Raw genomic sequence first — 55,726 nt, forward strand, 5'->3', positions numbered from 1 at the left:
ACCGGCAGAACGACGGCACCCTGCCCGGCACGTCGCCGGCGCAGCAGGTGCTGTTCCACGAATATAGCCATCATTTCATGAAACGGCATTTGCGCGTCGCCTTTCCCGGCTGGTTCATCGAGGGCTTTGCCGAATATTATTCGACGGTCGATTTCGACAAAGAGGGGCGGGCGATGGTCGGCCAGCCCGCCCATCGCCGTGCGTATGGCCTGTTGATGCTGCCCAAGATGCCCGCCGAGCGCGTTCTGTTCGAACCGCCCAGCGCGATGCGCAGCCGCGGCCAGACCGACGTCTATTATGGCCGGTCGTGGCTGCTCACCCACATGCTGTTTCACGACCCGGCGCGCGCCAACCAGATCAACGCCTACACCAACGCGATCAACGCCGGGACCGAAGCGCGCAAGGCGGCGACCGACGCGTTCGGCGACCTCGCGCAGCTCGACAAGGATCTCAACCGCTATGTCGAGGGGCGGCTGTCCTATCGCACGACGCGCGATCCCGTGCCGGTATCGACCGCGATCAAGATCACCCCGCTGTCGGCGGACGAGGATGCGGTGATGATGTTGCGCATCGAACGGATGAATGCGCGCGCCGATCAGGCCCGTCTGACCAAGGTCCGCGACGACCTGCGGGCGCTCGCCGCAAAACTGCCGGCGAACCCCGATCTCCAGTATGAACTGGCCGCCGCCGAATGGGATATTGCGCCCGCCACCCGCGACCTGACCGCGATGCGCGCCGCGTTGGACAAGCTGCTGGCAGCCAGGCCCGAGCATGTGCGCGGCAACGTCCTGCTGGGGCAGCTCCAGCTCCACCAGCTACGCCAAAAGGGCGAGACCGATCCGGCGGCGTGGAAAGCCGCGCGGCGCCCGATCCAGATCGCGAACCGCGCCGACCCCAACGACCCGATCCCGCTCCACGCCTATTTTCAGAGCTTTCTGACCGAACGGACGCGCCCAAGCGACATGGCGATCAAGGGGCTGGAGCGTGCCTTTGCGCTGACGCCTGAAAACCTCAATCTTCGCAGCGCCTACGCCGTCTCGCTGGCGCATCTGGGGCGCTTCGAACCCGCGATCAACCTCGCCAAGACCGTCGCGTTCGATCCGCACGACAATGGCCGCGGCGACGCACTGCTGAAGCGGATCGAAACGATGCGCGATCGCGGCGCCGCCGCCGCGCCCGAAGCGGAAGACGACGACGGCGAGGGCTGATCTCCGTTCAATAATCGGGTTCGGCGCCGCCCAGTACCTGCGCCGCCTGCCCGGTCAGCCACGCCATCGCCGCCGCCCAGGGCTGGTGCCCGTGGCTGATCCGCGCGACGCCGAGGTTCGCCAGTTCCTTGTGCGTCGGCCCGCCCTTGCCGCGCAATATATTCACCGGCAGCGGCGAGGCGTCGCAGATCGCGCCGATGCATTCGGGGTCGAGCAGGAAAGGCACAAACAGCGACCCCGCGCCCGCATCGGCATAAGCACGCGCGCGTTCGAGCGTTGCGGCGACCAGCGCATCGCCATCCTTCGCAATATCGGCGCCGCGGAAGGTGTCGCAGCGCGCGTTGACGAAGATGCCGGTGTAGGCGGCCGCGCGGTACCGCGCCGCTGCCTCGGCAACCGGCAGCAGCGCGGTTTGCCCGGGCATCCGGTCCTCCATATTGATCCCCGCGGCCCCGGCAGCGCGCGCGCGCGCGACCGAGACCCCGACCGCCGCGGGATCGGCGCCATAACCCGATTCCATATCGATCGTCACCGGCAGGTCGGTCACCGCCAGGATACGCGCGAGATTTTCGAACACATCTTCGAGCGGAAAATCCTCGCCATCGGCACGCCCCTGCGCGCCCGCGACGCCGAAGCTGCCCGTCGCGATCGCCTTCGCGCCCGCCGCGGCGACCGCCTTCGCGCTTCCGGCATCCCAGATATTGACCAGGATCAGCGGGTCGCCCGGAACATGCAGGGCCGCAAAATCGCTAATCTTGTCGCTCATCATCTTACTCCCTTGAATGTCCGCTAGGCGATTCGGCGGGGCGTCGCCGCGCCGAAAATCTGATGATAGCCACTTCGGGCGTCCATATATTCGCGAATGCGACGAACGCGCGATCCGGCCATCTCGAAAATGAACACATAATCGAGCGCATAGGCGCGGCCGTTGGCCAGCGTCGCACTGTGGCGTTGCTCGAATATGACGCGCTCGCCCTCCGCAGTAACCGAGATCGGCTCGATCTCCATGCCGTTCGGGAACAGCCGCGGATAATCGTCGAGAATGAAGCGGACGATCGCCTCCGCGCCGATCATATGATGCGTCACGCCCAAGGCCACCGCGGTGGCGTTTTCGGGCGGCGCGCGCCATTCGACATCGTCGGCCAGCACCGACCTGATCCGGTCGGCATCACCGCTGCCCAGTGCGCGCCACACCGCTACCGCCGCTTCCTTGCTGGTCATCGCCGCCGCCTCAAAATTCATCGAGCCGTGCCTGCCCCGGCGCGCCTTCGCGGCGGAGCAGTTCATCCTTGATCGGCAGGCCATAGGCATAGCCGCCGAGCGTCCCGTCGCTGCGCACCACCCGGTGGCACGGGATCAACACCGCGACATTGTTCGCGCCATTGGCGCTGCCCGCGGCGCGCACCGCCTTGGGCTTGCCGACCGCGGCAGCGATATCGGCATAGCTGCGCGTTTCGCCCGCCGGGATCCGGCGCAGTTCGCGCCACACCGCTTCCTGAAATGCCGTCCCTTTCACGTCGATCGGGATATGGTCAAAACCGTCGGTGGGGGCTTCGACCGCGGCGACCACCTGTTTCAGCAGCGCAGCGAATTCGGTGCCGCCCTCGACCAGATCGGCGGCGGGAAAGCGCTCCTCCAGCGCCTCGCGCCCCTCGGCGAACGACAGGCGGCACACCCCCTTGTCTGTCGCAGCGACGAGCATGTCGCCGAGGCTGGTCGCCACCACCGCCCAGTGGATCGTCACCCCCCTGCCGCCGTTCACCCATGCCGAAGCCGTCATCCCCATGCGTCCTTCCATATTGTCATAGAACCGCGACGGCCCCGAAAAGCCCGCGTCGTAAATCGCGTCGGTGACCCGTCCGCCCTCGCTCAGCGCCTGCCGCGCGCGCTCGTCGCGCAATGCCCGCGCATAGGCGGCGGGCGACAGCCCGGTATGGCGGGTGAAGACGCGCTGGAAATGCGTCGGCGAATAGCCCGTGCGCGCGGCGAGGTCGGCGAGTGCGAGCGGCTCCTCGCTCGCCTTGATCGCGTGGATCGCCGCGAGCACCGCGCCCTCGTCGCGCGCGACATCGTCGGGCAGGCAGCGCTTGCAGGGACGCAGCCCGGTCGCACGCGCCGCTGCGCCGTCGGCGAAAAAGCGGACATTTTCGCGCAAGGGATGCCGCGCCGCGCAGCTCGGACGGCAATAGATGCCGGTGGTGAGCACACCGGTGACGAAGCGCCCGTCGAGCGCGCGGTCGCGGCGCAGCACCGCCGCCCAGCGCGCATCGTCGGTCATGGTGTCGGCGGCGCTCATACCCCGTCCTTTTCGATCCGCGCCGCGAAACAGCCATGCGCGGCGTTGTGCGCGTCGATATAGGCGATGCCGGCATCGGCGAACAGGTCGCGGATCGCACCATCGGCCTCACCCGGCGCCGCGAGCCTTGCGGTTTGCAGCATGCCCGCGGCATCGAAGGCGCGCAGCGCGATCGGCCGCCCGGCAAATACTGGCGGCAGTTCGTCGCGATAGCGGGCCGCGTCGACCCCCGACCGCACATAGATCGCATAAGCGCTGCGATACGGCGTTTCGACGTCGTGGCTGACATGGTGGAGCAGGATCAGCTCCTCCCCGACGCGCGCATCCTCCAGGCTGATCCGACAGGGAAATCCCATATCGGCGGTGGCGGTAACGCGGCGCGCGTTGATCGCCGCCAGCCCCGCATCGTCCATCGCGAACAACGGGGCAAAACGGTCGGGGGCGAGCCCTTCGATCATATAGGTCATCGGATCATTCCTTTCACTTTGGCTGCGGTCGTCTTGCCACCCTGCGCCGCCCGGTGCGTCCCGATGCTTGCGTTCAAAGTTGGCGCGGCTAGGGTGCGCGCCATGACCCGCCTCCTCGCGCTGCTGCTCGCCCTGTTCGCCCTAACCCTGCCCGCGCGCGCCGCCGACGACATCAGCGCCGCGTCGCGCAGCGTGGTGCGCGTCGTCACGGTGGCGATGGTCGATGGCGAAGTGGTCGGTTTCGGCCATGGCAGCGGCATCGCGATCTCGCCGACGCGCATCGTCACCAACGCGCATGTCGTCGAATCGGCGGTGCAATATCCGAACAATGTCGCGCTCGGCGTCGTCCCGTCGGAGGGGCAAAAGAGCTTTGCGGCAAAGCTGATCGCGATCGACAAGGCGCGCGACCTAGCGCTGCTCGAAATTACCGAGGCGCGGCTGCCCGCCGCCGCGGTTTACACCGGGCCGCTCGAATCGGGCGCCGATGTCGTCGCATTGGGCTATCCGGGCAACGTCGACCTCGCGACCGCGCGCAGTGCCAACGACTATATCACCCCGCGCACGCCGACCCGCAGCGAGGGCAATCTGTCGAACACGCAAAGCGTCGATGGCGTCGCGATGCAAATCCACACCGCCAAGATTTCGCGCGGCAATTCGGGCGGGCCGCTGATCGATGCGTGCGGCCGCATCGCCGGGATCAACACCGCGATCACGCGCGCCGACGATGGCGATTCGCCCTTTGCCTTTGCGATTTCGGCGCGCGAACTCACCCGGTTCCTGGCCGATGCGAACCAGCAATATGCCAGCGTCGGCACCCCCTGCCTGTCGCTGGCCGAGGCCGACGCGCGCGATCGCGCCGCGATGGACGCCGAAGCGCGCGCGAGCGCCGAGGCGAACGCCGCGAAAAACGCGGCGGCAGAGCTCGACCGCGACCTCAAACAGGCGCGCGCCGAAGAGGAAGCGCTGGCAGCGCGCGAGAACCGCATCGCGCTCGCGGGCGTGTTCTTCGTCATCGGCGCGCTCGCCGCGGGCGCAGGGCTGCTCTTCTACAGCCAGCAAAATATGCGCAACGCCAAGATCGCCGGCGGGGCGGGCGCGGCGCTGATGATCGGCGCGGCAGTGCTGTTCGTCACGCGCCCCGACGCACGCGCCGAAATCGCCGCCGACAGCGCCCCGGCGCCGACTGCCGCCGAGCCAAAGCTCGCGGCGGGGAATCTGCTCTGCACGATCCGCCCCGATCGCAGCCGCATCACCGTGTCGGCAACGACCGATGTGCCGATCAGCATCGGCAAGGATGGCTGCGTCAACGGCCGCACCCAATATACGCGCGGTGCCGACGACCGCTGGCAGCGCATCCTTGTCCCCAATGACGAGCCGACGGTGACCGTTGCGTCGATCGACGCGGCGGGACGCGACTATCGCGTCGAACGCTATCTGCTCGATGCCGAGACGATGACGAAGGCGCGCGAAACGCGCGCTGGCGTCGTGCTCAAAAGCTGCACCGCAAACCCCGACGAGCTCGCCGGCCTCGCGGCGCAGCAGGACGCGATCCGCAGCGCGCTTCCCGCCAGCCCCAACGAGCGCCTCGTCTATCGCTGCCAGCCCGCGAGCGGCGCGGCGATGAAGAACGCGCCCGGCGGCTGAGCCTCAGCGCAGCCCGTCCACCCACTTGGTGAGCAGCGCCTGCGCGGGCGCGGTATAGGCAAGCTCGTGACCGACCCCCGCGAGGCGCGCGACCGTCGCATCGCGCCGCGCCTGCACCAGCCGGTCGAGATTGTCGGGCGTCACCAGCGTGTCGGCGTCGCCGTGCATCAGGAAAACGGGCGCTTTCACTCGCGCAAGCTTCGCGCCATTGTCGAACCGGTCGCGCACCAGCCAGCGCGGGACGAACGGCACCTGCCGCCTCACCACCGACGGCAGGTCCGAAAAGCCCGACACGAGCATCAGCGCCGCAACCTCATGGCGCAGCGCGATCTCGGTCGCCGGCCCCGACCCGATCGAATTGCCGACGACGACGACATCGTGCGGCGCGATCCCCGCGGCGCCGAGCCACCGCATCGCCGCGGCGCCGTCGCGATAGACGCCCGCCTCGCCGGGCGACCCCGGATTGCCGCCATAACCGCGATATTCGACGAGCATCAGCCCATGCCCCGCCGCCGCCGGACCGCGCGTCGCCTCGATCGCGCCCCGCATATTGTCGCCATTGCCATGGAAGAAGAGGATCGTCTTCTTGCCCGGCGCCGCGGGGCGATAAAAGGCCATCAGCCGCAGCCCATCCTCCGTTTCCGTATGGACGAGCCGGAAACCCGGCAGCGCCGCGCGCGGATAATCGTGCGGCGCGGGAAAAATCATCCGTCGCTGCTGGGTATAGAGGAGCGCAGCGACAACGAGCGCAAAGACGAACAGCCCCAGCAGAAGCTGGACCAATATTCTCACCCGCCGCACGCCTTGAACAGCATCAGCGTCCGTTCACGTGCGAGCTCGCTCGACGCCTCGTGATAATCCTTGCGCCGGTCGCTGTTGAAGCCGTGGTTGGCGTCATAGACAAAGATCTGCGCGGTCGGGTGATCCTTCGCGATCAGCGCCTCGACGCCTTCCATCGGGATGCCCGCGTCATAGCGACCGAAATGGGCGATCGTCGCACATCCGGGTGCCTGATCGGCGAACTGGGTGGGGACCAGGCTGCCATAATAGGCCGACGCCGCGGCCAGGTCAGGGCTGATCTGCGCCATCCGCCACGCGACCGAGCCGCCGTAGCAATAGCCGGTGATAAAGACCGGGGCCCCGGAACCTTTTGGGCCCTTCAGCGCGTCGATGCACGTCTGCGCGTCCTTCAGGCTCTGCTCGAACGGGTGCAGCTCGCGCGCCAGCTGCACCGCGCGTTCGAACTGCGGCCCCGAATAGTCGCTCTCGAACCCCGGATGCTCGCGGTCGAACAGCGCGGGCGCCAGCACCTCATAACCATCGGCGGCATATTCGTCGCACAGCTCTCGAATGTGATCGGTGACCCCGAAGATTTCCTGCACGAGCACCAGCCCGCCGCGGCGTTCGCCTTCCGGCTGCGCGTGATAGACGGCGATTTCGGCGCCATCGTCCATCGTCATTCGAATCATCTCGCCCATGCGCTTCCCCACTTTCGTTCGGACTGAGCCTGTCGGGGCCGCAGGCGACCGCCGGTCAACTCCCGTCCTTCTTTCCCACAACCTTTGAAGAAAGAACGGCCCTTCGACAAGCTCAGAGCCTGCCCCCGCGAAGGCGGGGGGCGAACGGGTTTGGGAAGGTGGTCGGAAGACTCCCAACCCCACCTTGCATTGCAGCAAAATCGTTGCTAGGCGCGCCGCGACTTCGCGTAGGGGACATTCGACGAATCTCCCCATATACGGCGCGACCCATCCCCCACGGGATAGCAACAAAGGACTTTCACGCGTGGAGAATTCCGGCGGCATTCAAGGCAACATCACGGCGGGCCTCGCGGGCCGTTATGCGGTCGCTTTGTTCGATCTGGCACGCGAATCGAACGCGATCGACGCGGTCGCCAAAAGCCTCAGCGACCTGCGCGCGGGCCTCGCCGAATCGGCCGACCTGTCGGCGCTGATCGCTAGCCCGGTTGTCGGGCGCACCGACGCCGCCAACGCGGTCGGCGCAGTCGCCCAGGCGATGAAGCTCGATTCGCTGACCGCCAAATTCCTGGGCGTACTCGCCGAGAACCGCCGCCTTGCCGATCTGCCCAAAATGATCGACGCCTTCGACGCGATCGTCGCCGACCACCGCGGCGAAGTGACCGCGAAGGTCACCAGCGCGCACCCGCTCACCGCCGACCAGCTCAAGGCGCTGACCGCGAACCTCAAATCCCGTGTCGGCCGCGACGTTTCCGTCGCGACGACCGTCGACCCCGCCATCCTTGGCGGTCTCGTCGTCCAGCTGGGCAGCCAGCTGATCGACGGCAGCATCCGTACCCGTCTCAATAGCTTCGCACAGGCGATGAAAGGCTAAACCATGGAAATCCGCGCCGCTGAAATCAGCAAGGTCATCAAGGACCAGATCGCCAATTTCGGCACCGACGCAACGGTCAGCGAAATCGGTCAGGTGCTGTCGGTCGGCGACGGCATCGCCCGCGTCCATGGCCTCGACAATGTCCAGGCCGGTGAAATGGTCGAATTCGCTAATGGCGTGCAGGGCATGGCATTGAACCTCGAAGCCGACAACGTCGGTATCGTGATCTTCGGCTCGGACGCCGAGATTAAGGAAGGCGACCAAGTCAAGCGCACCGGCACGATCGTCGACGTCCCCGTCGGCAAAGGCCTGCTCGGCCGCGTCGTCGATGGCCTCGGCAATCCGATCGACGGCAAGGGCCCGATCAAGGCCGACAAGCGCATGCGCGTCGAAGTGAAGGCGCCGGGCATCATCCCGCGCACCTCGGTGCACGAACCCGTCCAGACCGGCCTCAAGGCGCTCGACGCCCTCGTCCCCGTCGGCCGCGGCCAGCGCGAGCTGATCATCGGCGACCGTCAGACCGGCAAGACCGCCGTCGCGATCGACACCTTCATCAACCAGAAGCAAGCCAACGCCGGCGACGATGAGTCGAAGAAGCTGTACTGCATCTATGTAGCGGTCGGCCAGAAGCGCTCGACGGTTGCGCAGATCGTGCGTCAGCTCGAAGAAAATGGCGCGATGGAATATTCGATCGTCGTCGCCGCGACCGCGTCGGAACCCGCTCCGCTGCAATTCCTCGCGCCCTACACCGGCTGCACCATGGGCGAATTTTTCCGCGACAACGGCATGCACGCTGTCATCGTCTATGACGATCTGTCGAAGCAGGCCGTCGCCTATCGCCAGATGTCGCTGCTGCTCCGCCGCCCGCCGGGCCGCGAAGCCTATCCCGGCGACGTTTTCTATCTGCACAGCCGCCTGCTCGAGCGCGCGGCAAAGATGAACAGCGACAATGGCTCGGGCTCGCTCACCGCGTTGCCGATCATCGAAACGCAGGCAGGCGACGTTTCGGCGTACATTCCGACCAACGTGATTTCGATCACCGACGGGCAGATCTTCCTCGAAACCAACCTGTTCAACGCCGGTATCCGCCCGGCGATCAACGTCGGCTTGTCGGTGTCGCGCGTCGGCTCGGCCGCGCAGACCAAGGCGATGAAGAAGGTGTCGGGCTCGATCAAACTCGAGCTCGCCCAGTATCGTGAAATGGAAGCCTTCGCGCAGTTCGGTTCGGACCTCGACGCGTCGACGCAGAAGCTGCTCAACCGCGGCGCGCGCCTGACGCAGCTTTTGAAGCAGCCGCAGTTCCAGCCGATGCCGTTCGAAGAGCAGACCGCGTCGATCTTCGCGGGCACCAACGGCTATCTCGACAGCGTCGCGACGACCGACGTCTCGCGCTACGAACAGGCGATGCTCGCCTATCTGCGCAGCGACCATGCCGATGTGCTGAAGACGATCCGCGACACCAAGGACCTGGGCGACGACGCCAAAAAGGCGCTGGTCGCGGCGCTCGACGCCTTCGCCAAGATTTTCGCGTAAGCCAAGTTACCGTGAGCCCGGCCAGTCGCGCCGGGCTGACGAACAAGAGGGGCCGTAATGGCATCGCTTAAGGAACTCAAAGGGCGGATCGTCTCGGTCAAATCGACCCAGAAGATCACCAAGGCCAAAAAGATGGTCGCCGCGGCGAAGCTGCGTAAGGCACAAGCGGCCGCCGAAGCCGCGCGTCCTTACGCCGAGCGGCTCGAAGGTGTCGTCGCCAGCCTCGCGTCAAAGGTCGGCGCGTCGGATTCGGCGCCGAAGCTGCTCGCCGGTACCGGCAAGAGCGACACGCACCTGCTCGTCGTGCTCAACAGCGACCGCGGGCTTGCGGGCGCGTTCAACTCGAACATCGTCAAGGCCGCGCGCGACAAGGCGCTCGAACTGCAATCGCAAGGCAAGAAGGTCCTCTTCTACCTCGTCGGCCGCAAGGGCCGCCCGGTGATCGCGCGCCTCTTCCCGGGCCAGATCATCGAGCAATATGAAACCACCGGCATCCGCGACATCGGCTTTGAACAGGCGAGCGACATCTCGGCGAAGGTGATGGAGCTTTACGAAGCCGGCGCCTTCGACGTCGCGCATCTTTTCTATTCGAAGTTCCGCTCGGCGCTGCTCCAGATCGCGACCGGCCAGCAGATGATCCCGGTTCCGCCGCCCGCCGACGTTCCCGCATCGAGCGGCGCCGCGGTCGAATATGAACCCGACGAAGAGGCAATCCTCGCCGACCTCTTGCCGCGCAACGTCACCATCCAGATCTTCAAGGGTCTGCTGGAAAACGCCGCGTCCGAACAGGGCGCGTCGATGACCGCGATGGACAATGCGACGCGCAACGCGGGCGACCTGATCAACAAGCTGACCATCGTTTACAACCGCACGCGTCAGGCGGCGATCACCACCGAACTTATCGAGATTATCGCGGGCGCCGAAGCGCTCTAATCGATCAACCCAAGGAACAACGTAATGGCTACCGCTCCCGCTGAAAAGAAGGCTCCCGCCAAGAAGGCCGCCGCGCCCAAGGCTGCTGCGCCGAAGAAGGCCGCCGCTCCGAAGGCTGCCGCCACCGGCACCGCAACCGGCCGCGTCGCACAGGTCATCGGCGCCGTCGTCGACGTCCAGTTCACGGGTGAGCTGCCCGCGATTCTGAACGCGCTCGAAACCGACAACAATGGCAACCGCCTCGTCCTCGAAGTCGCGCAGCACCTCGGCGAAAACACCGTCCGCACCATCGCGATGGACGCGACCGACGGCCTGACCCGCGGCCAGCCCGTGACCGACACCGGCGCGCAGATCTCGGTTCCCGTCGGCCCGCAGACGCTCGGCCGCATCCTCAACGTCATCGGCGACCCGATCGACGAACGCGGCCCGGTCAATGCCGGCATGACCGCGCCGATCCACGCCAAGGCTCCCGAATTCGTCGACCAGTCGACCGAAGCCGCGATCCTCGTCACCGGCATCAAGGTCATCGACCTGATCGCCCCTTACGCCAAGGGCGGCAAGATCGGCCTGTTCGGCGGCGCCGGCGTCGGCAAGACCGTGCTCATTCAGGAACTGATCAACAACATCGCCAAGGGCCACGGCGGCGTGTCGGTGTTCGCGGGCGTCGGTGAACGCACCCGCGAAGGCAACGACCTCTATCACGAATTCCTCGACGCCGGCGTTATCGCCAAGGACGCCGACGGCAACCCGACCCCCGACGGGTCGAAGGTGGCGCTGGTGTTCGGCCAGATGAACGAACCCCCGGGTGCCCGCGCCCGCGTCGCGCTCTCGGGCCTCACCATGGCCGAATATTTCCGCGACCAGGAAGGCCAGGACGTTCTGTTCTTCGTCGACAACATCTTCCGCTTCACCCAGGCGGGTTCGGAAGTGTCGGCGCTGCTCGGCCGTATTCCCTCGGCGGTGGGTTACCAGCCGACGCTGTCGACCGACATGGGCGCGCTGCAGGAACGCATCACCTCGACCACCAAGGGCTCGATCACCTCGGTGCAGGCCATTTACGTTCCCGCGGACGACTTGACCGACCCGGCTCCCGCAACCTCGTTCGCCCACTTGGACGCGACGACGACGCTGAGCCGTGCGATTTCGGAACTCGGCATCTATCCCGCGGTCGATCCGCTCGACTCGACCTCGCGCGTGCTCACGGCCGCCACGGTCGGCCAGGAGCATTATGAGACCGCCCGCCGCGTTCAGGAAACGCTGCAGAAGTACAAGTCGCTGCAGGACATCATCGCGATTCTCGGCATGGACGAGCTGTCGGAAGAAGATAAGCTGGTCGTCGCCCGCGCGCGCAAGATCCAGCGCTTCCTGTCGCAGCCGTTCCACGTCGCCGAAGTCTTCACCGGTATCCCCGGCAAGTTCGTTGCGATCGAAGACACGGTGAAGTCGTTCAAGGCCGTGGTCGACGGCGAGTACGACCATCTGCCCGAAGCGGCCTTCTACATGGTCGGCGGCATCGACGAAGCGGTCGCCAAGGCCGCGAAGCTCGCCGAAGACGCGTAACAAACCTACACCTCTCCCCCGAGCGGGAGGGGTTTAAGGACATATCATGGCTCTGAAGTTCGAACTCGTCACCCCCGCCCGCCTCGAGCGGACCGCCGACGTCCATATGGTCACCGTGCCGGGGACCGAGGGCGATTTTTCGGTGCTCGAAGGCCACGCACCCTTCATGGCGACGCTGCGCAACGGCCCGCTGACGATCTACGCCACCGCGGGCGCCGCGCCCGAAGTGATCGAGGTCGAGGGCGGCTTTGCCGAAGTTAACGAGGCCGGGCTGACCGTGCTTGCCGAGCATATCGCCGGCTGACCCTTTTCGCCCGTCCACGGCGATTCGAAAGCCCGCATCCCTATGGATGCGGGCTTTTTTCGTGCGTGGGATGGCGTTGAGCGTTGGTCGGCGGGGCAGGTCTCGACCGGAAGTGGACGTGTCTTCTCCCCTCCCGTTTAGGGAGGGGCTGGGGGTGGGTAGCAACGGTGAGAAAGCCCACCCCGCTGCGACTAGGCTCAGGACCTATTAAATTGCTTGTGCGAGCATTGATGAGGTGATTCAAGGCGGCAGGAGGACGCAGCCATGAGTGATCTGTTGTTGCTGAGCGAGGCGCAGATGCGCCGGATCGAAGGGCATTTTCCCTTGTCGCACGGAGTTCCGCGGGTCGATGACCGGCGGATATTGAGCGGGATCCTGTTTGTCATCCGCAACGGGCTTCGCTGGCGCGATGCACCAACTGGCTATGGGCCGCACAAGACGATCTACAACCGCTTCATTCGCTGGAGCCGGCTCGGGGTGTTCGACCGCATTTTCGCCGACCTCGCGAAGGACGGAGATGGCGTGCTGATGATCGACGCCACGCATATCAAGGCGCACCGGACCGCGGCGAGCCTCTTCAAAAAGGGGCTCTACCCCGCGCTATCGGACGCAGCCGGGGCGGGCTGACCAGCAAGCTGCACGTCCTGTGCGATGGTCGGGGGCGACCCCTGCGCCTGCTCCTCACCGAAGGACAGCGCAACGATCACATCGGCGCCCGGGCCTTGGCGCCGGACCTGCCCGAGGCGACCGTCCTGCTCGCCGATCGCGCCTATGACAGCCACTGGTTCCGTCAGACCCTCGACGACCGCGGCATCACGGCCTGCATCCCCACGCACCGCAACCACAAGCGACGATTCCCCTACGACCCCGTCCTCTACCGACGGCGCCACAGAATCGAAAACCTCTTCGCTCGCCTCAAGGACTGGCGACGCATCCACACGCGATATGACCGATGCGCCGACATCTTCCTCGCCGCCGTCACCTTCGCATGCATCTGCCTATTCTGGATTAATGAGTCCTGAGCCTAACGAACAAGTTAGCAAGTCTCGCTGCCCCTCCCGCCTGCGGGAGGGGAAATCAGTTCACGATGGGAACGTCCGCTCCCCACCCCAAACCCGCCTCCTCGTACCGCCCGTCGCATTCGCCCGCGCGCATTAGGACAATGTCAAAGTTTCCGATTTATTCACCGTGTCGGATGGGGATGCACCAGCCGCGCGGCGATGCTCCCGATGGATTTGGAAGAACAGGACAAAGCGAATGAGTGCATTCGGACGCCGACCCGGAACCGCTGGCCGCCCCGCCTTTGGCGTGGCGAAGCCGATGCAGGGTGGATCAGGCGTGCCCGGCGGCGCGCAATTCCCGGCGATCGAAACGCCGCCCGCGATCGATATCCCGCAAATGCCGTCGAACCTGTCGCCCGAAGAAGAGGCGATGGAGCGGCTGAACCAGCGCTCGACCGCCGAGGCGATGGAGCCTGAAAAGGCGCAAGGGTTCGAAGCCAGCGTCCACAAGATCAAGGAACAGGTGCTGCCGCGCCTGCTCGAACGCGTCGATCCCGAAGCCGCAGCAACGCTGTCGAAGGACGAGCTGACCGAAGAATTCCGCCCGATCATCCTCGAAGTGCTCGCTGAGCTCCGCATCACACTCAACCGCCGCGAGCAATTCGCGCTCGAAAAGGTGCTGGTCGACGAGCTCCTGGGCTTCGGCCCGCTCGAGGAACTGCTTGCCGACCCCGACATTTCGGACATCATGGTCAACGGCCCGTATCAGACCTATATCGAAAAAAAGGGTCAGCTGGTCATCGCGCCGATCCAGTTCCGCGACGAACAGCATCTGTTCCAGATCGCGCAGCGCATCTGCAACCTCGTCGGTCGCCGCGTCGACCAGACCACCCCGCTCGCCGACGCCCGTTTGAAGGACGGCAGCCGCGTCAACGTGATCGTCCCGCCGCTGAGCCTTCGCGGCACCGCAATCTCGATTCGTAAATTCTCGGCCAAGCCGATCACGCTCGACATGCTCTGCCAATGGGGCGCGATGAGCCAGAAGATGTGCACCGCGCTGAAAATCGCGGGCGCCAGCCGCTTCAATATCGTCATTTCGGGCGGTACCGGTTCGGGCAAGACCACGATGCTCAACGCGCTGTCGAAAATGATCGACCCCGGCGAACGCGTTTTGACGATCGAGGACGCCGCCGAACTGCGTCTGCAGCAGCCGCACTGGCTGCCGCTCGAAACGCGCCCCGCGAACCTCGAGGGTAATGGCGCGATCCACATGGGCGACCTTGTGAAGAACGCGCTGCGTATGCGTCCCGACCGCATCATCATGGGCGAAGTCCGCGGCGCCGAGTGTTTCGACCTCCTCGCCGCGATGAACACCGGTCACGACGGGTCGATGTGTACGCTCCACTCGAACAGCCCGCGCGAATGCCTCGGCCGAATGGAAAATATGGTGCTGATGGGCGACATCAAGATTCCGAAGGAAGCGATCTCGAAGCAGATCGCCGACTCGGTCGACCTGATCGTCCAGATCAAGCGCCTCCGCGACGGCTCGCGCCGCGTCACCAACGTCACCGAAGTGATCGGCATGGAAGGCGACGTCATCGTCACGCAGGAATTGTTCAAGTTCGAATATCTGGACGAGGACAAGGATGGCAAGATCGTCGGCGAATATCGCGCGATGGGCCTGCGCCCCTATACGCTGGAAAAAGCGCGGCAATACGGCTTTGACCAGCCGTATCTGGAAGCGTGTCTGTAACATGACGTCGCCCTCGCGAAGGCGGGGGCCGCTGTCGGCCTTTTCCTTCGTCGCTGCGTAAACCGATTGCGGCCCCCGCCTTCGCGGGGGCGACGGTCAATTCATGGCTTCAACGCCAGCGCCGCCGCCAGCAAGGCGACCGCTACCCCCACCAGCGCAATCCCGCGCCACGGCATAAATCCGACCGCATCGACGTCGCGCCGGTTGCGCCGCCGCCAGTCCGCGACCTCGGCGGCGACCGCCACCGCGGCGCCCGCAACACTGACAATCAGCATCGACCCTTGCATTGACGCGCGCACCTTCGCAAACAGGGGCTCTTCCCCCCAAGAGAAAGGTGCCGATATGCGAAATTTCCGTCCCGTTGCAATAGCCGCCCTGTTTGCCGCCGCGGCATGCAGCGCCCCGGCCCAGAACGCCACCGCAGGCGAAGCTGCCGCCAAACCTGGCGATACGATCGCCGCCGCGGTTGCCGCGCCGACCCGCACCCCCGCCAATCTGGCGCGCGACCCATATCGTCACCCCGCCGAAACGCTTGCCTTCTTTGGCGTCAAACCCGGCGACACGGTCGTCGAGCTGTGGCCCGGTGGCGGCTGGTACACCGAAATCCTCGCGCCGCTCACCAAAGAGGGTGGCGGCACGCTCTACGCCGCGGCGCCGTGGGAACGCGGGCTCAACCGGATCAAGGAATGGCAGGGTGCGAATGCCGACCTCTATGGTGGCATCAAGCTCGCCGAATTCCCCAATGCCGGCACCAACCCAAAGGTCCCCGACGGCAGCGCCGACGTCGTCCTGACCTTCCGCAACGTCCACAACTGGCGTTTCGGCGGCGCCGACAACACCGCCAACGCGTTCAAGCAGATTTTTGCGATGCTGAAACCCGGCGGCACGCTGGGCGTCGTCGAGCATCGGCTGAACGAGAGCGACGATGCCGCGAAGGAAGAAAAATCGGGCTATATGAAGGAAAGCTCGATCATCGCCTTTGCCGAGGCGGCGGGGTTCAAGCTCGCTGAAAAGAGCGAAATCAACGCCAATCCCAAAGACACGAAGGATTATGAAAAGGGCGTCTGGACGCTGCCGCCCAGCCTGCGCGAAGGCGACACCGACCGCGCCAAATATGTCGCGATCGGCGAATCGGACCGCATGACGCTGAAATTCGTGAAGCCCGCGTCCTGAAGCATTTCGAATCCATCGACCCTGCGCTGCTGCTCAGCGCCTATGCGCAGGGTATTTTCCCGATGGCCGACGGGGCGGATGACCCGTCGGTCCATTGGGTCGAACCGCGGCTGCGCGCGATCCTGCCGCTGGATGGCTTCCGCCTGTCGCACAGCCTGAAGAAAACGATCGTCGCCGATCGCTTTCGCGTCACCACCGACCGTGCCTTTGCCGACATGGTCGCGCTCTGCGCCGAACCCGCCAGCGACCGGCCGACGACGTGGATCAACCCGGTGATCAAGGCGAGTTACGACCGGCTGTTCCAGATCGGTCATGCCCACAGTGTCGAATGCTGGCAGGGCGATGAGCTGGTCGGCGGCCTTTACGGCGTCTCGCTCGGGCGCGCCTTTTTCGGCGAATCGATGGTCAGCCGGGCGCGCGACGCGTCAAAGGTCGCGCTCGCGCACCTCGTCGCGCGCCTTGTCGCGGGCGGCTGGAAATTGCTCGACTGCCAGTTCATCACCCCCCACCTCGCCAGTCTCGGCGCGATCGAGATCCGTCAGGCGGATTATCTGGCGCGGCTCTATTCGGTGTTGGCGGGGGGCGATGGCGCCGCGGCGGGCGCAGGCGTCGGAGCTGCGGGCGTATCGCCGCCTTCGCCGCCGTTCGTCGCGGGCGACTGGGGCGCGCTCGACGCCTTGGGCGCCGCCGCCGAGCCCGATTTCGTCGCCGCGGGGGCGACGGGTTCGCCGCCGGGATATGTCATCGCGCAGCTTTTGACGAACACGTCATAGATCGGGTGCTGGATGATATTGCGGTCGGGGCGTTCGCGGAAAATCCAGCCTGAAAAGACGCGCCGCCATTTGTCGTCGCTCTGATCCTGCACCGTCAGCTGGACAAAGGCGCCGGTTTCGGGCGGATCTTCCCACGGCGCGGTTTGCTCGCACGCGCGCAGCCGGACGATCGCCCGGCCCACCCGTGCGGCTTCACCGGGTTTCATCTCAAGCTCGCGCACCAGCCCGTTCCGCTTGTTGAGCAGGCCAACGACGGCCACGCGCTCGGCCATCGGGGTCGCGCCTTCGATCCCGCCGACCTCGTCCGGGACGCGCTCGGATTTGGCGACGGTCTGAACCGTCGCGCTGCCATTCCCTTTTGACGGCGTCCGGTCGCAGGCCGCAAGCGTGCTCGCGGTCAGCAGCGCGATCAGCGCGGTCGTCGTCCGCCGCGACATTATTCGCCGGGCCGCCAGGCCTCATAATCGCCGGTCGCCGCGGCGCGCTGGCCACCGCGTTCGAGCGCTCCGGCGGGGCGATAGGCGCCGGTGCTGCCGGTCAGGTTCGGCGTCGGCGCCTGTTCCCACGCGCGCGGCGCAGGCAGGATATCGGTCGGCAATTCGTCAAAGGTGCGGTGCAGCCAGCCGTGCCATTCGGGGGGCACCCGGCTCGCGTCGTTCGATCCGTTGTAGATGACCCAGCGGCGGTCGCCCTTGCGCGCGCGATAATAGGTGTTGCCGAGGCTGTCCTCGCCTACCTTTTCGCCGGTTTTCCAGCTGTTCAGCAGCGTGCCGACGGTCGCACCGTCCCACCAGGTAAAAATCTTGCCAAGGATGCTCATGGCGAGGCGTTTACAGGCAAGGACGCTGGCTTCGCAAGCGTCAAACGACCGGCTTCGCCTGCCGGTATCGATAAAACCGTAGCCCTGAGCCTGTCGAAGGGCGCTTATCAGATAAGCGCCCTTCGACAGGCTCAGGGCTACGGCCGGTATTCGATCATTCATCCTTCCACGTCACCTTCGCCGTCTCGTCGATGCCGAGCTTCGCTGCGGTGCCGCCCGCGAGTTCGAGCACCGCCGACACTTCGCCCCCGCTGACCACGGGTTCGAGCGATTCGGGGATCGTGTTTTCGGCGATGCGGTCGATGCTGCCGTCGGCGCGGATGAATATCATGTCGAGCGGGATCAGCGTGTTCTTCATCCAGAAACTGCCGATCCGCGGCTTTTCGAACGGGAACAACATGCCGCCGTCAGCGGGCAGGCTGGTGCGGAACATCAGTCCCTGGTCCTGTTCGGCGTCGGTGCGCGCCACTTCGACGTTGAAGACATGCGCCGTGCCCGCCGCCGTGATCGTCACCGGGATCGTCGCGGCGCGCGCCTCCTCGCTGGCGTCGCTGCTGCACGCCGCGATCGGCAGCGCCAGCGCGAGGGCAAGGGCGGTAAAAATGGCACGCATCGGCAAATCCTTATCCCGTGATGACGCCCGACCTAGTCAAGCGCCGCGCCATCGTCCAGCGCCGCCAGCGCCGTCTCGTCTCCCGGCGCGACGGCGAGGATGCGGCGGGCGATCGTCATGCTGTGCCCCGCGCGCAGAAAGGCAGCGATCTGCCGCTCGCGCAGCTTTGGATCGTCGCTGCCGCGGACCGCAAACGGCCCGAACCGCCGACGCCGCGCGAATCCCACGGCGGCCGCCACCGCGGCGCCCGCCGCCGTCTCGATCGCTTCGCCGCTATCCGCTTCGGCGATTCCGTCGACATAAAGCTGTGCCTTCACCCGCCGCACCCCCAAGCCGCGGCGCGTCATCGCGCCCGCGCGCATCGCCGCATATTGGCGGTCGTCGAGATAGCGCAGCCGCTCCATCCGGTCGGCGATCGCTTCGCACGCCGCCATGGCGTCACTTTCGTCCATCCACTCGGATTCGCGTACTTTTCTGGCAAGATAGCGCGTCAGCTTGGCGCGGCTGGTTGCAAATCGCGCGACATAGGCGAGTGCCAGCTCGTCGAGTTTCGCTGCGCCGAGCGGCCTTTTCGATCGGTCGGGGTGAGCGCGATGCTTGGGCATATGCCATGTTTGTGCCACAGTCGGGCCTGATTGAGAACGATCAACACCGCCATATCGGGCGCCAAAGCCCGGAAATGGGCGATCGTTCTAACAACACAGGGCTCGCGCACGGTAACATGGCTCAAAAAGATGACATGCTTGTTGCCGCGCGGCCCGTTTCGCGGGATGTCGCACCCCCTATGACCGATTTCACTGCCACCGAAGCGGACGCGCTTGCGCCGACGCCGACCGAATGCGCCCTGCCGCGCCGCTTTTCGGACTTCGCCACCGTTGGCGAAGCGCTCGACTATGCCGCCAAGGGCAGCCGCGGGCTCAATTTCCACGATCCGCGCGGGAAGCTGATCCGGCCCTATCCGTACAGCGAGCTCAAGGCCGACGCGCTGGCCACTGCCTATCGCCTGATCGCCGCGGGGGTGAAGCCCGGCGACCGGATCGCGCTGATCGCCGAAACCGGTCCCGAATTTGCCGCGCTGTTCTTCGGCACCATCTACGCGGGCGCCTGGCCGGTGCCGCTGCCGTTGCCGACCAGCTTCGGCGGCCGCGACAGCTACGTCGGCCAGCTCGTCGTCCAGCTCAGGAGCTGCGACCCGACGATGCTGTTCTTCCCGCCCGAAATCGCCGCCATGGCGGTCGAAGCGGCGGAAAAGGAAGGCGTCAAACCCGTCGACTGGAGCGAATTTGCCGCCAGCCCCGCGCCGGTGTCCGACCTGCCCCCGCAGAAATCGGACGAAACCTGCTATCTTCAGTACAGCAGCGGCTCGACGCGCTTCCCGCACGGCGTCGCGGTCACCCACGCCGCGCTGCTCAACAACCTTGCCGCGCACAGCCACGGCATGGAAGTGCAGGACAGCGACCGCTGTATCTCGTGGCTGCCCTGGTATCACGACATGGGCCTCGTCGGCTGCCTGCTCTCGCCCGTCGCGAACCAGGTGTCGGTCGATTATCTCAAGACCGAAGATTTCGCGCGCCGCCCGCTTGCCTGGCTCGACCTCATCAGCCGCAACCAGGGCACGACGCTCAGCTATTCGCCGACCTTTGGTTACGACATTTGCGCGCGCCGCGTGTCGAGCCAGACGCACGTCGCCGACCGCTTCGACCTGTCGCGCTGGCGCGTCGCGGGCAATGGCGCCGACATGATCCGCCCCGACGTGATGCAGAGCTTCGTCGATGCCTTTGCCGATGCGGGTTTCAAGGCCAGCGCCTTCCTGCCGAGCTACGGCCTCGCCGAAGCGACGCTCGCGGTCAGCATCATGCCGCCCGGCGAAGGCATTGTCGTCGAACTGGTCGAGGAAACCGAACTGTCGGGCGCGGCGGGCGACGCCGGGCGCCCGACGCGCTATCGCGCCATCGTCAATTGCGGCCGCGCCGCGCGTGACATGGTGATCGAGGTCCGCGACGAGCTCGGCAATGCGCTCCCCGACCAGACGGTCGGCAAAGTGTGGTGCAGCGGCCCGTCACTGATGACCGGCTATTATCGCGACCCCGAATCGACCGCCGCCTGCCTGGTCGACGGCTGGCTCGACACCGGCGATATGGGCTATTTGTCAGACGGTTACATCTATATCGTCGGCCGCGCCAAGGACATGATCATCATCAACGGCAAGAATCACTGGCCGCAGGATATCGAATGGGCGGTCGAACAATTGCCGGGGTTCAAATCGGGCGACATCGCGGCCTTCGCGATCACCGCGCCGGGCGGCGAGGAAACCCCTGCGGTGCTCGTCCAGTGCCGGACCAGCGACGATGCCGAACGGCTCGCGCTGCGCGAGACGATTCGCGACCGCGTCCGCGCGATCACCGGCATGAACTGCCTGATCGAACTGATCCCGCCGCGTACCCTGCCGCGCACCAGTTCGGGCAAGCTCAGCCGATCGAAAGCCCGCGCCCAATATCTGGCCGGGGAAATCCAGCCCTTTGCCATGGCCGCCTAGGACCAAGGGTCGCACAACCCCCTGACCTTGCGCGTAAATTCCTGTCCCGCCGCTGGACAAAAAAGGCGTTACATGAACGCGCTGGTTACCTTCGGGTAACACCCGCCCGCTAAACAGGGCGGGTGAAGAGCCCGTTGGACCAGATACCAGCCGAAGAGATTCCCGTGCGGACCCTGTTGGGGCTGGGACCGCATGATGCGGACATCGGCAACCTCCGCCAGTTGCAACTGGCGCCGCTGCGCGGCCGCGGCTCGCTGCGCCTGTTCCTGGGGCTCGGGATGGCGCTGGTCGCCGCCCTCACCATGATCCTCAGCGTTCCGATCGCGATCGCGGGCGGTTGGCTGGGTGTCAGCCTGATCTTCAGCCTGTGGTCGTACAACCAATTCCGCCGCTTGCCGCTGGGCGATCCCAAATTGTCGGGGATCGCCGAATATCAGCTGTGCAACCGCCACGGATTTTATTCGGCGCTGCTGTGGGGGGCACCCTTCTGGCTGCACGGACTCACTCCGCCGCTCGATCATGTCCTGTCGATGTGGACGATCGCGGTGCTGATGATGGTCACGCTGGCGATCGTGGCGCACAGCGTCCCGATGGCGTGCATCCTGTTCATCGCGCCGGTCACGCTGTCCGCCGTCGCGGCGCTGGTTCGGGCCGGGGCGCCGCAACTGGCCGCCGTCGCGCTGGTCGCCGGGTTCCTGCTGTGCAGTTTCTGCGTGCGTTTCGCGCAAAGCCACATCCGCTATCGCCGCGCCGAGGAAACGCTGCACGAAAAGACCGAAACGGTCAGCCTGCTGCTGCGCGAATTCGAGGAAACCTCGGCCGACTGGCTGTGGCAGACCGACAACAGCCGCCGCCTGGTCCATGTGTCGCCGCGTCTGGCCTTTGCGCTGGGTGCCAGCGCCGAAGCGCTGGAGGGCGTTCCGCTGCTCCAGGCGCTGTCCGGCGATGCCTGGGACACCGGGCTGTTTCCCAAAAGCCTGCACGAAATGGCCGAACGGATGAAGCGGCGCGAGAGTTTTTCGAACCTGATCGTACCGGTGACGATCGGCGGCGCGCCGCGCTGGTGGGAATTGTCGGCCTCGCCGCGCCTCGACGAAGCGGGCAAGTTCCTCGGCTTCCGCGGCGTCGGATCGGACGTCACCGAACAGCGCGCCACCGCCGAACAGATCGCCAAGATGGCGCGCTTCGACAATCTCACCGGCCTGCCCAACCGGCTCAGCCTCAATGAGGATCTGGCGCGCGCCCTCAACCATGCGATCGACGCCAAATCGCGCTGCGCGATGCTGATGATCGACCTCGACCGGTTCAAGGCGGTCAACGATACGCTGGGCCACCCGGTCGGCGACAAATTGCTCGCGCAGGTCGCCGCGCGGCTGAAGGGGCTGATGGAACGCGGGATGACCTGCGGCCGCCTCGGCGGCGACGAATTTGCGGTCGTGCTGCACAATGTCCCGTCGGCCGACGCCGCCGAAGAACTGGCCAAGCGCCTGATCGCGACGATCAGCCGACCTTATGTGGTCGACAATCACCAATTGTTCGTCGGCGCCAGCATCGGCTTTGCGATCGGGCCGCAGGACGGCGCGACGGTCGAAACGCTGACCCGCAACGCCGACCTGGCGCTCTACAAGTCGAAGGATCGCGGCGGCAATATCGTCGCCGCCTATGTCGCGTCGCTGCACGCACAGGCCGAAGAACGGCGGGTGATGGAACAGGAATTGCGCGGCGCGCTCGAACGCCGCGAATTCGAACTCTATTACCAGCCGGTGGTGACCGCCGCCGACGGCACGTTGAACGGGTTCGAGGCGCTGATCCGCTGGAACAACCAAAAGCTTGGCAATGTGTCGCCGGGGCGCTTCATTCCGCTGGCCGAAGACGCCCGCCTGATCGCGCCGATCGGCGAATGGGTGCTGCGCACCGCGTGCCACGAAGCGATGCGATGGCCGTCGAACCTGAAGGTCGCGATCAACGTATCGGCCGAACAGCTCACCGACCCTAGTTTCGCCTCGGTCGTCGTATCGGCGCTGGCGCAGAGCGGGCTCCCGCCGCAGCGGCTCGAAATCGAAGTCACCGAAAGCGTGTTCCTGCGGGATGGCGGCGGCGCGGCGCAATTGCTCGACCAGTTGATCGGGCTGGGCATCCGCCTCAGCCTCGACGATTTCGGCACCGGCTATTCGTCGCTCGGCTATCTGCGCAAGACGCAATTTTCGACGATCAAGGTCGATCGCAGCTTCGTCGTCGGCGCCGCCAAGGGCAGCATCGAATCGATCGCGATCATCCGCGCCGTGGTCGCGCTGGCCGACAGCCTCGGCATGTCGACGACCGCCGAGGGCGCCGAAACCGAGCTGGAAGTCGAAACGCTGCGCACGATGGGGTGCAGCAACATCCAGGGCTATTATTACGGTCGTCCGATGCCCGCGACCGACGTGCTGGCGCTGTTCCGACCGGCCGATTCGGCAGCGAGCGCCGCCGCCTGACCCGTCCCCCTTCCCCCTTGATGGGGGAAGGATACGGAGCCTTGTCGCGAAGCGATTTGGCGGAGTTGGATGGGGGTGAGGGTGCGTCCTTGCACCGTCACCTCGGGCCAAGCGCCCCCACCGCTGCGCCCCGGACCTGATCCGGGCTCGCTGCCTCCCCCATCGATGGGGAACGACCCGCGTTGGCGACCAACCGAACCCGCCGCGCGACGAATTGAACGCCTTAACAAAAGGTTCCCCCGTCCACCGCATCACAGGCGCAGCTCGTCGCTATGCCGTTGGTGGTTGGCAGAAGCCATTGCACAGACGCTCCAACGCTTGAACACAAGCCTTGGGGGTCGCATTTCATGCTCTATCGTCGCTTTCTGGCTGCCGCCATCGCGTCCGTCATGACGCTTACCGGCCTGCTCGTCAGCACCCCCGCCGCCGCGCAAAGCTATCTCCAGTGCGTTCCCTTTGCCCGCGCCGAATCGGGCATCGATATTCGCGGCAATGCCAAGACCTGGTGGACGCAGGCCGCCAATGACTATGCCCGTGGCGACGAACCGCGCGAGGGCGCGGTGATGGCGTTCGCCGGGACCCGCGGGATGCCGATGGGCCATGTCGCGGTGGTCAAGAAAATCATCAGCGACCGCGAAATCCGCATCGACCACGCCAACTGGTCGCCGATCAACGGCCGTCGCGGCCAGATCGAGCGCAACGTCCGCGTCGTCGACGTCAGCGACGCTGGCGACTGGAGCATGGTTCGCGTGTGGTACGCGCCGATCGGCGACCTTGGCCTCCGCGCCAACCCGGTGCAGGGTTTCATCTATGCCGGCGGCACCCCGAACAAGGCGCCGAGCTTCAAGGCGCCCGTATGGGCGCAGAACGACTGGAAACCGGGCAACGGCCTGGAAGTCGTGGCCGCGTCGCTCGGCCAGTAACGGCCACGCTTTTCAATCTTATGCAGATTTCCCCTCCCGTAAACGGGAGGGACAGCGAGACTTGCGAGCTTGCTCGCTAGTCGCAGCGGGGTGGGCAAATGCGCTGTCAAAGCTCGCTTCGCTCGCTCCCACCCCCGCCCCCTCCCGCAAGCGGGAGGGGAGAGATCAGGCTTCGTCGCCCGCACCCTTGGGCGCTTCGCCCTCACCGGCGGCCGTATCCTCGAACCAAGCCTCGACCTCGCCCGACAGCTTGATCGTCATCGGCTGGCCGAAACGGTCCTTCGACTTGCCCGCCGCGACGCGGATCCAGCCTTCGGAAATCGAATATTCCTCGACGTCGGTGCGCTCCTTGCCCTTGAAGCGGATTCCGATGCCGCGCTGCAGCACCTCCATGTCGAAATGGGGCGAGCGCGGGTTGGTCGACATGCGGTCGGGGGGCGTATCGGTCATGAACATATTTCCCAATAAATGATGGCGCGGCCCTAGCGGGACCGCGCCACCATCGTCAACGGAAAGGCGTATCCCTTGGTTCCGTCAACCGGAACCGGGACGGCGCCCGTCCGCTCCCCCTCTTCGCAAAACTCAGAACCCGGCCTTCAGCGTCACGAAAAACTGCTGCGGCGCGCCCGCGAGCAGCGTCTGGTTGTCGCCGCGGTTGGCAAAGCCGTTGGTCCCGATCGTCGACACATATTCCTTGTCGAACAGGTTCGTCGCATTGGCCTGCACCGAAATCCGGTCGTTCAGCCGGTACCCGATGCTGGCGTCGACGATCACGAAGCCGCCGACCTCGGCGTCATTTTCGAACGAATAATAACGCTTGCCGGTGTAGTTCGCGCCGACGCGGGCAAAGAAGCTGCCATCGTCCCAGGTGATTTCGCCCTTGGCGAGATGTTTGGGCGAATTGACCACCGTCTTGCCCGCGGTTGCCGCGACGATCGCTCCCGCCGCATTCACGACATCGTCGCGATATTCGGAGTCGTTATAGGCGTAGGAGGCGAACAGCGACAATTGGGGGGTGACACGGAACGTCCCCGCCGCCTCGACGCCCCATGAGCGGACATCGCCGACATTCTGCAGGATCGCGGGGTTGCCCTGAATCCCCGAACCATTGGCAAAGGCGATGATGCGATCCTTGAAATCGACATAATAGCCCGCGATCACGCCTTGAAAGCGCGGCGACTTGGTGCGGAAACCGAGCTCGTAAGTGGTCGAGGTTTCGGGTTTCAGGTCGAGCGCGTCGAACCCCGCCTGCGTCGTCGCGAACGGACCGCCGGTCGCCGAGCTTTCGAACGCGCGCATATTTTCGGTGTAGCTCGCGAAGACTTCATTATCGTCGTTGACGCGATAGAGCAGCCCCGTCTGCGGCAGGAACCAGTCCTTCGCCTCGGTGCGTCCCGCGGCGAGCCCGCCGCGAACGATCGGGGTCGCGAGGTTGGTGACGCGCAGCCCTTTCCACCCGCTGTTGATCTGGAACCGCCCCAGATCGAGCGTATCCTGCACATGATATTGCAGCGTCTGGGTGTTGAAATCGAAATTCCACTGCGTCGCCAGCGGGTCCTTGGGGAATTTCAGGCTGCCGCGGCTCGGCGCTCCGGCGGTATCGGCAAGGCCATAGAAACGCCGCGCCTGATTGAAGTCATTATCCTCGTACCACATGCCAAGCTCGACCTTGTGGTCGCCCAGCGTGAACAGGCTGCTGGCGACGATGCCATAGCGTTCGATATGATATTCGGTGGTACGGATCGTCATCGGTGCGCCGCCCGGGGTCGTCACATAGGGGGTGAACCACAGCCCGCGCCCCTTGTTGCCATGGTAATAGCCCATGGCGTTCAGCGTCCAAAATTCGTTCAGCGGCGCTTCGACGCCGACCCCGGCCAGCCAGTCCTTGCGCAGCCCCGACGCGTCATAATAGGCGTCGTCGACGCTCGCGACCGGCGCCGGAAACGCCTCGCCGACCCCGGCATAGGGCGCGGTGAACACCGCCCCCAGCGGCAGGCTGCCATTGGCGACCCCGGTGTTGAACGCCGCGCGCGCCACCTGGTTCTGATAGATTTTGGCGACGCGGACCGCGGTGTCCCAATCCTTGGCGAAATTGTCCCAGCGATAGCCGAGGCGCCCGATCATCCCGGCGCTCAGATCCTGATAGTCATTCTCGGCGCGGTCCGAATAGTTGACGAAGCCGAAGAATTGCCCGTCGCCGACCGGCTGGACGATGCGCGCATTGACCTGATGCTGGCGCTGCACGCCGTCGCCCTTCCATTTGTCGGCGTCAGCCCAGGCGTAGCTCAGCGACAGGCGCGGGCCGTTCGCGCCGATCGCGCCGCTGTCGATGCGCACGAACGCGCGCTTGGTATCCTCGCTGCCATAGGTGCCCGACGCCTCGACGCCGAACGCCTCGGCCGGCGCGCGCGAGAAGAACTCGATCGTCCCGCCAAGGTTGCTCGACGACGCGGCGCCCAGCGAGCCCGCGCCCTGCGCGACTTCGACCCGGCCGACATTTTCGCTGATGATCGCGCGGCTGATGTGCAGGCCGTTGTGGTTGCCATAGCTCATGTCGCCGAGCGGCACGCCGTCGAGGGTAAAGCCCAGCTGCTGCTGCGCAAAGCCGCGGATCGAGATGCGCGACGACCATTCATAGGCGCCGAACGGGTCGGCGGCCTGGAAATTCACCCCCGGCAGCTTGTCGATGGCCTTCAGCGGGCTGATCCCCGCCACTTCGAGCGCGATGTCGGCGGCGGCGATTTCCTGCACCTGCCGCGCCTGCCCCTGCCCGAGCACGACGATTTCGGCGACGTCACCCTCGCCCGCGTCCGCTTCGACCGCGGCCTCGACGGCGGCCTCCGCGGCCGACACCGGCGCCGCGGCCAGCATCACGATCAAAGCGGCCCCGGCCAGCAGGCGGTTCCTGTACTGAATGGTCATCGATCAATCCCCCTATCCCGCCGCCGAAATGGCGCGGTGGTCGCGGGGGGCTTTAGGGAGGCGATATTGCTGCGCTGCGGCGAAGGCGTGACGCAGCGATGACGGTAAAAAGAAGGTTCGGCGTCACATGAAATCCAGCTGCTCGGCCGCGGGATAAAGATCGCAATTCTCGCGCTCGATCCGCATGCCCAGCACGTGCATCACCGCCTCGGTCTCGCGGCAGAAACCCGGCCAGTCCTCCGCGATCCGCTCGGCGGTCCATTTCGCGTCATAGGCCGCGAAATCCTGCGCGATATGCCCCATCTCGCGGACGAATTCGCCCGCCATCGCGACGACCTCCGGACTCCCGCTCGCCTTCAATCGCGGATAGAGGATCCAGTCCTCGCACTTCAGGTGGCGCAGCAATGTATCGCGCAGCATCCCGCGCACCGACGCCAGCTCGGTCGGGCGCGGCGCTTCGGGTTGGCGCACCAGGTCCAGCAACAGCTGCGACAGCGTCGCCAGCGCCGCATGTTCGGCGCGCAACCGTCGCATCTCGGGACCAATGGGCATGACGCGCCTTTCCGTAAATGGTCCCTTCAACGCTGCCATATGGGGCCGACATGAAAAGACGGTAAACGCGCATTAGCCCTTATCGGCGCGCGCCGCACGCCCGGCGGCGGCTTAGGCCATATCGGCGCGCCGTCCGGCAATCCTCTCCCTGCCGCAGGCATGGGGAGGTGGCAGCCCGCAGGGCTGACGGAGGGGCCACGACGCCAGCGCCAAAGCCCCTCCGTCCGTGCTCCGCACGGCCACCTCCCCATCGCTGCGCGACAGGGAGGATCACGCCGCCTCTCCCTCCCCCTCGGCCGCCGCCTCCCGCGCCGCCTTCGCCTTGCGCGCCTGCCGCCACGACGGCGGCTTGCGCACCGCCGCGATCCCGTCATCCACCTGCGGCGTCAGCGGCACCACCGGCACCGGACGCCCCTCGGCCTCGGCCGCGGCGATCCATTCGCGGTACACCTCGGGGACATCGGCCCCCGCCACCACCCAGCTCGCCTCGCCGCCGATGCGCAGCGCCGGTTCGGCATCGGCGTCGGCAGCGACCAGCCCCGGGTGCATTTGCAGCGGCCCGCAATAGGGTGAACCGTGCGCGCCCAGCTGGACCAGCGGCACCCCGGGGTCGTCGATCTGCATCGCCACCGCGTCCACATCCCCCGCGTCGATCGCCGCCACCATCGCGCGCTGCCGCGCCGCCAGCGCCTGCAGCGCCGCGCCGATCTCGGCCTCCGCCTGCGCGTCGAGCGCCGTCCCCTCGAACCCCTCGATCGCCGCCGCCGCCGCATCCTGCGCCGCAACCCCATCCCCGCTTGCCCCGAGCGAAGCCGACGGACCATGGATCACCGTCCGCACCGTCGTCGTCGAAGCCTCGGCCACGGCACCGGCAGCCTCCCCTACCTCCGTTCGTCCTGAGGAGCCGCGCAGCGGCGTCTCGAAGGACCCCGCGCTCGCCCGCGTCGAAAAATAGTTGATCGTCGTGCGCTTGCCCCCCGCATCCTGCCCATAATGGCGCAGGCAAAACATCAGCAGCGCGTCATTGTGCCGCCGCCGGAACCCCATCAGCTTGCCCGCGACAAAGACCGGCACCAGATAGCCGTCGATCGCGCGCTCGAACGCAATGTCTTTCAGCCGCGCGAGCCCGAAATCGAGCGCCGCCTCCCACGCCCGCCGAAAGCTCTCCGCCCCGGGTGCGCGCCGCAGCGTATAGCAATTCGTCTGCGCCATATTGACCATCGCCGCCGCGCGGCTGACCGACCCGGTGTCGGCGAGCGCCGATATAAACGCCTTCTGCCGCTCGGGCGTCCACCCGTCGTGCCGGTACTTGCGCGGCACCGGCGTAAAGTCGGGAAGCGGCGGCCGCGCCTCCTTCGCGATCGGGGTGCGATTCTGCATGATATGCCCTCCTCCATATGTCCCGGGCGAAGCCGCGAGACCAAACCGGACAGCATATGACAGACGGAAAATTTGTAGGAAAGGGTTTTGTTTATGGTTTGTTCTAAGAATTGATCGAAGCAGATTTCCAGCTCGATCAAATCATCGATACTGATTAGGCGACGGTCGCAGTTGCGATGCAGCACCTTCGCGACCAATTACGAGACGAGTGCGATTGGTCCACGCTGGAATGGGAGCGTTTCCATTGGCAAGAAGCCAGTGGACGGAAAAATCGCCTACGAGTAGATGCTCGCAAATGTTTGCGAGGCATAGTCGCCACATGAGACTCCAAGTCTTATGGCTTTGCAGTCAGGGGGATACAATGAAATCGCCGCGTTTCGATATACGCGCTGCTCCATTACGCAGGATATTTTCTCCGTCTAATCTTGAGCGTATTTGGACAGAAAAAGTCCGAGTTGCCATGCGCGATCAGTTTATCAACGACGGCATTGAAAACTTTGATTTTCATTTGGCTCGGACGGTAGAATGTCAAAAGCTTTCTCGCCTCATCTTGAATGGCGAGTACGTGCCATCTCGAGCACAACGGATACTGGTCGAGATGAGCAAGGGACTATGTCGTCAACTGGTAATTCCGAGCATAAGAGATGCCATCGTCCTTCAAAGCCTATCTGACGCGTTGTACGCTGAGATACGCGGAAAAGAGCCAACCAAAAAATCATTCTTTGAACCGAGAGAGCACAGATTTTCATCAACTCGCCATGAATATGGAACTTTTGCGTCTTGGCTAAATTTTCAGCGTGAACTATTTAGATTCTCAAAAACTCGAGAATTTATTGTCGTAACTGACATTGCTAATTATTATGATAGCATCTCTTATACTCACCTTAGGAACGTAATCTCGAGTATTTCTGGAGTGCAAGAGTGCATTATCGATATGCTCATATTCGTCCTGTCGGATCTTCTGTGGCAGCCCGATTATACGCCGAGAGTGGAAGTTGGCCTCCCTCAAATTAATATGGATGCTCCCCGACTTTTGGCGCACTGCCTTCTTTATGAATTGGACGCCTTTCTGGATAGCGACCCATCTCGCGATTTCGTTCGTTACATGGACGACATAGATGTCGGTGTAGATACCCTCGTGTCGGCAAAAAACGTTCTAAAATCTATAGATTTGGTGCTACAGACGAAGCAAATTCGACTAAATAGCGGGAAAACACAGATCCTCACTCGGGCCGCAGCGTTAGCGCATTTTCGAGTGCGGGAAAACGCCCGGCTGGATTTTCTTGATAATCGCATCGCTCGGAAACTCAAAGGTGGCCTGACGTTAGAACGCGAACGGAATTTCGTTGAGACCCACATCCGCAGGGGATTAAAGCGAAAGAGTTTCGATACCGGGGCTGGGGACAAAATTCTCAAACGATGGCTCACTCTAGCTGGTAAAACTAAGGCTCGCGTAGCATCAAAATCTCTTTCAAAAATTATTATTTTCCGCCCGAGCGTCCGCGACAAAGTATTCGCATATATCCGCCATTCACCTTTAACGTCGGCCCGGATTAAAGTACTTGCGGACGCCGCAACATCAGGCTTGCTAACCGACGAAGCCGGCATGGTAGAATTGACAAACCATCTTGTTGAGACATTGGTGAAATCTCGTCACAAAATCAATGACAGTATAGATACTATCATAGAATCATGTGATCCAGAATCTTATTTTGGATTATACAGTAGGCTTTGGTTGCAATCTAAGTACGGTCTTGCAGATAATTTATTAGATACAATCCAAAAGACTGAGAGAATTTGGGTTCCACATGAAAGACTGGGTCGAATTGTCGGTTCATTTACACCTCTATTTATCGATACGCCGCTAGGGCCATCCTTCTTAAATTTGCTTGGCCGTTCCCGAAACAATGGTGTCCGGGATACATATAAATTTCACAGACGCCTGGCCTCAGATCGTAAAACTTTTGTGGCGATGTTTGACGCGCTAAAAAATCCGAATCCTTCGCGAGGCACAGCCATCACACATGATAAGTTTCTCTGCCTTCTCTCCGCACTCAAAAACAACGCCGCTCCGCCAGCTCAGGCCGCAAAACTGCTAGCCAAAAACAACAAGCCGTTTGAGGACATATACTATCGGGGAATTGGAAGGCGTTTAGGCCTGCTTTGAGTAGCTAGAAGAGAGCTCTCAGATTAAATCCGAAACAAGGCTCAATTGACCTCCCGCCACTCCCCTACGGCCAAATCCCCAATCTCCCACCCCCCGATCCGCCACCGCACCAGCCGCAGCGTCGGAAACCCGACCGCCGCCGTCATCCGCCGCACCTGGCGGTTGCGGCCTTCGGTGATGGTGAGTTCGATCCAGCTGTCGGGCACGCTCTTGCGGTAGCGCACCGGCGGGTCGCGGTCCCACAGCTTCGGTGCCTCGATGCGGCGCACGGTCGCGGGGCGCGTCGGGCCGTCGTTCAGCGTGATACCGCGGGCGAGCGCCGCCAGCGCGGCATCATCGGGCTCACCCTCGACCTGCGCCAGATAGGTTTTGGGCATCTTGTGCTTCGGCGACGAAATCCGCGCCTGCAACGCGCCGTCGTCGGTCAGGATCAGCAAGCCTTCGCTGTCGCGGTCCAGCCGCCCGGCGGGATAGACGCCCGGCACGTCGATATAGTCGGACAAGGTCGCGCGCGGGCCGTCGGCCGGTGCAGTCATCCCCTTGTCGGTGAATTGCGACAGCACGCCGTAAGGTTTGTTGAACAGGATCAGGCGGGTCATGCTGTGGTTCCTGCCATACGCCCCGTCCCTTTGTCTCGTCACCCTGAACTCGTTTCAGGGTCCATGGCCTGCTCTATCCAGTAACGCGGCGCCGAACGAGAGCGCGGGCCATGGATGCTGAAACGAGTTCAGCATGACGAAAACCGAGAAGGAAACACCCAAAACAAAACCGGCGGCCTTTGAGGCCACCGGTCCGTATCTTACGCCGCTTCCTTCTTGCGGCTCGCCTTCTTCCGCTCGTGCGGGTCGAGGATCGCCTTGCGGATGCGGATATTCTTCGGGGTCACCTCGACCATCTCGTCATCGTCGATATACGCGATCGCCTGTTCCAGCGTCATGCGCTTCGGCGGGGTCAGCCGGATCGCGTCGTCCTTGCCCGTCGAACGGAAGTTCGTGAGCTGCTTCGACTTCATCGGGTTGACCTCGAGATCCTCGGGCTTGGCATTCTCGCCGATGATCATGCCCTCATAGAGCGCCTCGCCGGGCGACACGAACAGGATGCCGCGCTCTTCGAGCGGGCCGAGCGCGTAAGCAACCGCTTCGCCATTGCCGTTCGAGATCAGGACGCCATTCTTGCGGCCCTCGATCACGCCCTTGTACGGGCCATATTTCTCGAACAGGCGGTTCATGATCCCGGTGCCGCGCGTGTCGGACAGGAATTCGCCGTGATAGCCGATCAGGCCGCGCGACGGGCCGCTGAAGGTGATGCGCGTCTTGCCGCCGCCCGACGGGCGCATGTCGGTGAGGTCGGCCTTGCGGATCTGCATCTTCTCGACGACCGTGCCGCTATGTTCGTCGTCGACGTCGATGACGACGGTTTCATAAGGTTCGGTGCGCTTGCCAGCCTCGTCCTCGCCATACAGCACGCGCGGGCGGCTGATGCCGAGTTCGAAGCCTTCGCGGCGCATCGTTTCGATCAGCACGCCCAGCTGAAGTTCGCCGCGGCCCGCAACTTCGAAACTGTCCTTGTCGGCGCTTTCGGTGATGCGGATCGCGACATTGGTTTCGGCTTCGCGGAACAGGCGATCGCGGATCATGCGGCTCGTCACCTTGCTGCCCTCGCGGCCCGCCATCGGGCTGTCATTGACGGCAAAGCGCATCGACAGCGTCGGTGGGTCGATCGGCTGCGCGGCGATCGGTTCGCTGACGCTGGTGTCGGCGATGGTGTTCGCGACGGTCGCGTTGGTCAGGCCCGCGATCGCGACGATGTCGCCCGCCTTGGCTTCCTCGACCGGCACCCGGTCGAGCCCGCGGAACGCGAGCAGCTTCGACGCGCGGCCGGCTTCGATCACCTTGCCGTCCATGTCGAGCGCGTGGATCGGCTGGTTGACCTTGACCGTCCCCGACTGGACGCGGCCGGTCAGGATGCGGCCGATGAAATTGTCGCGGTCGAGCAGGGTCGCGAGGAAGGTGAAGGGGGCATTCTCGTCGAGGCCGGGTTCGGGGACGTGGCGGACGATCGTTTCGAACAGCGGGGTCAGGTCGCCTTCGCGCGCATCGGGGCTTTCCGACGCATAGCCGCCGCGGCCCGAGGCGTAGAGGATCGGGAAGTCGAGCTGTTCGTCATTGGCTTCGAGGGTCAGGAACAGTTCGAACACTTCGTCGAGCACTTCGGCGGCGCGGGCGTCGCTGCGGTCGATCTTGTTGACGACGACGATCGGTTTCAGGCCGAGCGCGAGCGCCTTGCCGGTCACGAACTTGGTCTGCGGCATCGGGCCTTCGGCGGCGTCGACGAGCAGGATGACGCCATCGACCATGCTCAGGATCCGCTCGACCTCGCCGCCGAAATCGGCGTGGCCCGGGGTGTCGACGATGTTGATCCGCGTCTGGTCGGCGCCCTCACCCCATTCGACCGAGGTGCACTTGGCGAGAATCGTGATCCCGCGCTCCTTTTCCAAGTCATTGGAATCCATGGCTCTTTCCTCGACACGCTGGTTGTCGCGAAAGGTACCCGACTGGCGGAACAGCTGGTCGACGAGGGTGGTTTTTCCATGATCGACATGTGCGATAATGGCTATATTGCGCAGAGACATGCGGGAACGGGCCTTGGATAGGGAGGGGGCAGCGCCCGGAGCGCCGCGAAACGCCGCGCCCCTAACAGAATGGGTGCTGCGGCGCAACATGATTGCCGAAGTGGCCGAAGGTGCCGCGTCGCGTCGAATTGGCTGCGCCAAGTTTCAATAATTATTGAAACTTCAGAAATTGAAGCGTATGGCGCGGACATGGATTTGTCGCCTGCCCCCGATTCTCCAGCGGCCTCGCCATCGCCGCCGTTCCGGCTCTCCCCGCTTGCGCAGGCGTTTGTCCTGCATTTCGGCGAGATGGGAAGCCGCTGGGGGATCAACCGGACGGTCGGCCAGATCTACGCGATGCTGTTCCTGGCCGACGCGCCGCGCCATGCCGAGGAGATCAGCGAGGCGCTGAGCCTGTCGCGCGGCAGCGTGTCGATGGGGCTGAAGGAACTGGCGAGCTGGAACCTCGTCCAGCTCCGCCACGTCCCCGGCGACCGCCGCGACTATTACGAGACGCCGCGCGACGTGTGGGCGATTTTCCGCACCCTGGTCGAAGAACGCAAGAAGCGCGAGATCGACCCGACGCTGACGACGCTGCGCGCGCTGATGATGGAACCCGCCGTCGATCCTGCCGACCGTTTTGCGCAGGAGCGGATGGCGGCGATGCACGAGCAGATCGAGCTGCTGACCGACTGGTATGCCGAGATGCGGCGGCTCGACAATGAGCGGCTGCTCCAGCTGCTCCGGCTCGGCGAGCGCGTGGTGAAGGCGCTCGAGTTCAAGGATCGCATGCTGGGCCGCGGCAAGACGCCGACGGCGACGGAGGCCGACCATGGACGCCCTTGACCCGCTGATCCTCGCGCGCATCCAGTTTGCCGCGAACATCAGTTTCCACATCCTGTTCCCGACGATCACGATCGCGCTCGGCTGGGCGCTGCTCGGCTTCAAACTGGCGTATAACCGGACCAAAGACGGCGCGTGGATGGACGCCTATCGCCTGTGGGTGAAGGTCTTTGCGCTGAGCTTTGCGATGGGCGTCGTGTCGGGGATCACGATGAGTTTCCAGTTCGGCACCAACTGGCCGGGCTATATGGAAAAGGTCGGCAATATCGCGGGGCCGCTGCTCGCTTATGAAGTGCTGACCGCTTTCTTCCTTGAGGCGGTGTTCCTGGGGATCATGCTGTTCGGGTTCAGCCGGGTGCCCAACTTGGTTCACACGCTCGCGACCTTTCTGGTCGCCGCCGGCACGACGCTGTCGGCGTTCTGGATCATCGTGCTCAACAGTTGGATGCAGACCCCGGTCGGCTATGAGATCCGCGATGGCGTCGTCCATGCCACCGACTGGTGGGCGATCATTTTCAACCCGTCGATGCCGTACCGGTTGACCCATATGCTGATCGCCTCGGCGCTGACCGTCGCGTTTTTGATCGCGGGGATGTCGGCGTGGCGCTGGCTGAAGGATGGCGGCGGCGAAGGCGTGCGGCGCACGCTGAAAGCCGCGGTCTATGCCGCTGCGCTGCTCATCCCGGTGCAGATTTTTGTCGGCGACCTGCATGGCTTGAATACGCTGGAGCATCAGCCGCAAAAGGTCGCGGCGATGGAGGCGAATTGGGAAACGCGCGGCAACGTCCCGCTCGTGCTGTTCGCGATCCCCGACGAAGAAGCGCGCACCAACCATCTGGAAGTGGCCATTCCCTCGGGCGCCAGCCTGATCCTGAAACATGAGGCCGCGGGCGTCGTTCCTGGTCTCAACGATTACCAAGGCGATCACCCGCCGGTCGCCCCCTTGTTCTGGGGTTTCCGGATCATGGTCGGGATCGGCGTCGCGATGCTCGCGCTGTCGTGGTTCGCGGCATGGACGATCCGTCGCCGCGGGGTCGATGCGATGCCGCGCTGGCTGGCGCATGCGCTGGTCGCGATGACCTTCAGCGGCTGGGTCGCGACGCTCGCGGGCTGGTATGTCACCGAAATCGGCCGCCAGCCGTGGCTGGTCACCGGTGTGCTCAAGACCGCCGACGCGGTCGGCCCGGTCGGTAGCGCGATGGTGGCGAGTTCGCTGACGCTGTATCTGGTTGTTTATGCGGTGCTGCTCACCGCTTACATCGCGGTGCTCTACCGCCTCGCGCGGCTGGGCAAGGCGGCGCCGAACGACAAACCGATGTTCCCGGTACCCACCGTCGCGCCCGGTCCCGCCGCCGCGCAGGAGGAACCGGCATGACCCCGTTCATCGATGCCTGGTGGCTGCCCGTCATCTTTGCCGGGCTGATGGGGCTGTCGATCCTGCTCTACGTCATCCTCGACGGCTATGACCTTGGCGTCGGGATGCTAACGCGGCTGGAGAAGGACGAAAACCGCGACCTGATGGTCGCTTCGATCGGGCCGTTCTGGGACGCCAACGAGACGTGGCTGGTGCTGGGCATCGGGTTGCTGCTGGTCGCCTTTCCGATCGCGCATGGATTGATCCTGACCCAGCTTTACCTGCCGGTCGTGCTGATGCTGGTCGCGCTGATCCTGCGCGGGGTCAGTTTCGAATTTCGCGCCAAGGCGCCGCCCGCGCACAAGCCGCACTGGGACAGTGCCTTTTTCGCGGGCTCTTTGCTCACCGCGCTGTGCCAGGGCTATATGCTGGGCGCCTATGTGCTGGGGTTCGACCAGAGCCTGGCCGCGGTGCTGTTCTGCCTGCTCGCCGCGCTGGGGCTAGTCGCGGGTTATGTGTTCGTCGGCGCCTGCTGGCTGATCTACAAGGTCGAGGGCGATCTGCAGAAGCGCGCGGTGCGCTGGGCCGAAATCAGCCTGTGGGCGACGGCGCTGGCGATGGCGATCATCTCGATCGCGACGCCGCTGTTGTCGGAACGCATCTTCGACCGCTGGTTCCGCCTGCCCGAGATTATCGCGCTGTTGCCGATCCCGATCGCGTCGGCGACGCTGTTCATCGGCCTCGCGATCTTTCTGCGCCGCCCGCTACGCGCGAAGGACGAGCTGTCGTGGGTGCCGCTGGCGGTGGCGGGCATCTTGTTCGCGCTGGGGTTCGTGGGGATCGCGTACAGCTTCTACCCCTATCTGATCGCCGACCGGCTCGACATCTGGCAGGCGGCGGCCTCGCCCGAAGCGCTGAGCATCATCCTGATCGGCGCGCTGTTCGTGCTGCCGGTGATCCTGGGATATTCGGTGCTGGCGCACTGGATTTTCCGGGGGAAGGCGACGCATCTGAGTTATGGGTAGCGGGATGGCGGTTTTGGGGTGGTTAGCTGCGACGAGCTCCTCTCCCCTTGTGGGAGAGGATAGCGCAGCTTGCTCCGTCAGGAGCTAGCGAAGCTTGGTGAGGGGACGGACGCCAGCACGCGCAAACCCCCTCTCAACTGCGGCTAGGCAGCAAAGCTGCCAAGCCTTCGTATCTCTCCCACAAGGGGAGAGAGGAAATGACGTACGTCCACTTCCGGTCGCCAGCTGCCATTCCGCCCATTCGCCCTGTCTGCTTTGGCGGCCGCCGCTAACCTTCTATTAACGCCCCGACTCCAACAACGGCCTATGGCTGTTTTCGGACATTTCCTGCCAGCGGCATCCGGCGTCGAGCAGCGCCAGGACGTGCGCCGGAAGCTCAGCTTGTTAGCCAAGGGGGTGCAGCACGACGGCACCGGGATCGAAGTGCAGATCCACAATATCTCGGGCACCGGCCTGTTGTTCGAAAGCGACATCAAGCTGGCGCCGTGCGAGCGGATCGAAATCGAGCTGCCCCACGCGGGCGACATCACCGCGGTCGTGATCTGGGCCAGCGGGCGGTTGTTCGGTTGCCAGTTCGAAGGGCCGGTGTCGTCGGCGACGCTGAGCGCGGTGGAACTGAAAAGTGCCGTAGAGCTGCAAAGCGCGATTGGCCCGCCCATCGAACCAGCGCCGGAAATTGCCGACACATCGGACGATCCGCCCGCCGACCAGCTCGACGACGCGGCACCCGGGGGATTTCAGGAGGTGGTCGACCGAAGCCGCGAACAGATCGCGCACGCCGCCGGGGTCAGCCCTGACAGGGTGCGGATTACCATCGACTATTAGCCTTTATCGATGGCGGGTCACTGCATCGCCACCAGCCGTTCGATCTGCCCCGCAGCGGCGCGGGCTGCGCGCGCCAGATTCGCCTGAAAATCACCGCCGCTGGCGTCGTTGGCGTCGTCGGTCACCGCCTTGATCGCGGCCCAGGGCTTGCCGAGCCGCGCCGCCGCCTGCGCCACCGCGCCGACCTCCATATCGACGAGCGTCGCGCCGAGCGATGCGAGGTCTGCGGCGGCATCGGGGCAGGCGATGAAGCTGTCGCCGCTGGCGATGCGGGCATGCGGAAGGCCGAGCCCGGGATCGGGCATCGCGGCAAAATGCGCCGCCCCGGCCTCGCCCATCGGCCAGTCGCCAGCGCGGTAGCGGCGGAAAGCGCCGGGATGGGCGGCGCCATAGTCATGCTGGAGCGCCTCGGCGATCCAGTACGCGCCCGGCGCCGCGCCGAGCGCGCCGCAGGTGCCGGTCATCAGGATAAGGTCGCCATCGGCGCCGAGCAGGCCCGTGGCGAGCGCGGCGTTGACCTTGCCGAGGCCGCAGGTGGCGATGGTGAGGCTGTGGGCGTGGGTGGTGAGGCGACGGAGGGGGATGGGGGCGCGGTCGGAGGTGCCGGTGCCCGGAAACAGGGCGTCGGCTTCTTCGGGGAGGGCGGCGAGGATGAGGAGGTTGGGCATGCCTGCTATCTAGCTCCCTGCCCGTTCGAGTCGAGCGAAGTCGAGACACGCTGGCGCGGCGCCATGCGTCCCTCGACTTCGCTCGGGACAAACGGACTGGGCGCGAGGAAGCGACAGCGGCGATCCTCCCTGTCGCGTAGCGATGGGGAGGTGGCAGCGCGAAGCGCTGACGGAAGGGCTTTGGCGCAGACGTTGTCGCCCCTCCACCATTCGCTTCGCGAACGGTCCCCCTCCCCATGGCTTCGCCACAGGGAGGATCATATTCTTGCCAAATCCGCGCCGCCCCGCCATCGCCCTCCCATGCTCGCCCGTATCTTCCCCGACCGGTTCGTCCCCATCCTGCTCGCGACGATCCTGCTCGCCAGCCTGCTGCCGGTGCGCGGGGCGGCAGTTCCTGTCGCCCAAGGGGTGTCGACCGCGGCGATCGTGCTGCTGTTCTTCCTCAACGGGGTCCGGCTCCCGCGCGACGAGGTGTTGCACGGCATCCGCAACTGGAAATTGCAGGGCGGCGCGTTGGCCTTTTGCTTCGGGATCATGGCGCTGTTCGGGCTTGGCGCGCAGCACGCGACGGCGCCATTTCTGCCTGCCACATTGGCGCTGGGCTTCCTGTTCCTCGGCATCCTGCCCTCGACCGTCCAGTCGGCGACTGCGGCAAGTTCGATGGCGGGGGGCAATGTCGCGGCGAGCGTCGTCGCCGCGGCGCTGCTCAACCTCACAGGCGTCATCGCCTCGCCGCTGTTGTTCGCGGCGCTCGCGGGCAGCGCGGGCGCGATCAGCGGCGCGGCGGCGCTGCGTATCATCGCCATCCTGCTCTTGCCCTTCATCGCCGGACAGCTGGCGCAGCGCTGGCTGCGGCCGTGGGTGCTGGCGCACAAGGGGCTGACCACCGCGATGGACCGCACCGCGATCGCGGTCGCGGTCTATGTCGCCTTTTCCGCCGCGGTCGTTGCGGGCATCTGGGACCAGCTCGACGGGCGCGAGATCGGCATTGTCTGCGCCGCGGTGGCGGCGCTATTGCTGCTGTCGTTCGGCGGGGCGTGGGCGTTCGGCGCGCTGCTGCGGCTCGCGCGATCCGACCGCATCACCTTGCTGTTCGCGGGCGCGCAGAAAAGCATCGCGGTCGGCGCGCCATTGGCGGCGACGCTGTTTCCGCCCGCAATCGCCGGCATGGTGCTGGTCCCGATCCTCGTCTATCACATGGCGCAGCTGATCCTGTCGGCGTGGGTCGCGCCGGCATTGAACAGCGCAAATCAAGTGTAATGCTTGAATAACACAGTTCTGCATGCCATATAGGCGAGGCAGCAAGGGGCTGGAAGGAAGACGAATGAGCGAGCAGACCGCGACGGCAACCGCGACCGACGAGCTGAAGCTGACCCCGCCCGACCCCGTTCCCGCGGTCGCGCCCGAAAAGGCGGCGGGGCTGGTGCCGCTGTCGGGCGAGCAGAAATCGAAGCTGGAGGAACGCGTCGACGGCTTTATCGACGATCTGGTCGCGCAGGATGTCAACTCGCCCGCCTTTGGCCAGAAGGTCGACCAGATCACCAACATGGGCCGCAAGGAAATGCTGGAGGCGGCGAACCAGTCGAACCGCTTCCTCGACCGCCCGATCAAGGCGATGGACCGCGACACCGACATCGGCCAGAATCTGATCGAGCTCCGAAACACCGTCGAACGGCTCGACCCGTCGGCGAACGGCAAGCTGATTTCGAAGCGCGGCTTTCTCGACAAGATTTTCGGCAGCAGCGCCACCAATTATTTCGCCAAATATCGCAGCGCCCAGTCGCATATCTCGAGCGTGCTTACCGCGCTCGCGAACGGCAAGGACGAGCTGCTGATGGACAATGCCGCGATCGACGTCGAACGGCGGAAATTGTGGGAGGCGATGGGCAAGCTGGAGCAGATGGTCCACATCGCCCAGACGCTCGACCGCAAGCTGGAGGACAAGGCCGCCGAACTCGACGGGGTCGATCCCGCGAAGGCCAACGTTCTGCGCGAAAATGCGCTGTTCTACGCGCGTCAGCGGACGCAGGATTTGCTGACACAGATGGCGGTGACGGTGCAGGGCTATCTCGCGCTCGACCTCGTCAAAAAGAATAATGTCGAGCTGGTGAAGGGCGTCGAGCGCGCCAGCACCACCACCGTCGGTGCGCTCAAGACCGCGATCACCGTCGCGCAGGCGATGACCAACCAGAAGCTGGTGCTCGAACAGATTACCGCGCTCAACACCACCACCGCGAACATCATCGATGGCACGTCGAAGATGCTGAAGGACAATACCGCGCGCATCCACGAGCAGGCGGCGTCGAGCACGATTCCGATGGAAACGCTGCAACGCGCGTTCCAGAATATCTATGACACGATGGACGCGATCGACACTTTCAAGCTGAAGGCGCTCGACAGCATGAAAACCACGGTCAACACGCTGGAGGGCGAGGTCGCGAAGTCGAAGGGCTATATCGCGCGCGCCGAGGGTGCGAGCCAGGCGCAGGCGAGCGTCGGCGGCGCCGACAGCCCGCTCGCGGCACTCGAAGGTTGACGGCGGACCGATGAGCATGAGCGAGGTCGACAAGATCCGGCTGTCGGCGGAAAGCGCGATCGAACGGTCGCGCGAACGCCGCCGCCCGATCGGCACCAAGAGCGTCGCGCTGCGCCGCCAGCATTTGTACAAGAAACTGGGCCGGGTGCTGATCGCCGGCGGGGTCGTGCTGCTCGGCGCCGCGCTGTTCGGGGCGCTGATCCAGCCGCTGGGATTCACCGGGCTGCTCGCGCTGTTCGTACTGTTGATCGGGGTCGCGGTGTTGTTCGGGCGGACGCCGTTTCCCGAACCGCGCCAGGCCGATTTGCCCAAGACCGACCTCAAGCAGCTTGCGGGGCGCACCGAAATCTGGCTCGAAGCGCAGCGCCCGATGTTGCCCGCCCCGGCGCGCCAGCTGGTCGACGGCATCGGAGTCCAGCTCGACCTGCTCGCGCCGCAGCTCCAGACGCTCGACGCGGCGAGCCCCGCGGCGGCAAACATCCGCAAGCTCGTCGGCGAGGATTTGCCCGAACTGGTCGCAGGCTATCAGCGCATCCCCGCCGGGCTACGCGGCGAAGCCCATGCAGGTCGCACCCCCGACGAGACTTTGGTCGGCGGCCTCAAGATGCTGGAAGCCGAGATCGGCAGCGCCGCGCGCAGCCTGGCGGCGGGCGAACTCGACAAGCTCGCGACGCGCGAACGCTATCTGCAGCTGAAATATCAGGGCATCGACGAGAGCGCGCCGAACGGATAGCGTCCTTGCCAAGCCGCGTTCCGGCGGCCACACAGATGCCGATGTTCGATCAGCTGCTCGCCCCTGAAAATGCCGTCTTCAGCGCCGCCCTGCTGCTGATGCTGATGATCGGCGCGGTGCAGGCCATCGGGCTGGCGGGTGACATCGACGCGGACGGCGATGCTGATGGCGACGCGGGCGTCGCCGACACGCTGCTGGCCTGGGCCGGGATCGGCCGCGTGCCCTTCCTGATGTGGCTGGTGATTTTCCTGGCGCTGTTCGGGGCGCTCGGGCTGGGGCTGCAACAGTTGATCACCGCGCTGACCGGCGGTCCGGGCACCAATTTGCTGATGGTGCCGCTGACCGCCGTCGGCGCGCTGCCGGTGACCGGCGCGGCGGCGCGCGTCGTCGCGCGGGTTTTGCCGGGGATCGAAACCACGGCGATCGAACGCGACGAGCTGATCGGGCGGTTCGCAGAAATCAGCATCGGCACCGCGCGCGTTGGCCATCCGGCGCGGGCACGCGTGACCGACGAGCACGGGCAACCGCATCAAATCATGGTCGAACCCGACAGCGCCGACCAGATTTTCCAGACCGGTGAGAGCGTCTTGTTGGTAAAACGCGAGGGCGATATATTCAAAGCCTTCACCCGCGGCGATTTCTATTTACCCAAGCTCGACTGACCCTAATATCGACATGGGAGCTTCCAATGACGGGAGCCGAATCGACAGCAACGGGTGAGTTCATGATCGAAATTGCTATTTACGCGGGCATCGGACTGGCCGCGCTGCTTATTCTGGGACTGATCGTCACGCGGCTTTATCATCGCGCGACAAAGGAAATTGCCTTTGTCCGCACGGGATTTCGCGGTGAACGGGTAATCATGAACGGCGGTGCGCTGGTCCTGCCCGTGCTCCACGAAACGATGCCGGTCAACATGAACACCGTGCGGCTGGCGGTCGAACGCAAGAATGTCGACGCGCTGATCACGCTCGATCGCCTGCGGATCGATGTGAAGGCAGAATTTTACGTCCGCGTTCGCCCCGATGCGGGATCGATCGCCATGGCGGCGCAGACGCTGGGCCTGCGCACGATGAACCCCGAAGCGCTGAAGGATCTGGTCGAGGGCAAGTTCGTCGACGCGCTGCGTTCCGTCGCGGCGGGCATGACGATGAACCAGCTGCACGAGCAGCGCGCCGATTTCGTGCAGAAGGTGCAGCAGGTGAGCTCGAACGACCTGTCGATGAACGGGCTCGAGCTGGAATCGGTATCGCTGACCGGGCTCGATCAGACGTCGATCGAGCATTTCAACGCCAACAATGCCTTTGACGCCGAAGGCCTGACCAAGCTGACCGAACAGATCGAACTGCGCAAGAAAACCCGCAACGACATCGAACAGGACACGCGCGTCCAGATCGAGACCAAGAATCTGGAAGCCGACAAGCGCAGCTTTGAAATCGCGCGCGACAATGAATTTGCCAAGCTGGGCCAGCAGCGCGAGATCGAGATCCGGCGCGCCGAGCAGGCGGCCGAGGTCGCGCGCGAACAGGCGCAGCGCAATCAGGAAGCCGAGAACGCCCGGATTCAGGCGAAACAGCTGGTCGATGCCAAACAGATCGAAGCCGACCGCGCGATCGAAGAGGCGCGGATCGCGCAGGAGCAGGCGATCGAACTGGCACGGCAGGAACAGCAGATCCTGATCCAGAACAAGAGCCGCGAAGAAAGTCAGGCGCGCGGCGAGGCCGATGCCGCACGCGCGATCGCTGTTGCCGCCGAGGAACAGGTCGCGACGGCGCGCGAAACCGAAGTCGCCGAGCGCTTGAAGCGCATCGAACTGATCGAAGCGGCAAAGGAGGCCGAACGGCAGGCGATTTCGGTAAAGGTCGAAGCCGAAGCCGAAAAGGAAGCCGCGGCGAACCGCGCGGCCGCTGTCCGGTTGGAGGCCGAAGGCGAGGCCGAGGCCGAAAAGCTGCGCGCGGAAGCCGCGCGCATCCGGTTCGAAGTCGAAGCGGCAGGTCAGCGCGCGATCAACGAGGCGGCGAACCTGCTGTCGTCGGACCAGATTTCGCTGCAAACCAAGATGGCGCTGTTGAAAGTGCTCCCCGAAGTGGTGCGCGAAGCCGCCAAGCCGATGGAAGCGATCGATTCGATCAAGATCATCCAGGTCGACGGGATCAACCAGACCGGTGGCGGAAACAGCAGCGGCGGCAGCGCCGACAATGGCAACCTCGCGAGCAACGCCGTGTCGGCTGCGCTGGCTTACCGCGCGCAGGCGCCGGTAATCGACAGCCTGATGAAGGAACTCGGCTTTGACGGTGGCTCGCTCGACGCACTGGTTAAGGGTGCGGCGGCAAATGAAGCAGACCGTCCGGCATCGATTGCGCCGAGCCCCAAGGCGCGAAAATCGCGTCCGACCCCCGACGCCGAGATCGAGCACGACTGACCGGCAGCGCGCGGCCCGCTGGGGTCAGGACCCTCGGGTTCTGACCCGCTAAGCGCTCCGCCAGCGCTGCGTGCCGAACCACAGCAGCAGGATGAGCAGCAGCGGCGAGGCGAGGCCCCAGTGGGTCGAGCTCGCCAGCGGCGCGAAGATCGGCGCCGATGACAGCAGCCATAGCGCCGCGAGCAGCGCCGCGATCGCCAGCGCCTCGAACGCGAAGCTGCGCCAGAAGCGCGCGCGGGCGCGGGCGTAGGCGGCCTGTGCGTCGATCGCGCGTTCGACCTGTAACGTGAAATTACGGTCGCCGGCGCGCGTCGGCGGCGCCAGCATCGCGGCCAGCATTGCGTCCATCGCTGCGTCGTTCGGGGCCGTCATCGGTCCGCTCCTTCGCCGATCATCTTCTGCGCCTTGGCGCGCCCGCGCAAGACCAAGGATTTGAGCGTGCCGAGCGGCACCCCCATGATCTCGGCCGCCTCGCCATGCGACCAGCCGTGGCCGAAGCATAAGGTAAGCGCGGCGCGTTCCTGCGGCGACAGCGCGGCGAGCAGGCGGTCGGCGTCGATCGCCGCGTCGCTGGCACCGCGCGGATCGGTCGACGTCGGCGCGTCGTCATCGGCGCCCGCCAGCCCCTCCCGCCGCTTTGCGGTGCGCCGCTGGTCGAGAAACAGCCGCCAGCCGATTCCCATGATCCATGCCGCATAACTCCCCTGCCCCCGATAATCGCCCGCACGCTGCCACGCACGGACGAAGGCTTCCTGCGCCAGATCGTCGGCGTCGCATCCCGCGGCGCGTGCAAGGAAGGCGCGCAACCGCCCTTCGTACCGTAGCACGAGGAGCTGGAAAGCGGCGCGATCTCCCCCGGCAACCCGCTGGTTGAGAGCCCAATCTTCTTCGGCGCTCCCATCATCACGCAGCGGCACGCTCCTCGGCAGCCGCGGCGCGCGCGAGGCGGCGGCGGACAAGCAGGGCGATACCGACAAAGATCGGGAACAGCGCGGCGCCGACCGACGTGCGGATCAGCTGTTCATGCCCCTGGATCAGCCCAAAGCCGGCCATTGCAAGGCCGATCGCCAGCAAGACCAGCGCGTTGCGGTCGTCGCCGACGCTGACCGTTTCCTTGCCGCCCTGCCAGCTCAGATGCTCATAGGGCTTGTTGAGCTTTTCGATCAGCGGGCCGACCGCGTCCGACTTGGCTTCGAGCGCGCGGCGGATCGAGCGGTGGAGCATCCACGCGTGAAGCAGCCGCGCGAGCAGGAAAAACCCGACGCAGAACAGCGCAACGACCGTCACATTTTCGAGCAGGCTGAACAGCTGGTCGCTGACCGCCACCAGCTCGGTCGTCGGCGGCGGCGCCGGGACATAGGAAGCGATTTCGCGCGGGCTGATATAGGCCGCGATCTCTTCGGCGCTGATCGATTCGGACACCGGCACCGAAACGGTCGTCGGGGTCGGCGGCGGTGCCGCAGGGGTGGATGCAGTGGCGGCGGCGGCCGCGGCGGCAATCAAAAAATTCATCGGCATATCTCTCCGTCACGCCGCACTGGCATGGTGAAACCACAGGCGACGGCTTCCCGCAAGACGGGGCTGAACTGCACCGGGGAGCACATAATCAACCGCCGCGCGAAACCGCCGCCCGGACCGGCGCGACGGCCGATCATAGGCTAGACGGCGCGGCGAGCGGCAATGGATGCAGAATGAGAATATTTTTTCCAAGCGGGCGAGCGCCCCCGATAGCGGCGGGCGACGGCAACCGCCGCCCGCCGGGAGAGGTCACTTGGTCGTATAGCCGCCGTTGACCAGAATCGTCTGGCCGGTCATCCACCAGCCCTCTGACACCAGCATACGAATCCAGGGAACGATATCCTCGATATCGGTAAGGCCGGTCTTCGAGAAGGCCGACAGGGCGCCGGCTGATTTGTGATAGGCCACGGCATCCGCGCCTTCGGCAGGATAGAAAAAGGGCGTATCCATCGGCCCGGGTCCGATCGCCGTTACCGAAATGCCGCGTTCGCCAAATTCCTTCGACGCCGCGCGGGTGTAATGTTCGACCGGTGCCTTCGTGCCCGCATAGGCCGCGTAGAAGGGCGTGAAAGCGCCAAGCAGCGACGTCACCAGGGTGCAGATCTTGCCATGGTCATTCAGATGCTTGCCCGCCTCTTTCAGGAAGAAGAAGGCGGTCTTGGAATTGACCGCCGTCATCTCGTCATATTCGGCCTCGCTGATCTCGGCGAACGGCTTTTTCAGCACTTTCCCGACCGTGTTGATCGCGATGTCGGGACGGCCGAGCGCGGCGATGGTGTCGGCAAAAAGCTTTTCGACCGCGGCCGCAGAGGTGAGGTCAGCCTGAAAGGCAACCGCTTCAGCCCCGGCGGCACGGACTGCGGCAAGCGTTTCCTCCGTCTCGGCAGCAGAGGCGGGGCTGTTATAGTGGATCGCGATCGCCTTGGCCCCGTGCGCGGCCAGGTCGCGGGCGATAAGACCGCCCAGATTCTTGCCGCCGCCCGCGATCAGAACGGTTTTTCCCTTAATGCTGTGATCGGCCATCAAATGTCTCCTTTGGGTCTGTTTTCCAGAGGATAAGAAGCTTTCGCCTTGTCCGCTTTCCAATTCCGGCGCAGTTTTTGGGTTTAGGCAGGACGAGTCGTGGGGACTCGCGAGGTGGGCGATTGACCGAAGCCGCACAGATATGGGACGGGATCCGGCCGCGATCCCCGCGCGACGTCGTCGCACGGCATCAGGCGCAGATTGGTCGTCTCGGCATATTGGCTGCGACCGAAAATCTGGCGCGCCCGACCGACTGGGCGTTCGAGGAAGATCACCACATCATCGTTGTCCATCTGGGCGGACAAGTGGACCGGATGGACTGCGAATTTTCGGTTGGGCCGTCGGGCAGCGCGCTGCCGTCGCGCGGCGATGTCTGGGTCATCCCGGCGGCGTGCCGCTATGCGGCATTGGCGCAGGGCGAACGGGCCGAGTTCGTCGAGTTCCGCGTGCCGACCGCGCTGCTTGACGATGCTCCGCTTGCTGCGCGCGTCCAGTATCGGGACGACAGCCTTTTCGGCGCCACGGTCCGGCTGGCGAATCTCTTGCGCAGCGCCGATGACGATCTGTCGACGATGGCGGCGCGCGGACTTGGCGTTGCCCTGGAATGGCATATTCGTCGGCAATATGGGCCCGGCACCCCACGATCGCGGCGCCGTCAGCTGTCGGCGTCCGACCGGATCCTGCTGGCTGACACTATTCGCGGGCAACTCGACGCCCGCCACAGCCTTGACGTGCTGGCGGGACTCGTCGGGATGGATGTTCGCCGCTTCACGGCAGCATTCCAGCAAGCGTTCGGCCTGTCGCCGTGGCAATATGTCATGCGCGTGCGGCTCGACGAAGCGGCCCGGCGGCTCCGGAACACCAACGAATCGGTGACCGACGTCGCGCTGACAACCGGCTTTGCAACGCCGAGTCACTTTGCGACGGCCTTTGCCCGGCGCTTCGGCATGGCACCGTCGCGCTATCGCGCGGCAGTTCGTCCTTAGGGCCAGGATCCAGCGATGGAAGGATTGGATGCCCCGCGAGGATTCGAACCTCGATAGGCGGTATCAGAAACCGCAGTCTTACCATTAGACGACAGGGCAATCGTGAAGCCCATTTAGCGGCGGAATTGCGCGGGTCAAGGGGGTTCGATTGTGACAATGCGACGATTTCGCCGTCACAATTGTGATATTACAGGGGACCAATGTGTCCACATCTCGTTCATCTCACTCGTGGCTGTTAAAACGACATGCAAACAGGGTTTTCAATCAGCTTGGGGCATCGTGGGCAGATCGAGGTGTTGTGACGGAGACATTATGAAATTTCGTGATCGAAAGCTTGGCCGCCGACAGATGCTCGCCACAGCAGGCACTTGCGCTCTATGGGCTCCTTTAGAGCAGCTGAATGCCGGTCCAGTCCGACGGCCTCAAGTTGCGTCGGCGGGAGGCGACAATTTTGCGGTCGGTGGCGACGTGAGTGTTCAAACTGCCCTGGATGCTCGCCCGACTGTATCCGCGCTCGCCTCGGCCATCGGCGGTAAAATGGTAGGATTTGAGCAGACACTTGCTGGCGCGGTACGTCGCACTGTCTCAGAACGTCTAAGTGAGACGGTAAGCGTAAAGGATTTTGGCGCAGTCGGAGATGGGACAACGAACGACCGCGCTGCCATTCAGGCAGCGTTCGATAGCGGAGCGAGGAAAGTCGTCTTCCCACGTGGCATCTATAAGGTTACCGGTGGCGGCTTTACGGTACCCAACTGGTTGCACGTAGCGGGAGAGGGTTATGGTCCGACCGCTGTTCCGGGCGATTCGGGCGTTTGTATACAGTTCGATCTCACGAGAGGGATTGCGCTTAATTGCGGTTTCAATCCCACTTTCGACAACATCTATTTCACCAATGTGGGCGGAACCTACAACGAAAGTACCGCAACGCTGTCGGGAACCACTGCAAGCTGTCTCGACCTGACTGACAACGTGACGATGAATTACTGCTCTTTCGCGGGCTGGGAAACGTGCGTCATGTTCGGTTCTTCAACCTTCTACGTCAAGACTTTTGGGGTCGAGTTCAATCGCTGCACCAATGGCTATCGGACAAACGGCGCGGCTCCCTACAACGTTGACATTTATGCGCCGATCTCGCGCCTGACGACGAATTTCTTCGCTGGGCAGTCGGCGCATCCGGCCCGGAATATCAAGGTGCATGGTGGATCTATCGAAGGGTTTACAGCGGTCGCCTTTGGATTTCTCGATGCCTCGTTCTTCGGTACATATTTCGAGACGATCGCACAACGATCCGGAGCGATTGCCCTTGCGCCAGACGTGGATGGCGCATCCATTACTCTAGTCGGTTGCCTAATCTACATGAACTACATCGCGCGCTTTGCAAATATGTCAGAGATTACCAACGCAATGCTGACCAGTGTCGGCAACCAATATGACGGAAGAGGGGCGGCCGGAGCGATTTGCATATGCCTGCCTGCAAGCGGGTCTGTGAGTGTGGCAGGCGACCGGTTCGGTATCGAACATTCAAACGGCACCCTTTATGTCGACAGCATCACCAATGCGGCGAAGTTTAACGGAATCACCTTTCCTGTACTTCCAGCCAAGAATACCCAGGCTGGTTACAGCGGAATGGCGCTTATCGGGCAGAGGGGTTTTGTGGCCGTTGGGCTGACGATTCCGCCGACCCAAAAGACCACCGGCATGACCGTGATGGCGGATGGTGACAGTTGGGATCCACTGTCGCGCGCAGCGGGGCGCCCATATTGGGTTATATGGCAAGGCGACCGATGGCACACAGTTAGCGGTGCCTGATCATGCGCGCTGGCGCCCGCGCCCGATGTTCGCGATGCGGCAGCTGCCCAAAATTGTTGGCTGCACTGCGTTGGCAATGGCTGATCACCAGTCTTTGATCGTGCGGCCGCGCTGTCAAGGCCGCCGTGCCGGTCCGCACAAGGTCGCTTGCCCTGCCGCATTTCGCCGCTAGCATCAGCGCATAACAGATAAAGAACAGATGGGGGGCCGCGCGCCCGCGCGGACACCCGCAAGGAGTGGGTTGATGCGTCATGTCGCAATCGTCGGGTCGGGTCCCGCGGGCTATTACACCGCCGAAACACTTCAGAAAGCGGAGGATATTGCGGTCGACGTCATCGACCGGCTGCCCGTCCCCTATGGCCTGATTCGCACCGGCGTCGCCCCCGACCACCAGTCGATCAAGGCGGTGTCGCGCCGCTACGAAGGCGTCGCGCTGACCGATAATGTCCGTTTCGTCGGCCATGTCGCGGTCGGCAGCGACGTGACGATCGACGAGCTGGTCGAATTATACGACGCGGTGGTGCTGGCAACCGGCGCGCCGAACGACCGGCCGCTCGATATTCCCGGCGCCAACCTGCCGGGGGTGATCGGCAGCGCCGCCTTTGTCGGGTGGTACAATGGTCATCCCGATTTTGCCGGGCTGAATCCGCCGCTCGACACCGCCGGTGTCGCGGTGATCGGCAACGGCAATGTCGCGCTCGACGTCGCGCGCATTCTGGCGAAGACCCCGCAGGAATTTGCGGGCAGCGACATCGTCGCGCACGCGCGCGCGCAGCTCGCCGAAAGCGCGGTACGCCATATCCACATATTGGGCCGCCGCGGCCCACACCAGATCGCGATGACGCCGAAGGAGCTGGGGGAACTGGCGCATCTCGAGCGCGCCAGCCCGCGCGTCGACCCCGCCGACCTGCCGCAGGAAGGAGATGACGCGCTGCTCGAACCCGGGATGCGCAAGTCGGTGACGCATTTGCGCAGCTTTGCCGCCAATCCCGTCGCCAAGCCGGTGACGATCGATTTCGACTTTTTCGCCATGCCGGTGGCGATCGAAGGCGAAGGCAAAGCGCAGCGGGTGATCGTCGAGCGCACCACGCTGGACGACGAGCTGCGCAGCCATGGCACCGGCGAAACCTATGCGATCGATGCCGGACTGGTCCTCAGCTGCATCGGGTATCAGACCCCGCCGATCCCCGGCGTTCCCTATGAACATGGCCGCGGCCGCTTTGCCAATGACGAGGGGCGAATCTTGCCGGGGCTGTACTGCGTCGGCTGGGCGCGGCGCGGGCCGTCGGGGACGATCGGCACCAACAAGCCCGACGGCGCGCGGATCGCCGAACTGGTGCTGGAGGATGTCGGGCGCGGCGCGGGCAAAGCGGGGCGGCCGGGGCTCGATGCGTTGCTGGCGAACCGTGGGGTGACGCCGGTGACCTTCGCCGACTGGCGGCGGATCGAAGCCGCCGAGGTCGCCGCAGCGCTCGACGGCAACCCGCGCGAGAAATTCGTGAGCGTCGAGGCGATGCTGGAAGCGATCGGGCGGTGACGCCCGCAGACGGCAAAGCGCGTTGAAGCGCGCCGTCCGCACGGCGCTGCGCTGGCTGCTCGCGCTCGCTTATGGCTATGCGGGGTATCTGCACCTGGTGCGGCCCGAGCCGTTTCTGTCGATCACCCCGCCGTGGGTGCCGCAGCCCGAGCTGGTGGTGACCGCCACCGGGATAGCCGAAATCCTGGGGGCGGTCGGGCTGATGATCCCGCCGCTGCGCAAGGCGGCGGGGTGGGGACTGGCGCTTTATGCGCTGTGCGTATGGCCCGCCAATTTCCACCACGCCTTCGCCAATATCGCGATCGGCGGCGAGACCTTGAGCTGGTGGTACCACGGACCGCGGCTGGCGTTGCAGCCGGTGATCATCTGGTGGGCGCTGTGGGCGAGCGGGGCGGTGGAGTGGCCGTTTGGAAGGAAATAATCGTCGCCCCCGCGCAGGGCGCTTCAGAGTCACGTGCCTCTGAACGCGGCCGCTGTCGGTTTACACGGCGATACTGCAAATCTGAGCTAGCGGCCCCCGCCTCCGCGGGGGCGACGTGAGCCCTACTTCGCCACCGGCGTTTCCACCGGCGGCTGTCCCTTCTGGCTGGCCGCATAAGCTTCGTTCGCCTTCAGCACGCGCAGCATGTTGCCGCTCGAAATCTTCTCGAGCTCGGCCTGCGCATAGCCGCGCCGCGCCAGTTCGGCGAACAGCGCCGGATAGCCGGTGACATCCTCCAGCCCGACCGGGGTCGCGTCCATGCCGTCATAGTCGCCGCCGATCCCGATATGGTCGACGCCGATCGTCTTCTTGATATGGTCGATATGATCGGCGGCGAGCCCGAGCGGGGTCGACGGTGGCGGATTGGCCGTGTCCCACGCCTTGAGCGCCGCGGCGGCGCCGTCGGGGTTCCCGAGATAGAGCGCATCGAGCCGCGCCCGCTCGGCCGTGCGCTTCAAGCCATGTTGGCGCAGATTGGGATCGACGAACGCGGCGTAGAACACGACCATGATCACCCCGCCATTGGCCTTGACCGCGGGCAATACGCTGTCGGGAACATTGCGCGGATGGTCGTTGACCGCGCGCACCCCCGAATGGCTGAACATCACCGGCGCCCTGGTTGCTTCCAGCGCGTCCTTCATCGTCGCTTCGCTGACGTGGCTCAAATCGACGATCATGCCGAGGCGGTTCATTTCCTGCACCACCTGGCGCCCGAAATCGGTGAGCCCGTCGTGCTTCGGCGCATCGGTCGCGCTGTCGGCCCAAGGGACGTTCTTGCTGTGGGTCAGTGTCATGTAGCGCACCCCCATGCCGAACATTTCGCGTAGCACGGCGAGCGACGAGCCGATCGACTGGCCGCCCTCGATCCCCAGCATCCCGGCGATCTTGCCCGCCTTCATCTGGCTTTGCAGTTCGGCCGAATTATAGGCGAGCGACAGGTCGGCGGGATAACGCGCGATCAGCCGTTTCGCGACGTCGATCTGTTCGATTGTCTGCTGCACCGCCAGCTGCTCATTGGTGTTCGACGGCACATAGACCGACCAGAATTGTGCGCCGACGCGCCCCTTGCGCAGCCGCTGAATGTCGGTGTGCATTACGGTTCCGTCGGGCTTGGGCTTGGTCGTGTCGCGAAAATCGAAATTGTTGATGACGTTCCCGACCTGCCCGCGCAATTCCCACGGCACGTCATTATGCCCGTCGAATACCGGAGCGCGCTGCAGCGCCGCTTCGGCAACCGCCTCGGGCGATTTCTGCGCCGCGGCGGGGGTGGCGATGAAGGCGAGAGCGGCAAGGCCGGCGAGCAGGATGGGCTTGTTCATGGCGCGCGACCTTAAGTGCTTGAGCGGAAGGCGCAACCCCGTGACCACCCATGCGACCGATAGGTCGCGCCATAATTTTTCACACAAAGACACGAAGACGCAAAGAGTGCCGCATTTCTCCCTTCTTTGTGCCTTGGTGTCTTTGTGTGAGATATTCCAAGGCGCCTTCGGCGCGTCCGAACTTGACGTTTACGTAAACGACGCGCAGCATCATCCCCATGACAGCATTCGACGACTGGCGCGCCCGCTCGCCCTATTATGACGAAACGCATGAGGCGCTGGCGCAGAGCGTGCGGCGCTTTGTCACCCGCGAGATCGCGCCGCATATCGACCGCTGGGAAGCCGAGGGCGAGCTGCCGCGCGAACTGCACAAGAAGGCGGCGGAAGCAGGCATATTGGGCCTGCGCTACCCTGAGCAATATGGCGGCCATTCGGAGGGCTTCGACAATTTCCACGGCCTTGTCCTGACCGAAGAACTGGCCGCATTGGGCGCGGGCGGACTCGGCGCGTCGCTGATGACGCACGGCATCGGGCTGCCGCCGATCCTCGCGCTGGGGTCCGAGGAATTGAAGGAGCGCGTCGCACCGCCAGTGCTGGCGGGCGACAAGATCATCGCGCTCGGCATCACCGAAGCGGGCGGCGGCAGCGATGTCGCCAACCTCAAGACGACCGCGGTGAAGGACGGCGACGATTATATCGTCAACGGCGGCAAGATGTTCATCACCAGCGGCATGCGCGCCGACTGGCTGACCTGCGCGGTGCGCACCGGCGGGCCGGGCGCGGCGGGTATCTCGCTGCTGCTGATCGACATGGACAGCCCCGGCGTCGAGCACACCCGGCTCGACAAGATGGGCTGGCGGTGCAGCGACACCGCGGCGATCCATTTCAGCGACGTGCGTGTTCCGGCGGCGAATCTGATCGGCCCCGAAAATGGCGGCTTCATCGGCATCATGCGCAATTTCAACAGCGAACGTCTCGGCATGGCGATGGGCTGCTGCGCCTATGCGCGCGTCGCGATGGCCGAGGCCGCCGAATGGGCGCAGCAGCGCGAAACCTTCGGGCGTCCGCTCGTCGGCCACCAGTCGATCCGCATCAAGCTCGCCGACATGGAACGCCAGATCGAAGCGACGCAGGCGTGGGTCGACCTCTGCGCGTGGCAGGTCAAGCATGGCAAGGACCGACCCGCCGACTTTGCGATGCTGAAGGTACAGGCGACGCGGATGCTGGAGGCGGTGGCGCGCGAAGCGGCGCAGGTGCTGGGCGGCGCGTCCTATATCACCGGCAGCAAGGTCGAGCGCATCTACCGCGAGGTGCGCGTCAACGCGATCGGCGGCGGCAGCGAGGAGATCATGCTCGACCTCGCGGGTCGGCAGTTGTTCGGGGGCAAGCGTTAGGACGCAGCCCTGCTACGCCCAAATCCGTTTGTGCTGAGCTTGTCGAAGCACCGATCTTCCTTTCGACATTGCGAAAAAGAACAGCCCTTCGACAAGCTCAGGGCGAACGGTTCTTGCGAAGCCGTGCAGCTCTACAGCGCCAGCCGCCGCGCATAGCGGTCGAGCCGCGCCAGCTGCGCCATCAGCCCGCCGAGCAACAGCAGCTCTATCAGCGCCGTCCCGACGATCAGCGCTTGCGCCGAATCGCCCGACGCGCCCTGAAATGCGCGGACTAGACTGGCGCCGACCGACAGTGCCAGACTGCCCGCGGCGAAATGCAGCCAGCGGCGTACGAGCGCGATCCGCCGCCGCGATGCCATCCACCACGCCGCGCCAATGCACCCCAGCGCCGCGACCAGCCCGCCGCGATCGAACCAGATCAGCGGGTCGGCGCCGCCCGGGATGTCGAGGACGACGGTCCGCAGCCGCATCAATAGCAGCGTCGCGACACCGAGCAGCCCCGCCGCGACGCACGAGCGCCGCAACCGGTCGGGCAGCGCCGCCTCGGCATAGGCGCGCGCGATGTCGCTCGCGCGGCCAAAGCGCCGCACCGCATCGGCCTCGCCCACCTGTTCGGCGGTGTCGCACAGATGCGATTCGATCTCGGCGCGTACGCGCCGCGACAGGCCGGGGTCGAACGCCAGCACATCATCGAGCTCGTCGAGATAGGTGGCGATCGGGCCGCTCATGCGCGGGCGCCCAGCACGCGGTCGATGCCGCTGGCAAAGCTCTGCCAGCCCGCGCGCCGCTCGATCAGCGACTGACGGCCGCTGTCGGTCAGCGCATAGACGCGCCGTTTGCGCCCGCCATCGGGCTGAACCCAGCGGCTGGCGAGCAGCCCCGCGAGTTCGAGCCGGTGCAGCGCCGGATAGATTGTGCCTTCGGGCAGGTCGAAATGGCCGCCGCTGCGCGCGCGGATCGCCTCGATGATCGCATAACCGTGCAGCGCGTCGTCGCCGATCGTGGCGAGCAGCACGGCATCGAGATGGCCCTTGAGCATTTCCGCAGACATGCTCGCCGATTTAGCTTTGCAACGCTAGGTATGCAAGTTATACCTAGCAACACTAGGCTTTAATCGGAGGATGTGATGACGGCGATAACGACGGGAGCGGCAGTGCCGACCAGGGGCTGGGCCGAAGGCTGGGGGTTGTTCTGGACGCTGACCGGCGCGCTCGCAGCAATGTCGCTCGGCTTTCTCTTCGCTATCGGTTGGGACACCGAA

Annotated in this window: 55 protein-coding genes, 1 tRNA gene and 1 pseudogene (2 of these 57 only partly in view); 31 read left to right on the top strand and 26 right to left on the bottom strand. The window is 64.7% G+C overall.

Annotated features, from left to right (window positions below):
* Positions 1-1,208, top strand: the 3' portion of a protein-coding gene (locus SPYCW_RS14320; protein ID WP_145985994.1) for a hypothetical protein. It extends 331 nt beyond the left edge of the window; the window shows 1,208 of its 1,539 coding nt (coding positions 332-1,539); the start codon falls outside the window, past its left edge; the stop codon is at positions 1,206-1,208.
* A 7-nt stretch (positions 1,209-1,215) separates the two neighbouring features.
* Here SPYCW_RS14320 and SPYCW_RS14325 read toward each other — a convergent pair whose 3' ends face one another.
* The 4 genes from SPYCW_RS14325 to SPYCW_RS14340 are packed head-to-tail and all read right to left on the bottom strand — an operon-like array spanning position 1,216 to position 3,971.
* Positions 1,216-1,974: an isocitrate lyase/PEP mutase family protein gene (locus tag SPYCW_RS14325; RefSeq protein ID WP_232014725.1), complete on the bottom strand. Its 759-nt coding sequence runs from the start codon at positions 1,972-1,974 to the stop codon at positions 1,216-1,218.
* Between the two features lie 23 nt (positions 1,975-1,997).
* Positions 1,998-2,450 (bottom strand): nuclear transport factor 2 family protein, encoded by a 453-nt coding sequence (locus SPYCW_RS14330; protein ID WP_172595507.1) that lies wholly within the window; start codon positions 2,448-2,450, stop codon positions 1,998-2,000.
* A complete protein-coding gene (ada, locus tag SPYCW_RS14335) occupies positions 2,440-3,504 on the bottom strand; it encodes a bifunctional DNA-binding transcriptional regulator/O6-methylguanine-DNA methyltransferase Ada (protein WP_120217350.1) in 1,065 nt (354 codons plus the stop codon). Before ada ends, SPYCW_RS14330 begins: the two co-directional genes overlap by 11 nt.
* Positions 3,501-3,971 carry a DUF1203 domain-containing protein gene (locus tag SPYCW_RS14340; RefSeq protein WP_120217351.1) on the bottom strand — a complete coding sequence of 157 codons (471 nt, stop codon included), beginning with the start codon at positions 3,969-3,971 and terminating at the stop codon, positions 3,501-3,503. Before SPYCW_RS14340 ends, ada begins: the two co-directional genes overlap by 4 nt.
* Before the next feature lie 102 nt (positions 3,972-4,073).
* Here SPYCW_RS14340 and SPYCW_RS14345 point away from each other — a divergent pair, with 102 nt between their 5' ends.
* Positions 4,074-5,615 carry a S1C family serine protease gene (locus SPYCW_RS14345; protein WP_120217352.1) on the top strand — a complete coding sequence of 514 codons (1,542 nt, stop codon included), beginning with the start codon at positions 4,074-4,076 and terminating at the stop codon, positions 5,613-5,615.
* A 3-nt stretch (positions 5,616-5,618) separates the two neighbouring features.
* Here the strand turns inward: SPYCW_RS14345 and SPYCW_RS14350 are convergent, their stop codons facing one another.
* Together SPYCW_RS14350 and SPYCW_RS14355 are read right to left on the bottom strand one after the other, a co-directional pair.
* Positions 5,619-6,407 (bottom strand): alpha/beta hydrolase, encoded by a 789-nt coding sequence (locus SPYCW_RS14350; RefSeq protein ID WP_145985995.1) that lies wholly within the window; start codon positions 6,405-6,407, stop codon positions 5,619-5,621.
* A complete protein-coding gene (locus tag SPYCW_RS14355; protein ID WP_120217354.1) occupies positions 6,404-7,093 on the bottom strand; it encodes a dienelactone hydrolase family protein in 690 nt (229 codons plus the stop codon). The genes SPYCW_RS14350 and SPYCW_RS14355 overlap by 4 nt, the downstream gene beginning before the upstream one ends.
* Before the next feature lie 304 nt (positions 7,094-7,397).
* Here SPYCW_RS14355 and SPYCW_RS14360 point away from each other — a divergent pair, with 304 nt between their 5' ends.
* The 7 genes from SPYCW_RS14360 to SPYCW_RS14390 all read left to right on the top strand — a co-directional run bounded on the left by SPYCW_RS14360 (position 7,398) and on the right by SPYCW_RS14390 (position 15,048).
* Positions 7,398-7,964: a F0F1 ATP synthase subunit delta gene (locus tag SPYCW_RS14360; protein WP_120217355.1), complete on the top strand. Its 567-nt coding sequence runs from the start codon at positions 7,398-7,400 to the stop codon at positions 7,962-7,964.
* 3 nt (positions 7,965-7,967) lie between these two features.
* Positions 7,968-9,497: a F0F1 ATP synthase subunit alpha gene (atpA, locus tag SPYCW_RS14365; protein WP_120217356.1), complete on the top strand. Its 1,530-nt coding sequence runs from the start codon at positions 7,968-7,970 to the stop codon at positions 9,495-9,497.
* Between the two features lie 57 nt (positions 9,498-9,554).
* Positions 9,555-10,430 carry a F0F1 ATP synthase subunit gamma gene (locus SPYCW_RS14370; RefSeq protein ID WP_120217357.1) on the top strand — a complete coding sequence of 292 codons (876 nt, stop codon included), beginning with the start codon at positions 9,555-9,557 and terminating at the stop codon, positions 10,428-10,430.
* A 24-nt stretch (positions 10,431-10,454) separates the two neighbouring features.
* A complete protein-coding gene (gene atpD / locus SPYCW_RS14375; RefSeq protein ID WP_120217358.1) occupies positions 10,455-11,990 on the top strand; it encodes a F0F1 ATP synthase subunit beta in 1,536 nt (511 codons plus the stop codon).
* 46 nt (positions 11,991-12,036) lie between these two features.
* Positions 12,037-12,294, top strand: coding sequence for an ATP synthase F1 subunit epsilon (locus tag SPYCW_RS14380; protein WP_120217359.1), 258 nt, complete (start codon positions 12,037-12,039; stop codon positions 12,292-12,294).
* A 264-nt stretch (positions 12,295-12,558) separates the two neighbouring features.
* A protein-coding gene (locus SPYCW_RS14385; protein WP_120215443.1) for an IS5 family transposase occupies positions 12,559-13,316 on the top strand; the annotation gives its coding sequence in 2 pieces (ribosomal slippage) (positions 12,559-12,886 and positions 12,886-13,316; 759 coding nt in all).
* A 235-nt stretch (positions 13,317-13,551) separates the two neighbouring features.
* The gene (locus SPYCW_RS14390) at positions 13,552-15,048 is read left to right on the top strand and encodes a CpaF family protein (protein ID WP_120217360.1); all 1,497 of its coding nucleotides are present in this window, start codon (positions 13,552-13,554) and stop codon (positions 15,046-15,048) included.
* Positions 15,049-15,149: 101 nt separating this feature from the next.
* On the opposite strand, the gene SPYCW_RS19045 is transcribed toward SPYCW_RS14390, so the two are convergent.
* Entirely contained in the window at positions 15,150-15,323 is a 174-nt protein-coding gene (locus SPYCW_RS19045) for a hypothetical protein (RefSeq protein WP_172595508.1), read from the bottom strand.
* A 67-nt stretch (positions 15,324-15,390) separates the two neighbouring features.
* Between SPYCW_RS19045 and SPYCW_RS14400 the strand changes: the two genes are divergently transcribed.
* Together SPYCW_RS14400 and aat are read left to right on the top strand one after the other, a co-directional pair.
* The gene (locus SPYCW_RS14400; protein WP_120217362.1) at positions 15,391-16,221 is read left to right on the top strand and encodes a class I SAM-dependent methyltransferase; all 831 of its coding nucleotides are present in this window, start codon (positions 15,391-15,393) and stop codon (positions 16,219-16,221) included.
* On the top strand, positions 16,218-16,994 hold the full coding sequence (gene aat, locus SPYCW_RS14405) for a leucyl/phenylalanyl-tRNA--protein transferase (RefSeq protein ID WP_120217363.1): 777 nt from the start codon (positions 16,218-16,220) through the stop codon (positions 16,992-16,994). Before SPYCW_RS14400 ends, aat begins: the two co-directional genes overlap by 4 nt.
* A gap of 35 nt (positions 16,995-17,029) precedes the next feature.
* Here the strand turns inward: aat and SPYCW_RS19330 are convergent.
* Positions 17,030-17,200: pseudogene (locus SPYCW_RS19330) on the bottom strand (DUF2155 domain-containing protein); the annotation flags it as partial.
* Here SPYCW_RS19330 and SPYCW_RS19335 point away from each other — a divergent pair.
* On the top strand, positions 17,138-17,356 hold the full coding sequence (locus tag SPYCW_RS19335) for a hypothetical protein (protein WP_232014949.1): 219 nt from the start codon (positions 17,138-17,140) through the stop codon (positions 17,354-17,356). The pseudogene SPYCW_RS19330 and the gene SPYCW_RS19335 overlap by 63 nt on opposite strands.
* Positions 17,357-17,430: 74 nt before the next feature.
* Here SPYCW_RS19335 and SPYCW_RS14415 read toward each other — a convergent pair whose 3' ends face one another.
* From SPYCW_RS14415 to SPYCW_RS14425, 3 genes are all read right to left on the bottom strand, one after another.
* A complete protein-coding gene (locus tag SPYCW_RS14415) occupies positions 17,431-17,814 on the bottom strand; it encodes an NADH:ubiquinone oxidoreductase subunit NDUFA12 (protein WP_120217364.1) in 384 nt (127 codons plus the stop codon).
* A gap of 154 nt (positions 17,815-17,968) precedes the next feature.
* On the bottom strand, positions 17,969-18,427 hold the full coding sequence (locus SPYCW_RS14420; protein WP_120217365.1) for a DUF192 domain-containing protein: 459 nt from the start codon (positions 18,425-18,427) through the stop codon (positions 17,969-17,971).
* A gap of 32 nt (positions 18,428-18,459) precedes the next feature.
* Positions 18,460-19,032, bottom strand: a complete 573-nt coding sequence (locus tag SPYCW_RS14425) for a RecX family transcriptional regulator (protein ID WP_120217366.1) — start codon at positions 19,030-19,032, stop codon at positions 18,460-18,462.
* A 179-nt stretch (positions 19,033-19,211) separates the two neighbouring features.
* Between SPYCW_RS14425 and SPYCW_RS14430 the strand changes: the two genes are divergently transcribed.
* From SPYCW_RS14430 to SPYCW_RS14440, 3 genes are all read left to right on the top strand, one after another.
* Positions 19,212-20,963, top strand: coding sequence for a fatty acyl-AMP ligase (locus tag SPYCW_RS14430; RefSeq protein WP_120217367.1), 1,752 nt, complete (start codon positions 19,212-19,214; stop codon positions 20,961-20,963).
* Positions 20,964-21,127: 164 nt separating this feature from the next.
* The gene (locus SPYCW_RS14435; protein ID WP_331852366.1) at positions 21,128-23,437 is read left to right on the top strand and encodes a putative bifunctional diguanylate cyclase/phosphodiesterase; all 2,310 of its coding nucleotides are present in this window, start codon (positions 21,128-21,130) and stop codon (positions 23,435-23,437) included.
* Positions 23,438-23,784: 347 nt separating this feature from the next.
* Positions 23,785-24,360 carry a CHAP domain-containing protein gene (locus tag SPYCW_RS14440; protein ID WP_120217369.1) on the top strand — a complete coding sequence of 192 codons (576 nt, stop codon included), beginning with the start codon at positions 23,785-23,787 and terminating at the stop codon, positions 24,358-24,360.
* Positions 24,361-24,525: 165 nt separating this feature from the next.
* Here SPYCW_RS14440 and SPYCW_RS14445 read toward each other — a convergent pair whose 3' ends face one another.
* From SPYCW_RS14445 to SPYCW_RS14460, 4 genes are all read right to left on the bottom strand, one after another.
* Positions 24,526-24,810, bottom strand: coding sequence for a DUF3297 family protein (locus SPYCW_RS14445; RefSeq protein WP_120218328.1), 285 nt, complete (start codon positions 24,808-24,810; stop codon positions 24,526-24,528).
* A 132-nt stretch (positions 24,811-24,942) separates the two neighbouring features.
* Complete coding sequence (locus SPYCW_RS14450; protein WP_120217370.1) at positions 24,943-27,282, bottom strand: TonB-dependent receptor; 2,340 nt, start codon at positions 27,280-27,282, stop codon at positions 24,943-24,945.
* A 123-nt stretch (positions 27,283-27,405) separates the two neighbouring features.
* Positions 27,406-27,834 (bottom strand): hemerythrin domain-containing protein, encoded by a 429-nt coding sequence (locus SPYCW_RS14455; RefSeq protein ID WP_172595509.1) that lies wholly within the window; start codon positions 27,832-27,834, stop codon positions 27,406-27,408.
* A gap of 270 nt (positions 27,835-28,104) precedes the next feature.
* Positions 28,105-29,214: a hypothetical protein gene (locus SPYCW_RS14460; RefSeq protein ID WP_120217372.1), complete on the bottom strand. Its 1,110-nt coding sequence runs from the start codon at positions 29,212-29,214 to the stop codon at positions 28,105-28,107.
* Positions 29,215-29,575: 361 nt separating this feature from the next.
* Between SPYCW_RS14460 and SPYCW_RS14465 the strand changes: the two genes are divergently transcribed.
* Positions 29,576-31,381 carry an RNA-directed DNA polymerase gene (locus SPYCW_RS14465; RefSeq protein WP_120217373.1) on the top strand — a complete coding sequence of 602 codons (1,806 nt, stop codon included), beginning with the start codon at positions 29,576-29,578 and terminating at the stop codon, positions 31,379-31,381.
* Between the two features lie 41 nt (positions 31,382-31,422).
* On the opposite strand, the gene SPYCW_RS14470 is transcribed toward SPYCW_RS14465, so the two are convergent.
* Together SPYCW_RS14470 and typA are read right to left on the bottom strand one after the other, a co-directional pair.
* Complete coding sequence (locus SPYCW_RS14470) at positions 31,423-31,980, bottom strand: pseudouridine synthase (protein ID WP_120217374.1); 558 nt, start codon at positions 31,978-31,980, stop codon at positions 31,423-31,425.
* Positions 31,981-32,180: 200 nt separating this feature from the next.
* The gene (gene typA, locus SPYCW_RS14475) at positions 32,181-34,013 is read right to left on the bottom strand and encodes a translational GTPase TypA (protein WP_120217375.1); all 1,833 of its coding nucleotides are present in this window, start codon (positions 34,011-34,013) and stop codon (positions 32,181-32,183) included.
* Between the two features lie 189 nt (positions 34,014-34,202).
* On the opposite strand from typA, the gene SPYCW_RS14480 reads away from it, so the two are divergent.
* The 4 genes from SPYCW_RS14480 (at position 34,203) to SPYCW_RS14495 (ending at position 38,039) form a co-directional block, all read left to right on the top strand.
* Positions 34,203-34,838 (top strand): GbsR/MarR family transcriptional regulator, encoded by a 636-nt coding sequence (locus SPYCW_RS14480; RefSeq protein WP_120217376.1) that lies wholly within the window; start codon positions 34,203-34,205, stop codon positions 34,836-34,838.
* Positions 34,825-36,210: a cytochrome ubiquinol oxidase subunit I gene (locus SPYCW_RS14485; RefSeq protein WP_120217377.1), complete on the top strand. Its 1,386-nt coding sequence runs from the start codon at positions 34,825-34,827 to the stop codon at positions 36,208-36,210. Before SPYCW_RS14480 ends, SPYCW_RS14485 begins: the two co-directional genes overlap by 14 nt.
* Positions 36,207-37,214, top strand: a complete 1,008-nt coding sequence (locus SPYCW_RS14490; RefSeq protein ID WP_120217378.1) for a cytochrome d ubiquinol oxidase subunit II — start codon at positions 36,207-36,209, stop codon at positions 37,212-37,214. Before SPYCW_RS14485 ends, SPYCW_RS14490 begins: the two co-directional genes overlap by 4 nt.
* Before the next feature lie 306 nt (positions 37,215-37,520).
* Positions 37,521-38,039 (top strand): PilZ domain-containing protein, encoded by a 519-nt coding sequence (locus tag SPYCW_RS14495; RefSeq protein WP_120217379.1) that lies wholly within the window; start codon positions 37,521-37,523, stop codon positions 38,037-38,039.
* Positions 38,040-38,056: 17 nt separating this feature from the next.
* Here SPYCW_RS14495 and SPYCW_RS14500 read toward each other — a convergent pair whose 3' ends face one another.
* Positions 38,057-38,707 carry a 5'-methylthioadenosine/S-adenosylhomocysteine nucleosidase family protein gene (locus SPYCW_RS14500; RefSeq protein ID WP_120217380.1) on the bottom strand — a complete coding sequence of 217 codons (651 nt, stop codon included), beginning with the start codon at positions 38,705-38,707 and terminating at the stop codon, positions 38,057-38,059.
* A gap of 300 nt (positions 38,708-39,007) precedes the next feature.
* Here SPYCW_RS14500 and SPYCW_RS14510 point away from each other — a divergent pair, with 300 nt between their 5' ends.
* The 5 genes from SPYCW_RS14510 (at position 39,008) to SPYCW_RS14530 (ending at position 44,398) form a co-directional block, all read left to right on the top strand.
* Complete coding sequence (locus tag SPYCW_RS14510) at positions 39,008-39,967, top strand: bile acid:sodium symporter family protein (RefSeq protein WP_120217381.1); 960 nt, start codon at positions 39,008-39,010, stop codon at positions 39,965-39,967.
* 64 nt (positions 39,968-40,031) lie between these two features.
* On the top strand, positions 40,032-41,243 hold the full coding sequence (locus SPYCW_RS14515) for a toxic anion resistance protein (RefSeq protein WP_120217382.1): 1,212 nt from the start codon (positions 40,032-40,034) through the stop codon (positions 41,241-41,243).
* A gap of 10 nt (positions 41,244-41,253) precedes the next feature.
* Positions 41,254-41,976, top strand: a complete 723-nt coding sequence (locus SPYCW_RS14520) for a hypothetical protein (protein ID WP_120217383.1) — start codon at positions 41,254-41,256, stop codon at positions 41,974-41,976.
* 41 nt (positions 41,977-42,017) lie between these two features.
* On the top strand, positions 42,018-42,638 hold the full coding sequence (locus SPYCW_RS14525) for a YqiJ family protein (protein WP_120218329.1): 621 nt from the start codon (positions 42,018-42,020) through the stop codon (positions 42,636-42,638).
* Positions 42,639-42,664: 26 nt separating this feature from the next.
* Positions 42,665-44,398, top strand: coding sequence for a flotillin family protein (locus SPYCW_RS14530; RefSeq protein ID WP_120217384.1), 1,734 nt, complete (start codon positions 42,665-42,667; stop codon positions 44,396-44,398).
* A gap of 48 nt (positions 44,399-44,446) precedes the next feature.
* On the opposite strand, the gene SPYCW_RS14535 is transcribed toward SPYCW_RS14530, so the two are convergent.
* From SPYCW_RS14535 to SPYCW_RS14550, 4 genes are all read right to left on the bottom strand, one after another.
* Positions 44,447-44,770, bottom strand: coding sequence for a hypothetical protein (locus tag SPYCW_RS14535; RefSeq protein ID WP_120217385.1), 324 nt, complete (start codon positions 44,768-44,770; stop codon positions 44,447-44,449).
* Positions 44,767-45,315: an RNA polymerase sigma factor gene (locus SPYCW_RS14540; protein WP_172595510.1), complete on the bottom strand. Its 549-nt coding sequence runs from the start codon at positions 45,313-45,315 to the stop codon at positions 44,767-44,769. Before SPYCW_RS14540 ends, SPYCW_RS14535 begins: the two co-directional genes overlap by 4 nt.
* Positions 45,302-45,910: a hypothetical protein gene (locus tag SPYCW_RS14545; protein WP_172595511.1), complete on the bottom strand. Its 609-nt coding sequence runs from the start codon at positions 45,908-45,910 to the stop codon at positions 45,302-45,304. Before SPYCW_RS14545 ends, SPYCW_RS14540 begins: the two co-directional genes overlap by 14 nt.
* Positions 45,911-46,165: 255 nt before the next feature.
* On the bottom strand, positions 46,166-46,939 hold the full coding sequence (locus SPYCW_RS14550) for an SDR family oxidoreductase (RefSeq protein ID WP_120217388.1): 774 nt from the start codon (positions 46,937-46,939) through the stop codon (positions 46,166-46,168).
* A gap of 122 nt (positions 46,940-47,061) precedes the next feature.
* Here SPYCW_RS14550 and SPYCW_RS19340 point away from each other — a divergent pair, with 122 nt between their 5' ends.
* Positions 47,062-47,925 (top strand): helix-turn-helix transcriptional regulator, encoded by an 864-nt coding sequence (locus SPYCW_RS19340; RefSeq protein ID WP_145985996.1) that lies wholly within the window; start codon positions 47,062-47,064, stop codon positions 47,923-47,925.
* A gap of 25 nt (positions 47,926-47,950) precedes the next feature.
* Here the strand turns inward: SPYCW_RS19340 and SPYCW_RS14560 are convergent.
* Positions 47,951-48,024 (bottom strand) — tRNA-Gln (locus SPYCW_RS14560).
* Positions 48,025-48,237: 213 nt separating this feature from the next.
* Here SPYCW_RS14560 and SPYCW_RS14565 point away from each other — a divergent pair.
* The 3 genes from SPYCW_RS14565 (at position 48,238) to SPYCW_RS14575 (ending at position 51,692) form a co-directional block, all read left to right on the top strand.
* A complete protein-coding gene (locus tag SPYCW_RS14565) occupies positions 48,238-49,734 on the top strand; it encodes a glycosyl hydrolase family 28-related protein (protein ID WP_172595512.1) in 1,497 nt (498 codons plus the stop codon).
* Between the two features lie 244 nt (positions 49,735-49,978).
* Positions 49,979-51,271, top strand: a complete 1,293-nt coding sequence (locus tag SPYCW_RS14570) for an FAD-dependent oxidoreductase (RefSeq protein ID WP_120217391.1) — start codon at positions 49,979-49,981, stop codon at positions 51,269-51,271.
* A gap of 22 nt (positions 51,272-51,293) precedes the next feature.
* Complete coding sequence (locus SPYCW_RS14575) at positions 51,294-51,692, top strand: DoxX family protein (RefSeq protein ID WP_120217392.1); 399 nt, start codon at positions 51,294-51,296, stop codon at positions 51,690-51,692.
* Between the two features lie 122 nt (positions 51,693-51,814).
* Here the strand turns inward: SPYCW_RS14575 and SPYCW_RS14580 are convergent, their stop codons facing one another.
* Positions 51,815-53,071, bottom strand: coding sequence for a dipeptidase (locus SPYCW_RS14580; RefSeq protein WP_120217393.1), 1,257 nt, complete (start codon positions 53,069-53,071; stop codon positions 51,815-51,817).
* A 218-nt stretch (positions 53,072-53,289) separates the two neighbouring features.
* Here SPYCW_RS14580 and SPYCW_RS14585 point away from each other — a divergent pair, with 218 nt between their 5' ends.
* The gene (locus SPYCW_RS14585) at positions 53,290-54,465 is read left to right on the top strand and encodes an acyl-CoA dehydrogenase family protein (RefSeq protein WP_120217394.1); all 1,176 of its coding nucleotides are present in this window, start codon (positions 53,290-53,292) and stop codon (positions 54,463-54,465) included.
* A gap of 131 nt (positions 54,466-54,596) precedes the next feature.
* Here SPYCW_RS14585 and SPYCW_RS14590 read toward each other — a convergent pair whose 3' ends face one another.
* Positions 54,597-55,193 carry a hypothetical protein gene (locus SPYCW_RS14590; RefSeq protein WP_120217395.1) on the bottom strand — a complete coding sequence of 199 codons (597 nt, stop codon included), beginning with the start codon at positions 55,191-55,193 and terminating at the stop codon, positions 54,597-54,599.
* Positions 55,190-55,516, bottom strand: a complete 327-nt coding sequence (locus SPYCW_RS14595; RefSeq protein ID WP_120217396.1) for a PadR family transcriptional regulator — start codon at positions 55,514-55,516, stop codon at positions 55,190-55,192. The genes SPYCW_RS14590 and SPYCW_RS14595 overlap by 4 nt, the downstream gene beginning before the upstream one ends.
* Before the next feature lie 75 nt (positions 55,517-55,591).
* Here SPYCW_RS14595 and SPYCW_RS14600 point away from each other — a divergent pair, with 75 nt between their 5' ends.
* On the top strand, positions 55,592-55,726 hold the 5' portion of the coding sequence (locus SPYCW_RS14600) for a ferric reductase-like transmembrane domain-containing protein (protein ID WP_120217397.1). It continues 504 nt past the right edge of the window; the window shows 135 of its 639 coding nt (coding positions 1-135); its start codon is at positions 55,592-55,594; its stop codon lies beyond the right edge, outside the window.

The sequence above is a fragment of the Sphingopyxis sp. EG6 genome, from assembly GCF_003609815.1.
Classification (GTDB): Bacteria; Pseudomonadota; Alphaproteobacteria; order Sphingomonadales; family Sphingomonadaceae; genus Sphingopyxis.

Coding starts and splice junctions, on each gene's coding strand:
- SPYCW_RS14325 (WP_232014725.1), bottom strand. CDS start 1,974: ATGAGCGACAAGATTAGCGATTTTGCGGCCCTGCATGTTCCGGGCGAC.
- SPYCW_RS14330 (WP_172595507.1), bottom strand. CDS start 2,450: ATGAATTTTGAGGCGGCGGCGATGACCAGCAAGGAAGCGGCGGTAGCG.
- ada (WP_120217350.1), bottom strand. CDS start 3,504: ATGAGCGCCGCCGACACCATGACCGACGATGCGCGCTGGGCGGCGGTG.
- SPYCW_RS14340 (WP_120217351.1), bottom strand. CDS start 3,971: ATGACCTATATGATCGAAGGGCTCGCCCCCGACCGTTTTGCCCCGTTG.
- SPYCW_RS14345 (WP_120217352.1), top strand. CDS start 4,074: ATGACCCGCCTCCTCGCGCTGCTGCTCGCCCTGTTCGCCCTAACCCTG.
- SPYCW_RS14355 (WP_120217354.1), bottom strand. CDS start 7,093: ATGGGCGAGATGATTCGAATGACGATGGACGATGGCGCCGAAATCGCC.
- atpA (WP_120217356.1), top strand. CDS start 7,968: ATGGAAATCCGCGCCGCTGAAATCAGCAAGGTCATCAAGGACCAGATC.
- SPYCW_RS14370 (WP_120217357.1), top strand. CDS start 9,555: ATGGCATCGCTTAAGGAACTCAAAGGGCGGATCGTCTCGGTCAAATCG.
- atpD (WP_120217358.1), top strand. CDS start 10,455: ATGGCTACCGCTCCCGCTGAAAAGAAGGCTCCCGCCAAGAAGGCCGCC.
- SPYCW_RS14380 (WP_120217359.1), top strand. CDS start 12,037: ATGGCTCTGAAGTTCGAACTCGTCACCCCCGCCCGCCTCGAGCGGACC.
- SPYCW_RS14390 (WP_120217360.1), top strand. CDS start 13,552: ATGAGTGCATTCGGACGCCGACCCGGAACCGCTGGCCGCCCCGCCTTT.
- SPYCW_RS19045 (WP_172595508.1), bottom strand. CDS start 15,323: ATGCTGATTGTCAGTGTTGCGGGCGCCGCGGTGGCGGTCGCCGCCGAG.
- SPYCW_RS14400 (WP_120217362.1), top strand. CDS start 15,391: ATGCGAAATTTCCGTCCCGTTGCAATAGCCGCCCTGTTTGCCGCCGCG.
- SPYCW_RS14415 (WP_120217364.1), bottom strand. CDS start 17,814: ATGAGCATCCTTGGCAAGATTTTTACCTGGTGGGACGGTGCGACCGTC.
- SPYCW_RS14420 (WP_120217365.1), bottom strand. CDS start 18,427: ATGCGTGCCATTTTTACCGCCCTTGCCCTCGCGCTGGCGCTGCCGATC.
- SPYCW_RS14425 (WP_120217366.1), bottom strand. CDS start 19,032: ATGCCCAAGCATCGCGCTCACCCCGACCGATCGAAAAGGCCGCTCGGC.
- SPYCW_RS14430 (WP_120217367.1), top strand. CDS start 19,212: ATGACCGATTTCACTGCCACCGAAGCGGACGCGCTTGCGCCGACGCCG.
- SPYCW_RS14440 (WP_120217369.1), top strand. CDS start 23,785: ATGCTCTATCGTCGCTTTCTGGCTGCCGCCATCGCGTCCGTCATGACG.
- SPYCW_RS14445 (WP_120218328.1), bottom strand. CDS start 24,810: ATGACCGATACGCCCCCCGACCGCATGTCGACCAACCCGCGCTCGCCC.
- SPYCW_RS14450 (WP_120217370.1), bottom strand. CDS start 27,282: ATGACCATTCAGTACAGGAACCGCCTGCTGGCCGGGGCCGCTTTGATC.
- SPYCW_RS14455 (WP_172595509.1), bottom strand. CDS start 27,834: ATGCCCATTGGTCCCGAGATGCGACGGTTGCGCGCCGAACATGCGGCG.
- SPYCW_RS14460 (WP_120217372.1), bottom strand. CDS start 29,214: ATGCAGAATCGCACCCCGATCGCGAAGGAGGCGCGGCCGCCGCTTCCC.
- SPYCW_RS14465 (WP_120217373.1), top strand. CDS start 29,576: ATGAAATCGCCGCGTTTCGATATACGCGCTGCTCCATTACGCAGGATA.
- SPYCW_RS14470 (WP_120217374.1), bottom strand. CDS start 31,980: ATGACCCGCCTGATCCTGTTCAACAAACCTTACGGCGTGCTGTCGCAA.
- typA (WP_120217375.1), bottom strand. CDS start 34,013: ATGTCTCTGCGCAATATAGCCATTATCGCACATGTCGATCATGGAAAA.
- SPYCW_RS14480 (WP_120217376.1), top strand. CDS start 34,203: ATGGATTTGTCGCCTGCCCCCGATTCTCCAGCGGCCTCGCCATCGCCG.
- SPYCW_RS14485 (WP_120217377.1), top strand. CDS start 34,825: ATGGACGCCCTTGACCCGCTGATCCTCGCGCGCATCCAGTTTGCCGCG.
- SPYCW_RS14490 (WP_120217378.1), top strand. CDS start 36,207: ATGACCCCGTTCATCGATGCCTGGTGGCTGCCCGTCATCTTTGCCGGG.
- SPYCW_RS14495 (WP_120217379.1), top strand. CDS start 37,521: ATGGCTGTTTTCGGACATTTCCTGCCAGCGGCATCCGGCGTCGAGCAG.
- SPYCW_RS14500 (WP_120217380.1), bottom strand. CDS start 38,707: ATGCCCAACCTCCTCATCCTCGCCGCCCTCCCCGAAGAAGCCGACGCC.
- SPYCW_RS14510 (WP_120217381.1), top strand. CDS start 39,008: ATGCTCGCCCGTATCTTCCCCGACCGGTTCGTCCCCATCCTGCTCGCG.
- SPYCW_RS14515 (WP_120217382.1), top strand. CDS start 40,032: ATGAGCGAGCAGACCGCGACGGCAACCGCGACCGACGAGCTGAAGCTG.
- SPYCW_RS14520 (WP_120217383.1), top strand. CDS start 41,254: ATGAGCATGAGCGAGGTCGACAAGATCCGGCTGTCGGCGGAAAGCGCG.
- SPYCW_RS14525 (WP_120218329.1), top strand. CDS start 42,018: ATGTTCGATCAGCTGCTCGCCCCTGAAAATGCCGTCTTCAGCGCCGCC.
- SPYCW_RS14530 (WP_120217384.1), top strand. CDS start 42,665: ATGACGGGAGCCGAATCGACAGCAACGGGTGAGTTCATGATCGAAATT.
- SPYCW_RS14535 (WP_120217385.1), bottom strand. CDS start 44,770: ATGACGGCCCCGAACGACGCAGCGATGGACGCAATGCTGGCCGCGATG.
- SPYCW_RS14545 (WP_172595511.1), bottom strand. CDS start 45,910: ATGAATTTTTTGATTGCCGCCGCGGCCGCCGCCGCCACTGCATCCACC.
- SPYCW_RS14550 (WP_120217388.1), bottom strand. CDS start 46,939: ATGGCCGATCACAGCATTAAGGGAAAAACCGTTCTGATCGCGGGCGGC.
- SPYCW_RS14565 (WP_172595512.1), top strand. CDS start 48,238: ATGAAATTTCGTGATCGAAAGCTTGGCCGCCGACAGATGCTCGCCACA.
- SPYCW_RS14570 (WP_120217391.1), top strand. CDS start 49,979: ATGCGTCATGTCGCAATCGTCGGGTCGGGTCCCGCGGGCTATTACACC.
- SPYCW_RS14580 (WP_120217393.1), bottom strand. CDS start 53,071: ATGAACAAGCCCATCCTGCTCGCCGGCCTTGCCGCTCTCGCCTTCATC.
- SPYCW_RS14585 (WP_120217394.1), top strand. CDS start 53,290: ATGACAGCATTCGACGACTGGCGCGCCCGCTCGCCCTATTATGACGAA.
- SPYCW_RS14590 (WP_120217395.1), bottom strand. CDS start 55,193: ATGAGCGGCCCGATCGCCACCTATCTCGACGAGCTCGATGATGTGCTG.
- SPYCW_RS14595 (WP_120217396.1), bottom strand. CDS start 55,516: ATGTCTGCGGAAATGCTCAAGGGCCATCTCGATGCCGTGCTGCTCGCC.